The organism is Blautia obeum ATCC 29174 (assembly GCF_025147765.1).
Taxonomy (GTDB): domain Bacteria; phylum Bacillota; class Clostridia; order Lachnospirales; family Lachnospiraceae; genus Blautia_A; species Blautia_A obeum.
In genome coordinates this window covers 647,844-705,514 of the sequence record NZ_CP102265.1, presented here as the reverse complement: position 1 = coordinate 705,514, position 57,671 = coordinate 647,844, and the positions used below count along the sequence as shown (strand labels likewise).

Sequence of the window (57,671 nt, the reverse complement as noted above, 5' to 3'; positions counted from 1 at the left end):
ACATGCATAACCTGATAGCCATAATTTTCTGTCAGAAGCTGAGCCAGATAATCCCCCACCCCCACGATCGTATCTTCTGTCTTTCCTTCTCTGGAATCTGCAAAAGTCTCCTGCGAATGACTATGATAGATCAAAATCTGTGGCTCCGCTTTTTCCTTACGGAGCGTCAGATCCTCCCCAAGAAGAGCAGCCGCATTCAACTGTTGCGCACTGGTTTCTGTATTAGGATCAAGAATAAAAAAATGATTCATCAGATAATCGTAATCTGCCAGTCTTTCCGGTGCAAGGTCAATTTCCGGCATCGGCTGCACCTGGGCGGCTGCCGTAGTAACTTCCTCTTCCCCGGTAGATTCTTCGGTTAAATTTTCTTCTGGCTCTGTCTGTTTATCTGCATTTTTTACTTTCTGCTCTTCTGTATTTTGAGTTATCGGAGTCACTGTAATCTCTGTTTTCTCAGTTGGAGTTATCACATTCTCTTCCTGTCTCTCAGCTTTTAAGTTCTGTTCGTTCTCTCTCTTTGTCTGCTTGTCCACAATCTCTTTATCATTTTCTTGGCTTCCGACTTCTTTATTCTCATCTACGACCATCCTGCCAAGATAACGTGCATTGCTCTCCATCAGCTTTTCATAAGTCTCACGGTCCTGTCCAACTGAACGCTCCTGTGCCTTCTCTTCCAGAAAACAGTACAATGGAAGCTGGCGAAATACATTTTCGTGCAGCACAAGAACGCCCGCTGTCACGGATAGCGTCACAAGCACACAGCCTTCCACAATCAGATACAGTGTTTTCCGGAATCTCGCCACAGAACCACTCCTTTCAAAGTATCCTATGACAAACCAACCTCAATTATGACTTTGCATCATTCTACCAGTCATTTGTTCTGCATAAATCAGTTAGCGAAATTTTATTCATGAAAGTCATGCCTCACCGAACGCTGTATTCAATCCTTCAGATATTGTAAAGCTCAGGTATTTTACCGTCTCATCCACATCCTTTGGTGTCACAAACATGCTGTAGAGATTCGGAGCAATCATTTCTTCCAAAAATTCTTTCTGCTCCGCTTCTTCCAGTGCATCCAGAAGATGTGCCATCGAATCATGAACGATCGTTGCCGCATCCACAACCGTCGGAACACCGATTCCAATCACCTTTACCTGCAGATTGTCCTCCGTTAGTCCATTTCTGTGATTTCCCACGCCTGACCCAGGATGAATTCCTGTATCTGTAATCTGGATCGTTCGATTCAGTCTGCGGACACTTCTGGCCGCAAGTGCATCAATTGCAACTACTACATCCGGTTTCGTTTCCGCAACCACTCCCTGTATGATCTCTGCAGTTTCCATACCGGTCTGTGCCATCACTCCCGGCACAATTCCACTGACACGGTGCATTTTTTCATGATCAATTCCTCGAAGGCCGTATTCCCTTATGATATGACGGGTCATCCTTAAATTTTCTACCACATGCGGTCCCAGTGCATCAGCAGTGATTCCTGCATTTCCGAGCCCCACCACAAGAATGGATTTTTCCTTTTTCAGATCAATGAGTTGTTTCAGATGTTTGGAAATCTCCTCTGATATCTCACGATGATAATCTTCATCCGGTACAGACAGATCCGGAGCTTCTATTGTAATGTAAGTTCCCTGCGGTCTTCCCATCGCCTTTGCACCGTTTTCTGTCACGATCCTGACGACAGTCGTTCGTACATCCTTTTCTTCATCATAGTCCTCCTGAATCTCTACACCACGAATCTCTGTGTTTTCTTCTTTAAAACGTTCTGTTGTTTCCAGTGCAAGGTCTGTTCTGATTCTTTTGCTGACTGCCATCTCTCTTCCTCCTGATCATCTGAATTATTGATATCCGATTATCATCTGTAAAATTTTGTTTCTTATCTGTCTACAATATTTCACTTTATCATTAATGTCTCTGTTTTAAGCCTATATTATGTATGGAAGATTTTTCTCACAGTAATATTATGTTTATATTTTTTTAACATTTCCGCATTTTACTATTGACAAGTAAAAATAAATATACTATCATATATAAGCATGTTTACAGAAGCGCCCGTGTCTGTTTCTGTAACAACGACACATTATTATAAATCTGAAATGGAGGTGTACCAATTGGCTAACATCAAATCTGCAAAGAAAAGAATTTTAGTAAACAGAACTAAAGCTGCTAGAAACAAATCTATCCGTTCTGCTGTTAAAACTTCCATCAAAAAAGTAGAAACTGCAGTTCAGAAAAACGATAAAGCTGCTGCACAGGCTGCTCTTACAGAGGCTATCTCTACAATCAGCAAAGCAACATCTAAAGGTGTTTATCACAAAAATAACTGTGCAAGAAAAATTTCCCGTCTGTCTAAAGCTGTCAACAGCATTGGCTAATTCAGGAAATATACATTTTTAATTATAAGCTTATAATTAAAAAGACAGTCACAACCGTCAGTGACTGTCTTTTTTTGTATACAATAGGAGTATAGTAAAATTTAATTTAACAGTTTTTTCAGCTCCTCAACTTCACAACCTGTATATTGTGCTATCTTCTCCACTGGTTCTCCTGCATTATGCATTAAGCGGATTATTTCTCTTTTTCCTTCTGCGATTCCCAGATTTAATCCATCTTGCCTTCCGCTGCTATACCCGTCCCGCCTTCCACTGTTATATCCAGCCTCATACTCTGCTTCCCGCAGTTTTCGCTCTTCCTCTTCTTTATCATACTCGAATATACTCATCGTGATGACCTCCGACTTATTTTTTCGAAGAAATTCAGCAAGGATTCCATTCTGAATGCAGTCATTTACTGCCTGTTCTACTGCTGTATCCAAATCAGCTTCTCTTGCGTTTTCCCGTACTTTTGCTACATATTGCGCATATTCTCTTAAAATCTGGTACTGCTCCATTAATTCACAGTTATGACCTTCATTGATATTCAGGGTGAGTACTTTCAGTTCCAGGTTTGGCCCACCTGTCTGATTTTCGTAAGATTCCGAAAGATAGTTAATCCAGTAATCCTCATCTCTTTCTGTTCCATTATAAAATACAATGAACTTCGGAGCAGGGATTTTCTGCAATGCTGAAGAATATAAAGATTTATGGTTTACAAGTTTCTGGTATTCTCCAGTGTCACAATCTCCAATACATCCGAGTCTTCGTAGTTACTCCCATTCACCGCATTGTACAAAGATAGCAGATTTTTTCTGTCAGAAAACAGTATTCGGAAAACCGTATCCTTGTACTTTCTGTTTGCTTTCACAACCTTGTTTACCTTTCGTTTGCTATCTGCAGTATAGTTTTTTCTTACAACAACTTCACGGTTCTTTCTTTTTGCCATAGGCCTACCTCCTGTCTGGCAGGAGTTTCGAAATGTACCGCATTGTTATTGTCACCACCCCGAACTCCTGCTTTTTTATTTTGATTGGATTTAAAAGCATGGATTTCTGAAATGATTTTAGAAACTACTTAGACGGCAAACATGCCATGAACTTTTGAGAAATATGCTTTGCATTTATAGTATCATTTGTTCTAAACATCTTCAAGGCCTTTACAAAATTTTAATTTTCTGTACTGGCGTAAAACAGACCGGAGCTCATAAACTCCGGCCTGAACATTAAATTCGAAATTCTTTTAACAGATTTTCCAACTCTTCTACTTCATAACCTGTATATTTCGATATCTTCTCCACGGATTCTCCTGCATTATACATTAAGCGGATTATTTCTCTTTTTCCACTGTTATATCCAGCCTCATACTCTGCTTCCCGCAGTTTTCGCTCTTCCTCTTCTTTATCGTATTCGAATATACTCATCGCGATGACCTCCGACTTGTTTTTTCGAAGAAATTCGGCAAGGATTCCATTCTGGATACAGTCATTCACTGCCTGCTCTACCGCTGTATCCAGATCAGCTTCTCTTGCGTATTCCCGCACTTTTGCTACATATTGCGCATATTCTCTTAAGATCTGGCACTGTTCCATTAATTCAGGGTTATGACCTTCGTTGATATTCAGGGTAAGTACTTTCAGTTCCAGGTTCGGTTCACCTGCCAGATTTTCATAAGATTCCGACAGGTAATTAGTCCAACAGTCTTCTTCTCTTTCACTGCCATTATAAAATACAATGAAATTCGGCGCGGGAAGCTTCTGCAATACCGAAGAATACAGTGATTTATGGTTTACAAGTTTCTGGTATTCTCCAGATATATAGAACAGATCTCGCAGTGGCATATTGGGATTGTACGTTGACTGATGCTCGTACAAAAACAAACCCGTATCCACGATAAACGCCAGGTCATTCTTCATTCCCATATATACTGCATTTTCCAATGTCACAATCTCCAGTGCATCCGGATCTTCATAATTACTTCCATTCACCGCATTGTACAAAGATAGAAGATTGTTTCTGTCAGAAAACAGCATTCGGAAAACCGTATCCTTGTACTTTCTGTTTGCTTTCACAGCTTTGTTTACCTTTCGTTTGCTGTCTGCAGTATAGTTTTTTCTTACAACAACTTTACGGTTCTTTCTTTTTGCCATAGGCCTACCTCCTGTCTGGCAGGAGTTTCGAAATGTACCGCATTGTTATTGTCACCACCCCGAACTCCTGCTTTTTTATTTTGATTGGATTTAAAAGCATGGATTTCTGAAATGATTTTAGAAACTACTTAGACGGCAAACATGCCATGAACTTTTGAGAAATATACTTTGTATTTATAGTATCATTTGTTCTAAACTTCTTCAAGTAACTTTATGAAATTTTAATTTTCTGTACTGACTCAATCGAACAGAATGACTTCTACCAATTAGAACGTGCTCATTGCGCACAAAAACTGCCATAGCATATACCATGACAGTTTTTATACGTCTTTTATAATCTGCTCTCAATTTTGGTAATATACTTTTTCAGAAGAATTGCCCATTCGGACATTTTTTCTTCTGTAAAATGACTCGCAAGACCACTGATACTGATTGCCGCATACAAGTTTCTGTTACGGTCAAATATCGGCATTGCAACACATTTTATTCCAAATTCGTGCTCCATATCATCAATTGCATATCCACGCTGACGGGTACGCACAAGCTCCTGTTTAAATACTTCTTTATCTGTGATACTGTTCTCTGTAAACGCTTTCAGCTCATGCGAATTCAAGTATTCATCAATTGCACGTTCATTCATATTCGCCAACATTGCTTTTCCAATTCCTGTACAGTACATCTGCGCTCTTTCTCCAAGAATCGATCTCATCAATTCTACAGATTCCGCTGGATACATTGCATCCAGGTACAGTACTTCTTCTCGATATGGAACTGCCAGATAGACTCGTTCTCTGGTAATATTAGATAATTCCTGCATATAAGGTCCGGCAATTTTAGTAATGGAATAGGTATCTCCCAGAGCTTTGCTTAAAGTAAACACCTGAATCCCCAGACGATATTTTCCAGTCTCCTCATCCTGTTCCAAATATTCCATTGCTTTAAGAGTAGAAAGAATATTATGTACTGTACTTTTATATATCCCAAAATATTCGCTAATCTCTGTCACACCCAATACCGGTTTATCGGCAAAAAGGTTTAAAATTTCCAATGCTTTTTGAAGACTTTTCACTTTAATCTCGCTATTATCTATCATATATATGTGCTTTCTCCTTCCTGCCCCAATAATGTCACTTCTTTTTCATACATCAACTATTGCAAAAATATTTCTAATGTATTGCTGCAATTTCCTTCGTAGGCAAAGTTTTCTGTGCAATAATTATAACATCTGTTTTTTTTACGTTCAATATTTTTTAATATTTCATATTCAAAGCTGCAATATTTCGAATAATTATATTCATTTTGTACAAAAACAGGGCATGTACAGTACATACCCTGTCCTTTACCATATAAAGCATTTTTCACTAGTTTTTTAAACAATCACTTATTATTGTACCATTCTGCAACTTCGTCCAGTTCTGTCTTCGCATCTGCATCCTGAAATACCACATTCTGAACTGCTTTTACAAGTTTTGTACAAAGTTCTGTGTAGTCCGCCGGATAAAATGTAATTTCACCTGTTTTAGCATATTCGCTCCACATCTGCATACTGTCATACATTACGTTTTCTTTGACGCTTTCATCATCAAATACTCCTGTACGAACCGGCAGACAATTTGCAGACACCCACTGTACTTGATTTTCTTCAGACAAATAGAATTTGATGAAATCCATTGCCATTTCCGGATTCTGTGCATATTTGCCAATTGCAAGTGTTTGTCCTGCCACATATGCCGGTGCTGATTCCCCTTCCTTTTCTCCAGGGATTGGACAAGAAGTAAAGTTATCTGCAAAATTCGAAGTCATGATTGTTGCTGCACGCTGTGTTCCTGCATTTACAGCATCCACAGTGCCACTCTTAAACGCATCTACCACATCATCATAAGCCATATTCATGGTTGTCTGATCCATAGAGCCATTATCAACCAGTTCTTTGATGAAATTAACAACTTTTACGCCTGCATCACTGTTAAATACTGCTTTTCCATCTTTATCCAAGAAATCACCGCCAGCCGAACGGATCCACGGAATAAATGTCTCAATAAGTCCGGTTCCATTTCCATCTTCGCTTAATCCGAGCGCAAAACCAAGGGAAGTATCCGTAGATGCTTTCGAACTCTGTGCAAGCAGATCATCCCATGACTGTGGAGCACTGTCATAAAGATCGCTTCTGTACCACATTGCAGTTACACGGCTTTCCCATGGAAGGGAATAAATTTCCCCATCACTCTGGGTGAGTTTATCTGAGGTATAAATATAATCTCCCATCTCGGTAATAAAATCTTTCGCATAATCCGTCATTGGCTGAACTGTTCCGGCATCTATATGCTGTTTCAGCTGATCAGAGAAACAGTTAATGATATCCGGGCCTTTTCCTGCTGCCGCTGCCTGGATTGCCTGGGATTCAAATACACTGTAGTTGAAACTTTCTACCGTAACTGTATTTCCATATTGGTTGGTCTCATTATATTCTTTTACAATATTAGACAGCACCACACTTCTCGGATCTTCGGTAGATTTTGGATCCAGAAAGATCCAGAAAGTCATATCCTTTCCGCCTTTATCCGTGTCAGAATCTTTTGAGTCTGTATTCTCTGCAACCTCTGTAGTTTCCGAAGTATCCGATGCCTGTTCTTTTGCAGAATCCCCCGAACCGCAGCCAAACAGTGACATAGTCATAGCCATAGAAAGTGCAATACCCAAACCTTTTTTTAATGTTTTTGCCTTCATAAATCTCTTCTCCTTTTCTTGTCGCATTATCCCTTGACTGCTCCTGCCGCCATTCCTTCCACAAATCTTTTCTGCATACAGATGAACAGAATAATGATCGGAATAATTGAAATCATAACTGCTGCCATCAGAAGTCCCCATTTAATACCATACTGCGTAATATACTGATAAAGGCCTACTGAAATCATTTTCTTCTCGCTTGCTGTAATAAAGGAACTTGATACAAGATAATCATTCCATACATACACTGCCGAAAGAAGTGCTGCTGATACAATACCCGGCTGGGAAATCGGAAGGATCAGTTTATAAAAAGCTTTTGATTTCGAACAGCCATCAATGATTCCTGCTTCTACAATTTCCATAGGAAGTTTCCGGAAAAAACCTTCCATGATCCATGTAAGGATCGGCGTCCTCCATGCAGTATAGATCAGTACCAGAAGAATCCTTGTATTATACAGATTCAGTTTTACACTGAGCATGTACAGTGGTACAAGAAGTGCAACTGGCGGTACCATACTGGTCATCAATATAAAGAAGGAAATTCCTTTTCTGAATCGGATGTTAAAGAATGTAAGCGCGTATGCCGCATGAGCTGCTACAAATGTTGCCATCACGATACTGATCAGTGTTATAAGCAGACTGTTTTTCATATAGAGCATAAAGTCAGATTTCGTAACTACATCAATAAAGTTATTCCATGTAATTTCTTTTGGTATGATCTCCGGTGGAAACATTGTCACTGCACTGTCCGTTTTCAGTGCAGTGGACAGCCCCCACAGAACCGGAAACAATGAAACGATCGCTGCTGCGATAAGGGCAATAACCGTCAGAAAATCCAGCCCCGGCGTTTTACCAAGAGAACTTTTTCTTTTTCCCATTGTTTCGCCTCCTAATTGTCGTTGGTTTTCAGGATTCTTACATAAAACAGACTAAATACAATATTCAGAAGGAAGATAATAATACTGTACGCTGCTGCTATGTCCATATGCCAATAGTCAAATCCATTCTGATAAGCTGCCAGACTCAGTGTCTGTGTCGCATTAAACGGTCCGCCTGCTGTCAGTACGTAGATTAAAGTTACCATATTGAAATATTCAATACTCTGCATAACAAGTGCAGTGACCATGGTCGGACGGATCATCGGGAGAGTCAGTTTCCAGTAGATCATTTTTCTTGAAGCACCATCTACCTGCGCCGCCTCGATCAACTCCGGCGAAATCGTCTGCAGTGCTGCTATCGTCAGAATAATTACGACCGGAACCGTATTCCATACGTTTACAATAACTACCAGGATTTTTGCAATGATTGCTGAACTGAAAAGATCCATTTTTTTACCTGTCAGCTGATAAGCCCAGGAGGTGATCAGTCCATAGTTTCCATTAAGAAGCCATTTCCACAGGAGCGCAGTAACTGTCTGCGATAATGTCCAAGGAATGATGATCATAGTACGGAAAATTGTCATTCCTCTAATCTTTCGGTTCAGAAGAGTTCCGACTCCGATACCGATCGGCATCGCCAGCAGCAGGGATAAAACTACATAAACAATTGAATTGATTATATTTTTCAGTCCATCTGACTCAACCATAACAGATATATAATTTTTCAATCCTACAAATTCCCCAACCATTGCATACTGCGTTTTGTGAAAACTGGTATATACAGCTTCAAAAATCGGAATAACAGTAAAGCAGCATATCAACAGTAACGCCGGTGCAAGAAAAAGAATTGCTCTTCCGGTATCACCTTTCTTTTTTCTCATTTTTTCCATTGTGTTACTCCCTTTTCGCTGAAAGTTTCAGTTTTTAATCCTCATATTCCTTCAAAATTTCTGGAAGAGTGATCAGATTGCCTTCATGTTCTTTGATGTATTCCTGTGCGATCTTTCTTGCTCTCGCTTTTTCTGCTTTTGCCTTTTCTTCATCTCTGTAAACAGAAGCGCCAAGGCGAATCAGTTCTTCCTGAATTTCTTTTACTTCCTGCTCTCTTGGCTGGACATGGTTCTTTGCACACACAGCTGCTGCAACACCGGAAGCCTGTCCGATTCCCATGATACCGCCCTGTGTTCTGTAAGATCCATGAGCCTCACTTGTTCCGGAAATGCACCGGCCGGAAAGGATCAGTCCATCAATATGTTTTGGGATCAGACATCTGTACGGAATATCATAAGTGTCTTTCGGAACTTTCCACACACCACCGTTTCCATATCCTTCTTTTCCATCCGGATTGTGAAGGTCGATCGGAAAATATCCTCTTGAAACTACATCCTCGAATTTTCTTCCTTCGTAGACATCCATGCCGGTAAGTGTATGCATGCCTTCGATATGTCTTGTTTCACGAACGCCGATCTCAGCATTGGTAACGCTTACAAATGCATTTTCAAATCCCGGAACATACTTAATCATAAATTCTGATACAGAATTGATCTGCCTTCTTCCGTCAATCTCGCTTTCTGTTCTCTTTACGACATCCGTAGCATCCAGTCCGCAGATTCTGGTCGCATTAAAATGCATGGTGTTTGGATGAATACCATTCAGTACGATCACGGAGTCTCGTCCAAATTCCAGGTCACCTGCCTCGACTGCTTTTTTTACCAGCTTCTTAAATCCCTGTCCAACAAAATAATGCTGTTTCAGTCGATCATCAAACTCTCTCATTGGAACGATATCTGATAAAAATTCAAAATCTTCCTGATTCTCCTGAATGTAGCGGAATACTTTTTCTGTATCTACATTTGCCATCTCAAACATTGCGGAAGAAGGACTAAATTTGTGTTCCACAGGATCACCGATGCAGTAATTTTCTCCACACCTTACAGCAATGTCCCCATCACCGGTCGCATCTACGATAACGTGAGCAGAAAAGTGAAGTCTGTCTCCGCCTTTTGAAACGGTTGTGAGTCCAGTCAGTTTAAAGTTATCGCAGTCTACAGAATCGATCATGGAATGATACAGAATATCTACGCCAAATTCTTTCAGCATTTCAACCGCTACATATTTATACTTTTCCCTGTCATAGAATCCAAGAGAATCTCCACTTCCATAAGGATCTAGCGTTTTCATATGCCCGGTACTTCCGGCTTCTTTTACCATACGATCCATAAAATCCTGTGGAATACCATTGATCACCTGTTCATCTTTATAATGAAACGGAGAAATCGGGCCAAGGACACTGGCTGTTGCCGCTCCACCTAAGAATCCGTTCTTTTCAATAAGAAGTGTATCTGCGCCTAATTTTCCGGAAGCCATTGCTGCCATGATTCCCGCCGGTCCGCCGCCTACAACAATAACATCATAAATCTGTTTCATCTTTATCTCTCCTTCTTATTTTGAAATAAATTCCATTGCTCTGTCTGAAAGTTCTTTTATCTGTCGTAACTCTGACAACTCTGTTTCACTGATATAGTCTGCTGTATTTTTTCTGGTCCGTGCTTTGATGGAAAATCCGATTTCTTTCGCAAGATATGTTTTTGCACTTAACGGATAGTTTTTCAGTTCTATGAAAGAACACGGTGTAAGTATATCCTGTAAATATTCTGCCTTCTCAGGTTCCTTTTCCCAGTTCTCCAGCAGCCATGCATACAGTGCCGGGTGGAAGTTCGCCATAACTCCGCTGTAGCCAGCCGCACCATACTTCATACTTTCCAGAAGTGTGGAAGTATTGGCATTGTATAATTTCATATTGCTGCCTTTCATGATCTCAAGTTTTTTCCTGATTCCCTCGATATCACAACATGTGTCTTTTAGGAAATAAAACCTTCCACTGTCCGCACAAAATTCTACAACTTTTGGAGAAAGAATTCTTTTGTACGGATATGGGCATTCATAAAATCCAAGCGGAAGATTTTCTGGAAGTTCACTCATGATATTCTTTAATCTTTCGATCAGAACTTCGTCAGATTCATTTGCCGCTGCCAGACGGTTGGATAAAAGGATTACTGCATCTGCGCCTGCTTCGGCAATTCCGTTTAACTCCTGGATCTGGTCATGCAGGGAATAGGAAACATGACCTGATGAAATAACGGGAACTCTTCCATTTGCTGCTTTTTTGATGAAACGAGTGAGTTCTTCTCTTTCTTCCATAGAAAGATAAAACATTTCACTTGACTGGCACACCGCAAATAATCCAGAGGATCCTTCCTTTATGTACCAGTTTATAAGCTCTTCCAGAGCTGGATAATCTACATCGCCGTTTTGCTGTAAGGGAGTCAGCATAACCGGCCACATGCCATTTGGAAATTTTTTCTCCATCTTGCTCTCCTTGTTCTTTATTATTGAACTCTGTTCTCATAGGTGATCTTTAAAAAATCTCGATCGCTCGAGCTCTTCGTTCTTTATTATTGAACATCGTTCTTTATATTTATATATTATCATATTCATCCTTCTAACACAATAGACTATATCAACTAATATTTGAGTGTTTTTTTGTATATTATCTCCAATATTTAAATGAGCTGCTGAAAGTTATCACACTTAGCAGCAGCTCATTTGCATTATCTTCTTTTATCAGCCTCCGAGTTCTACCATACAGTGAATGTAGCGTCCGGCGCCTTCCATAACATTTTCCGGAAGTTCGATCACTTCTCCGCCGGTTCCCTTCAGGCAATTGTAAATATCCATCAGTGTTGTGATCTTCATGTTCATACAGGTCAGCATGACAGACAGCGGATAAAACTGTTTGTCCGGACATGCAAACTGGAGATGTTCCACAATACTGTTCTCTGTTCCGATGATGAATTCTTTATTCGGAGATTTCTTTGCATATTCCATGATTCCAGTTGTAGAACCAACATAATCAGCAAGTTCTACGACTTCCTGACGGCATTCCGGATGAACCAGAAGCAATGCATCCGGATGTGCTTTCTTTGCTTTTTCTACATCTTTGGTGCTGACGATAATATGTCTTGGACATCCACCTTTGTAGAAGGCAAACTCTTTTTCCGGAAGTTTCTCTGCAACAAAACGTCCCAGGTTCGGATCCGGGATAAACAGAATCTTGTCATTATCCAGTTTACTGCAGATCTGTACTGCAGAAGAAGATGTCACGCAGACATCGCACTCTGTCTTTAGTTCAGAAGTCGTATTGATATAAGCAACTACCGCATATCCCGGATGCTCTGCTTTTAACTTACGCAAGCTCTCCAGATCCAGCTGTTCTGCCATTGGACATCCGGCTGTCGGATTGGCAAGCCATACTTTCTTCTCCGGGCTTAAAACCTTACAGGTCTCTGCCATAAAACGAACGCCACACATGATAACACCTTTACAGTTACTCTTGGATGCCTGCACGCTCAGTCCATAAGAATCGCCCATATAGTCTGCAACTTCCAGTATTTCCTGTCCCTGGTAAGCATGTGCCAGAATACATACATCCTGTTCTTTTTTCATTCGCAGGATCTCCTGCTGAATTTCCTGTATTGTCATAATTTAATATTTCCCTTTCCTGTGCTCTGTTCCCATGGCTGAAGCGGAGCCAGAAAACCGGCTTTCTTCAACTGTTCTTCAATCAGATCCAACCGTTCTTCACTTGCGGCTTCCACCAGATGATAATGATATCCTGAAGTTGCATTACTTAAAACAGTGGAATGACTGTTCTGCAATGCCTGTACAAACTCACTCACATCCTGTCTGGAGCGAATATCCATCTCCGCGCTGACACGACCATAAACTCTGTGACTGATACTGATATTTTTGACATGCCCCCCACAGTCTACGATCAGATTCAGTTCCTCAGCAGCTTTATCCTGGCTATGACGAACTTTAAATTCTCGACTGCAACTGCTGTCCTGCTGAATCACATACCCCTTTGTTGTTGACAATATTCCCGGCGTAGAAGCCCTTATCACCGCCAGATCCTGCACGATCACCTGACGGCTGACACCAAATTTTCCCGCAAGCTCTCTTGCTGCCACCGGAGCATCTGCATTATGAAGGATCTTTAAAATTTCTCCGCGTCTTTCTGCAGTGTTCATAAGGTCTCCTCCTCTCACACCGCATGAAGATTTTTCATGGAAATGTCAAGGATTGGTGCAGAGTGAGTCAAAGCTCCGCTGGAAACAAAATCAACACCGATTTCACGGATCTTCTGAATATTTTCTTTTGTGATATTACCAGAGCATTCGGTCTGTGCTCTGCCATTGATCAGCTCAACCGCCTGTTTCATTACTTCCGGTGTCATATTATCCAGCATGATGATATCCGCACCAGCTTCTACAGCCTCTTTCACCTGTTCCAGTGTCTCTACCTCGATCTCGATCTTACGGACAAATGGTGCATACGCTTTTGCCATCTGTATCGCTTTGGTTACGCTTCCGGCTGCCCCGATGTGGTTATCTTTCAGTAAAACTCCATCTGAAAGATTATATCTGTGATTACATCCGCCTCCAACTCTTACTGCATATTTTTCAAATACTCGGCAGTTCGGGGTTGTCTTACGGGTATCCAGTAAAGTTACTTTGCTGCCTTCCAGAAGTTTCGCAACCTGTCTGGTATATGTGGCAATTCCACTCATTCTCTGCAGATAATTCAGTGCTACACGTTCTCCGGAAAGAAGGACTCGAATGTCACCTGTTACAGTTGCCATCAACTCACCTTTTTTTACTTCATCTCCATCTTTGCAGTGAAAATCAATCTCTGTTTTTTCATCCAGGATTGTAAATACTCTCGCATAAATGTCAAGTCCGGCAATTACACCATCTTCTTTTGCGATAAGCTCTACGGTTCCTTTTGTTGCTGTCGGCATAACCGCATTTGTAGAAACATCCTCGCTTGTAATATCTTCCTGCAACGCCATACGGATCAGCTGATCAGCCTGCATTTTCATTGTAATTTCATTCATGACTCTTCTTCATCCTTTCGATTTCATTTAAAACCATTTCATGATAAACAGTCAGAACTGCGTCTCTGTCCTCATATGGTTTCAGATCTATGCTACCCGGTCTGCACGGATCTGGTTTTCTTCCAAATATGATATCATCTGCAGCGCGTCTTGCAAAGACCAGAGATTCAAGAAGTGAGTTGCTTGCAAGACGGTTTTTGCCGTGCACACCATTACAGCTTGTCTCACCGCAGGCATACAGCCCCTTCATGGAAGTACGGCTTCCAAGGTCAACCTTGATTCCACCCATGAAATAGTGCTGTGCCGGAACGACCGGAATCGGCTCTTTACGCGGATCAAAACCTTCTTCTACACATCTGTGAAAAATATTTGGAAAATGTTTCATGATGGTTTCTTCTCCCAGTGGACGCATATCTTCCCACACGAAATCAGTACCGTCTTTTTCCATCTGTGCAAAGATTGCCTGGCTGAGCAGATCTCGCGGCTGCAATTCATTTGTAAAACGCTGTCCGTTTTTATCATACAAAAGTGCACCTTCCCCTCTGACAGATTCAGAAATCAGGAAACGGCGTCCTGGTTTATGAGAATAAAGAGTAGTCGGATGAATCTGTATATAATCCAGATGTTCGAGTACCACCTGATGTTTCATGGCGATTCCAAGTCCATCGCCTGCAATATGCGGGAAGTTGGTGGAGTTTTTGTAAAGACCTCCGAGACCACCACATGCCAGAACAACGTATGGTGCTCTGACCGGATATACTTCATTCTTCTCATCCATGACGATTACCCCGCCACAGACGTTGTCTTTGGAAATGATATCGACCATGGTCATATATTCGCAGATTTCAATATTGTCTCTTGTCAGTGCCTGATTCAGAAGAGTCTGTGTGATCTGTTTACCGGTAATATCTTCATAGAAAAGGATTCTCGGCTGAGAATGTGCTCCTTCTCTGGTGAAATCCAATTCTCCCGTCTCTGTTCGTTCAAATGTAACATTTCTCTGTAAAAGATCTCGGATAATACTGTTAGAGCTACGGATCATCAGCTCGACTGCTTTTGCGTCATTTTCGTAATGGCCCGCGCGCATGGTATCTTCAAAGTAATCATTATAATCTTCTTCTCCTCTGAGCATGCAGATACCGCCCTGTGCCAGAAAGGAGTCGGACTGATCCGCCTGCTGTTTGGTCAGCATCAGTACTTTCATTCTGGAAGGCAGATTCAGTGCACAGTAGAGACCTGCGGCTCCTGTTCCTACGATAATGACATCGTAATTTTCTTTCATTTTTGTTTCCTCGTACCGGTTGATGCCGGATTTTCTGTTGGGTTTTGTATTTTTATGTTTTCTGATTTGTGATTATACTACCCGACATGTTAGGTGTCAAGACACCTATGTATATTGGTGTAAAGAAATTCTTGCACTATCCGTGCCTTCGCCCCTTCCCGGGAGAAAAATTAAATAAAAGCGAAAACAGATGGATAAATATAGTACCCGGAAACATCTGCAATCGTTCGTCGTTGTACTTGAATATGTTCGGGCTGTGTTGGCAAAATCGGAAACTCTGTCTGAGCGTAGCGAGTTTGCTGACGATTTTGACGTTCTTAACAGCCAGGTTATATTCTAGTACAACCGGACGATGAAGCCGTTTCCGGGTACTATATTTACTCACATCTGTTACACTTTTATCTTTTTCTCTCAGTACTATATTTCACTATCAACAGTTCCACACTCAGCACATCCTGCAGTCTTCCGGTCTTCACTGCCTCCTCCGCATCAACAAAATCCTCTTCTGCCTGTTCAAGCTCCTCAACACTGTAAGCTCTCGCACAGGCCAGTATATTTCTTGCCACAAAAGACGGTACGCCAAGTCTGGTTGCAATTTCGTTCTGAGATGCCCCTTCCCCTGCCATTTTCTTTGCAAGGCACATCTGCCGGAATTGCTTCGACAGCAGGAACAGTATCCTCATCGGCGGCTCACGCAGCGTCAGAAGATCATTATACAGATCCAGTGCTCTCCTCTGATTTCGCTCCGTAACTGCACGAACCATATCGAAGATCTTATTCTCTGTCCGTGTTGTACAGATTTCCTCAATATCTTCTCTCGTTACAATATCCTGTCCCATGGTATATGTGATCAGCTTCTCCAGTTCCATACGGATATTTCCCATATCCGTACCGGTTTTTGTCAGAAAAAGTTCCATATCTCTGGTCGTGATCTTGCGTCCTTCTCTCGCCAGAATACCTGCTGCCCAGCGCATCAGTGTCTTTTCATCCTGCTTTGCAAACTCTACAATGCGGCCGCAGTTTTTCACCGCCTTATACATACGGCTTCGTTTATCTACCTCTTCTTCAACAAAAACCAGCCTCAGGTAATCCGGCAGCGTCTTCATATAATCTGCAAGTTCATCACATTTATTCTTAAAAAATCCGGAATTTTCCACAAGGACCACACGATGATCTGCAAAGAAAGGCATTGTCTCACAGAGGTCGATCATTTCACGCACCTCAATTCCTTTTCCTTCATATTTGGTAAAATTCATCGTATCATCATCCGGATTTAATGCATGAATCAGCTTTTCTTTGTACTGAATCTTCAGATACGCTTCCTCACCAAACAGAAGATATGCATTTTTGAATTTTCCTGTTTTAATGTCTTCCTGTAAATTTTTCACTTCCTGCGAAACCTCCTGAAAAATACCGTTTTCTGACGGAATGCCATCCACAGACAGCATTAATTATTCATTATCTGTTTAGTATAGACGATTTTGATTTTTTTCTCAATACCGTATCTCTGCTCACGGATGCACAAACGTATCCACCCATACCTCCTTACCATCGGTCTCTGCTGTCACAGCCCCTTCTTTCATTGTGTACCAAATCTTTGCCCCGGAATCTTCCAACCGTTCTATTGTCTCGCCAGACGGATGTCCATATGTATTTGTTGCCGAGCAGGAGACCACCGCAAGTTCCGGTCTCACCACATCCAGAAATTCCTGACAGGTGGAATATCTGGAGCCATGATGTCCCACTTTCAGAAAATCTACATCTTCCAGCTCCGGCAGAAGTTTTTTCTCCGTCTCTGTCCCGATATCACCGGTAAACAGCCCTTCAAAACCGCCATATGTCAGTTCCACGACCATACCGTCTTCATTCGCATCTGTTCCTGCAGTCCCTCTATCCGGTGAAAGGAATCGAAGAGAAGCTTTTCCAAGCGCAATTTGTTCCCCTTTTCTTCCCTTTTGTACATTCACGCCTGCTGCCTGCGCTTTATCCACCAATTGCTGATACGCATCGTCCGGTTGTGTCCATTCCGGTAAGATCAGGTTCTTCACCCTGACAGAAGTAAGATGTGTCCTCATATAATCAAACAGTTCCAGCACACCACTGATATGGTCATTATCCGTATGTGAGATCAAAATAGCATCAATCACTCCAATCCCCCGATTTTTAAGGAATGGCAGAATCTGATAGTGTGCAATATTCTTCTTGTTACTGCTGCCGCCATCGATCAGGAAATTCTGCCCCTGTGGAAGCTGAATAGAAATACAGTCTCCCTGTCCGATATCAAGACAGGTGATCTGCAGATTTCCAGACGGATGATAAATGAGGATTCCCAGTCCAAGTATCAGCATGATTCCTGATATACCTGACAGTAACTGATATTTTCTCAGCCATCCTTTTCCTTCCCCATGATTCTTTTCTTCCTGCATGAATGCATGATTTCCCGCCCTTTTTCCAGTTGCGCCATTCCATGTGACAGTTCCCCGACTCATTCCCAAAATTTCAACTCCCAAAAACAGCAATACATAATATCCGGCACATTGCCACAGCTTCGGACTTCCTGCGATCCATGTACAGAACGGAATTCCTGCTGCCAGTTCGCAGAGTTTCTCATACAGAAAAAGCAGCACTCTTCCAGGCAGCACCACATAAACTGCAGCACTGACCGATGCCATCCCAACCGCAACTGCTGCAATTCCACTGACCAGTACTACACTGACTGTCGGCAGCACCAGCAGGTTCAGAAAAAATCCAGCCAGCGAAATCTCTCCATAGATTCGCAGCATGATCGGAAAAGTCGTCATCTGCACAGCTATCGAAGATACCAGTGTTTTCATAACGGATGCCGCCAGACGATTCTCCACTCTAATGCATCCTGCCAATACCGGTGCCACTACACCAAGTCCGGCAACAGCCCCAAACGACAGCCAAAATCCACTGTTGTACAGATTTGCAGGTGCATCCAGAAGTAAAAGGACCGCCGACACTGCCAGCGCCGTCAGCAGATCATAGGTTCTTCCTGCGATTCTTGCACCAACCGCCACCAGAAACATGCCTACCGCCCGCATGGCAGAAACACTTTCCCCGGTAAGGATTCCATATTGCAGAAGAACACTGAGCACCACCATCCCGGCAGACACATTTCCAAATCCGGCTCTTTTCAGCAGATCAAAAAATCCAATCCCCAGTACACTGATGTGAAGTCCGGAAATTGCCAGTATATGAATGATCCCCGCCATCTGGTAACGAATCTTAACTTCATCTTCTAGGTTATCTTTCTCACCAAGCAGCATTGCTTCAAAAATACCGGCATCTTCCTTTGCCGCAATATCCAGCGTCTGCATTATCTTACTTTTCAGATTCTGCATAAACTGACCATATCTGGAATATTTGCTGCTCCATGCCAGAACCGCACCGTTTTTCATAAAATAGTAGATTTTCTGACAGGCGTAGAATTGCCTGGAATCAAATTCTCCAGGATTTCGTGGCTCAGGAATTTCTTCCAGTTTTCCCGAAATCTTAACAGTGGTTCCAATCGGGAACTCTTTATTCGATTTTAAAAATACTCTTAAATTTTTTATGGGAATTTGTTCTGATCCGACGATCAGACAGACATGTTTAAGATAGGCAGAAAGAGAATATTCCGTAGCCTGATATTGCTGCACCTCCCCGCAGATGACAGCTTCCGGATGTTTTTCAATATATAATTGTACAGATTCCGGCAAAGGATTTCCACTGATCCGTGCAAATCCCGCCAGATCCATCAACCATATACAAAACATCAGGATTAGGCATACAAGACACACCGGGCGTCTTTTCATAAGCCTTCCTTTCTGTATATAGAACACCGCAGGCTATTCCACCTGCGGCATTACTGCATCAGGACTACTTTGGTTCCTCGTCCTGTGCAATTAAATCTTCGTTTTTTTCATAAAATTTGTATAACGGCAGGCTATCCTGGAAGTTCCCCTCCGTACTTCCTTCAATAGATATCTGAACCCTGTCAACATCACAGGAATCTATAATAGAATTCACAACCGAGTAAATAGAGATATTTCCTCCTACTTCAGGTGTTTCATCACGAAAAGTACTGTTCATGTTAATATAGCAGATCCTGTCCGCTGTAATCACACTCAAAACCAGAGAACTGTCTGGTATTGTTGCATAATGCCCTTCTTCCATCGGTCCCTTCGCAAGCTGTTCAAGCACGACACGTTCTTTTGGAAGAGATCTTCGATAATATACATTTCTGGTTTCTTTCACCAGATTTTTTCCATTTTTATCCATAAAATACAGTGTAAAAGTATCATAACGATAGCTTTCTTTGTCTTTTCCGGTATATTGTGCAAATGTATCTGAAGTCATCTCTCCAACTTCCTGATTTCGCGAGTTGGTCAGCGGCTGACCTCCAACTGTAAACTGGACTTTATGAATATCCGGAATCTGCAAAAATGTCTGCACAACTCCGTCGCGTGTCATAACCTCCCGGATCTTGCTCATTTTTGAGTATTCTTTACTGAAGTCTATGACAAGCAGATCTTTCTGCACTTCATAAGAATTGATGGAAACATCTTCTGGAAGAAGGCTGATTTCCCCATCCGGTGCATCTTTGCTCCCAAGCTTCTGCATAAGATCTTTTACCATAAAATCTGCCGTCTCTTCTCCGGGTGAATATGGTTCTTCTCTGAGAACCGTCTCACTCTCGTTCAGATAATACAGATGGTACTTACTCTCATCCTGCGAATCCTTACTGCTTTTTGTCTCAATACTGCATCCGGCAAGTAAACTGCAAACCAGTGCTGCCAGAAGAAGTACTCTTATATATTTCTTCATCCGGCACCTCCTACGGAATATAAGATAACGGGACACGAACTGAGAATGTAGTTCCTTCCCCTTCTCTGCTGAATACTTTGATCACACCATGATGCATGGCAATCGTACTTCTTGTTATCGCAAGTCCAAGACCGGTTCCTCCGATCTCTCTGGAATGTGATTTGTCCACACGATAAAATCTCTCGAAAATACGGTCGATGGAATCCTCTGGGATACCCATACCGGAATCTGCTACCGTAACATAGAAAAACTTATGATCTGCGTCAAGTGACACACGTACCCAGCCATCATCTACATTGTATTTTATCGCATTTTCAACAAGGTTACTGATCGCAGATGTAAATTTCAGTTCATCCACATCCGCTTCCACAGGACGGAAACTGTCAAGGATCAGGTCAATATTGCGTTTGTCCGCGATCGGACGCAGACGTTTGAGAATATCCTCCAGAAGCTGATTGATATCCATATGACTGATCTGAAGATCTGCAGATTTCTTGTCCATTTTTACCAGAGTCAGAAGATCGGTAATAATACGGTTTTCCCTGTCAATCTCCGCTGTAATGTCACGCATAAATTCCTGATAAAGTTCTTCCGGAACTCCTTCCTGTCCGACAAGGGAATCTGCCAGAACCTTCATGGAAGTCATTGGTGTCTTCAGTTCATGCGACACATTGGAAACAAACTCTGATCTTGATTCATCCAGTACTTTCATACGTGCAAGCATCTTATTGAATGCATCCGTAATAAGCTCTGTTTCTGTATAATCCGGAACTGAAATCTCATCTTTCTGATATCCGTCAGTAAGATCTTCGATGGATTTAGTAACACTGGCCAGCGGTTTGACCAGAATCGTAGAAAGGCCATAGGCAAGCAATACAGACAATGCAACGATAATTCCTGTGAGCAGCATCGCCATCTGTTCCTGCTCTCCCACCGTTGCCATAATGTCACTGATTGAAATATTTACAAGCATGGCTCCCTGAATCTGCGGGACATCCGCGCTCTTTACGGGAATAGCCATTTCCAGCATCTGCCCGTATCTGCGGTAATTTGTGACTTCTCCGTTCTTAAAACACTTCACGACCTTTGGTGAGATCAGCGTCCGTCCTTCATCTACATGATAGGTATCTGCAACTACTTTCAGATCTCTGTCTACAATCACCATTCTTCCGCCATATACATTAGACAACAACTCCAGCTTGCTGTTCACAGACTGTGAGCTGGAGTCATTGAGATAATTTTCTTTGATGATCTGATTACACAGAATCGCACACTGTGTACTGACCTCACTTACCTTTACTTCAATTGCCTGTTTTTCATAATTACTGATCATGAGTTGTGTCACGATAGCACTTGGCACAATTCCCAGTATGAGCAGTATGACCAGTATCCGAAAACGCAGACTCTTAAAAAACTTTGTCTTTTTTTTCGTTACCATGGGTTATGCCTGGAAGTAATATCCTACGCCCCATTTGGTGTGTACATATTTAGGCTCACTGGGATTAGCCTCGATTTTTTCACGAAGACGCCGAATATGTACATCAACGGTTCTGACATCTCCCGGATATTCATATCCCCAGACAATATTCAGAAGATTTTCACGACTGTATACCTTGTTCGGATTGAATACGAGAAGCTCCAGCACATCAAATTCCTTTGCTGTAAGATTAATTTCCTTGCCTGCAATAAATACACGGCGGCTCTCGCAGTCCAGTTTCAGATCGCCTGCTTCAATTGTCTTCGCCTTTTCCTTTTCTTCATGTTCAGAACGCGCACGACGCATGATTGCTTTGATTCTGGCCTTTACTTCAAGAATATTAAATGGTTTTGTAATATAGTCATCTGCCCCGTAGTCCAGTCCAAGGATCTTGTCCATGTCCTCACCTTTTGCAGTAAGCATGACGATCGGAACATTGGAGAATTCTCTGATCTGCTGGCAGACTTCCAGTCCATCCATCTTCGGAAGCATCAGGTCCAGAAGGATAATATCGTATTTATTCTCCTTTGCCTTCTCAACCGCTTCTTCTCCGTCATAAGCACAGTCAACTTCCATACCGTCCTGTTCCAGATTAAAACGGATTCCTTTTACGATCAGTTTCTCGTCATCAACTACTAAAACTTTCCTGCTCATTCTTTTCTCCTTATTTCACAGCTATTTTATCCTTTATCGCCGAAAACGTACTTTCTTTGATTCCCGGCACCTGCATGATCTCCTCAATACTGGAAAAGAAACCATGTTCCTCTCTGTACGTAAGAATTGCCTGTGCCTTGGCATCACCGATTCCTGACAGGCTCTTAAGAGCAGATGCATCTGCTGTGTTGATATTCACTACACCATTTGCATCTGTTGTCTCAGATCCCGGATCCGCCGGCTGTATTGCCGCAGGTAAAGCTCCCTCTTCCGCTTCTTCCTGCGTAGGTACATAAATCTGCTGTCCGTCACTGACCGGCTGTGCCTGATTCACGGCCGAAGCCGCTGCTTCCGGCAAAAATCCTCCAGCCGCCTCTATTGCCTGAAAAACCCGGCTGCTCCCATCCAGTTCATAAACTCCCGGATTCATTACTGCTCCGCAGACATCCACAAAAATCATTTCCGGCTCTGTCTCCACCGGCATCTCCGATAGCTCCGCTTCTGCTGATATTTTTGCTTCCGCCAGATCCTCTGTTGCATCATTCCCAGCCTGTGTATCATCCTGTGTTTCTGATTCTGATACAGTATCCTGTCCGTCCAGCATTATTTCTGTTTTGTTTTTCTGACATCCGCTCATTCCTGACAAACCTGCCAGAAAAAATATGCTCAATATCAGACTGTAAAAATTTACTTTCATGATCTCGGTTCACTTCCCTCCGTAGGATTACGGCAGACCTCCCCGATTCTCATACTTAACCATGTCTTATTTTAACGAATTCCCGGTAGATTTACAATAGGAAACTTTATTTATTCCTGTGCATGATAACTTTATTATTCCCATTTAAAAATCACAATGCCGGCAATCGCGATCAGCATTCCCAGAATCTTTCTCCACTCAAACGGTTGCTGCATTGTTCCAAACATTCCCAAAAGTTCAATTACATACGCCACGATCAACTGGGAAATGACGATCAGCATAGCTGCTTTTGCAGGCCCAAGTGCCCCCATGCTCTGAATAACAGTAATTGTAATAAATGCCCCGATCACTCCGCCAAGAAGCGTGTATTTATTATCTACCTGCCATAATGCCGAAACACTCTGTCTTCCTGTAAATATCCATGCCAGCACGCAGACCATAAATGCTGAGAGCTGCACCCATCCCGTTGATACCCATAAACTGGTCTGTTTCGTCACTTCTGTATTAAAAACACCCTGAATACTCATCAGCGCTCCCGAGATCAATGCCGTAAAAAATCCCCACATAATGCAACCTCCACTCAGCTCAGATGATTTTCCTGTAGCTGTCTGCAAATTTTATTATCAGCTTATGCAGAAAATCTGTTTTTTATACAGGGAACCACTTCAAAAAATCACTTCAATAATGCCTCTGCATTCTTGCTGCGAGATGCGCAGAAAAAATCCCGCAGCTTCATATGCCACGGGATCCTGGAAATGATATTTCTTTCACTATATCATGCATTATTTGATGCTTACGACTCTGTAACCTGCATCCTTGACGATTTTTCTAAGCTGTTCGTCATCAAGTTCGCGATCATAAGAAACGACTGCTTCGTTCTCAGAAAGATTTACTTTTGCAGCTGCTCCATCGATCTTATTGATTGCCTCTGTGACAGCCTTTACGCAATGTTCGCAGTGCATACCGGAAATTTTGAGAACCTTCTTTCCAAGTATCGGATTCTCAAGTTTTTTATTCGGAATATCGAGAACGATTTCTCCACCGCCGCCTCCACAGCATGGGCTTTCTCCTTTAAAATGTTTGATAGAACCTTTCAGTGCAAACCCAAGCAAAACAATTACGATCAGTACTATAATTATATCTACCACTATTTGTCACCTCTTCTGAATTCTTCGTCTTTTTTCTGTTCTCTCTTTTTCTTGAGCCACTGAAATCCCTGATAGAGCAGCATTCCTGCGATATAAATAACAATAACTGCTCCAAACATGTACATTGTAGATCCTGTTGAATTTCCCATATCAGTACCTCCGATTTCTAACGGTTCTTTTTATATGAAGACTGTGTAGTACTCTTATGAAAAGCAGCACCGCTGCATCCACCGCAGCTTCCACAGTTTCCACTGCATCCGGCACACCCCGTATGTTTACCTTCTTTGGTATTCTTTACACTTTTATAAATGATAAATGCACAATATCCAAGAATCAGAATCATTATAATAATATTTGCCAGCATTTCACTCATCCTCTCTTCATCAAGTACTGCCAGTCATCGGTTTCGAATCAAACAGAGGCCGGACACATCTCTGTATCCAGCCCCCTTATTATTACATTTTTTATTATGCCTGTACAGAACGTTTAGAATAAACTTTCTGATCTTTGTACGGGTCCGGTCTGAACAGCAGGAACAGCATTACAATAAGTACTACGAATCCTACTACAGTTCCGAAACCGAATGCTCCACCAGTTACAAAGGAACCGATCTGATAGAAGCAGAGGCAAACAACGTAAGCAAAGATGTTCTGGAAAAGAATTGCGAACCAGAACCATTTTCTGCTGTTCATTTCTTTTGCCATTGTTGCGATAGCTGCAAGGCAAGGAGAATCAAGAAGGTTGAACATCAGGAAGGAGAAAGCTGCGATTCCTGTCGGGAACCAGCTTGCAACACCTGCTGCAACGTTTACTGCATCTTCTGTATCACCAGATACATTTGCCAGAACACCCATTGTAGATACAATTGCTTCTTTTGCTGAGAAACCGGAAATAGAAGCTGCTACTGGCTGCCATTCACCAAATCCAAGTGGAGCAAAGATCGGAGCAATTGCACCACCGATGATAGCCATAAGACTGTCTGCACTGTCTTCTACCATACCAAATCCGCCATCTGTGAATCCAAATCCACTGAGGAACCACATTACTACGCAGGCAAGGAACAGGATCGTACCAGCTTTGATGATGAAGCCTTTCAGCCTTTCCCATACATGAAGGAGAACTGTTTTAACCTGCGGAATATGATACTGTGGAAGCTCCATTACGAACGGAGCCGGTTTACCGGAGAACGGTTTTGTCTTCTTAAGAATGATTGCTGCTACAAGCACAGCTACGATTCCGATGAAGTACATCAGAGGAGCGATAAAGGAGCTCTCTGCATATCCTGCAGTTTCACCAGCGATTACACCACCCATAAGAGCGATAACCGGAAGTTTGGCACCACAAGGAATAAATGTTGCTGTCATAATAGTAAGACGTCTGTCATTGTCCTGTTCGATGGTCTTGGAAGCCATGATTCCAGGGATACCGCATCCTGAAGAAATCAGAAGCGGAATGAAGCTCTTACCGGAAAGTCCGAAGTGACGGAATACACGGTCCATAACGAATGCAATACGTACCATGTAACCACAGTCTTCAAGGATGGACAGGAACAGGAACAGAATTGCCATCTGAGGAACGAATCCAAGTACTGCACCAAGACCACCGATGATACCATCAACTACAAGTCCCATTACCAGGTCACCGGCACCGATGCTGGTAAGGATGTTTGTAAAGAAGTCCTGAATAGCTACTACAAATACATCATTTGTCCAGTCTGTTACGAATGTTCCGACGGTTGAATGAAAAAGTAACTTCCACCATACATTGGCACAGGTAAAATAAGACCTTTTTGCAGGACTAACATCCATATAGTTCTGGATTATTCGTAAAAATTAACATATAATAAGGGCAGAAAACAAAGCTTTTTCTGGAAGATGGGCATGATTTTGGGACCACTGAAAGTACTTTTGAAAAATTAACTTCCACCGGCCTGATTATGAAACCAGCACCGGAAATGGATCTTGCAGTTACTTTTTCAAGAGTGATGGTTTAAGGATCACCTGGTTGGCGGGAATCCTTTCCAGCTGGCAGAGGTCCAGCAGTTTTCTGTCTATCAGCAGCAGAGCCAGTTCAAACGGGGTGCAGCCGTTTAAACTGGCTCTTGCTACGCTATTGATGTGGTTGGTGATCAGAGTTACCTGCTCCTGGTCCAAGCCTGCGAATGTCGTACCTTTGGGGATAATATAACGGATGAATTCATGATTTTTTTCCAGACGTCCCTTCTGCCAGGAAGCCATGGGATCGCAGTAAAAGACACGGGATAGAAGTTCACCTTCAGGCCGTTCAAAAATAGCTGGATCTTTGAATGAGGCACCATTGTCTGTAAGAATGACCGGAAAGAGTTTTCGATATAGCTCTGCTCCCAGATGGGTATATATTCGCTGAAACACATCTTGTACGTTGTCCTTCCTGTCAGCCTCCATAAGAAAAATAAGCATAAGGCTACAATTACGGAAAAGCATGGTCAACAGTACTTGTTCTGATTTTCCCCCGGCACCTTCCACCACATCTAATTCCACCACATTTGTATCTGGAAACTTTTCCAGATATCTCTCAAAATCCTGATAGGATCTGTCTTTTCTATATCCAGTGTTGTCAGGTTCTCTGCGGACCTGCCGACGTTTTTTGTAGCGGACCTTCCGGGGAAGGTCGAGGTTGATTGCAGTGAAGTATCCCTGGTCTATATAGTTGTAGAGGGTCCTTATAGAACAAGGGACGGATTCCTGATTAGAAGCAAAGATATGGGACAAAGGCTGTCCCTGCAGAAGCAGAGGGGAAACCAGACGGTCCAGCTGTTCCAGGGACTCAGGAGTCTGGTTAATCCCAGACCGTGAAGAAGATTTTGTTTCACTGTAAATATCGTTGGCATAATTGGCCCTGTAGAAATAGAAGTCGTGGGAACAGTTGCGTATCTGAGGGCAGTCATTACACACGTAGGGGGGCTTTTTTAACTTTTCGCAGAGTCTGGGAGTAAAGTCAGGACAATACATGGAACAGCGCTTAGGGCGGCATTTCCAGCATAAGGAATTACAAGTCTGATTCCCGCAGATATGCTGCTTTACACAGTTCTGAAAATGCTCGCATTCTGAGCGCTTCCGCTGGGTTTCGTTTTGAAAATGAGGAACCCGGAAAAGGTGACGCCGAATCTCCTTGGAAATGGTAGAAGAATCCTTGTTGATTCTGCAGGCAATCTGCGTGAAATTTTCCCCACGGCTGATACCATGTTCAATGGCAGCACGATCAGCAAGGGTAAGGTGTTTTTTGTTTCCAGTAGCTTTAGTAGACATAAATGAATCCTCCTATACAATAAAAATATCCCATTTCCGGTAGTTGGAGGATATGACCAGGGAGGAGCCCTGGTATTTCTTATAGAATAAACGATTGCAAGACTAACTTCCACCCCCAGTTCCTAATGTAGAGCAAAACAGACTAAAGGTGGAAGTTAGTTTTTCATTTAAGGCGAATGTTCCGACTGTTGTTACGGACACATAATATACAAGCCACATGATTGCGATAAAGATCGGGATACCAAGAATACGGTTGGTAACGATACGGTCGATCTTATCGGATACAGTCAGTTTATCTTTTGCTTTTTTAACCGTCGTATTAACGATTTTCTGGATGAATTTGTATCTTTCGTCTGTTACGATACTTTCCATGTCATCGTCATGCTGTTTTTCAAGTTCCTGACGTTTTGTATCAACCAGAGACTGTCCGGAAGCAGAAAGCTTCATAGCCTCTTTTACTTTTTCATCATTCTCAAGGAACTTAACCGCATACCATCTCTTCTTATCATCTGTAACAGATGTAGGAAGAACACCTTTTACTTCATCGATAGCTGCTTCCATATCTTTGGAGAAGATTTCTTTTGGAAGATCAACTTTGCTGCTCTTTGCAACTTTGACAGCCTCGTCGATCAGTTTGTCAAGGCCTTCCCCTTTCAGCGCAGATGTCTCAATGATCGGGCAGTCAAGCAACATGGAAAGACGCTTGGTGTCAATCTTGATTCCTCTTTTTTCAAGAAGATCAGCCATGTTCAGTGCAATAACAACCGGAACACCTGTCTCGATCAGCTGAGTGGTCAGATACAGGTTACGCTCGATATTTGTTGCATCGACAAGGTCAATGATCACATCTGGATTCTCTTTGAGGACATAGTCACGGCTGACTACTTCTTCCAGTGTGTATGGTGAAAGGGAATAAATACCAGGAAGGTCCGTCACGATAATGTCTTCGCCCTTTCCTTTCTTTCCCTTTAATTTACCTTCTTTTTTCTCTACAGTAACTCCCGGCCAGTTTCCTACGTACTGGTTAGCGCCCGTTAATGCGTTGAACATTGTTGTTTTACCACAGTTCGGGTTGCCGGCAAGTGCAATCTTAATTGCCATTTTTTCTTACCTCCTTAATCCCTCTTATTGTAACTGCGTTCTTCTCCACAGTTGCATTTTTCATAATAGTTCTTACAGAACACTACAACGTACTTACTTTACCTGTACGCACTGAGCATCGTTCTTTCTTACAGATAACTCATAACCTCTAACAGTGATCTCTACAGGGTCTCCAAGCGGAGCAACTTTTCTGATATACAGTTCGCTTCCTTTTGTGATTCCCATGTCCATGATACGACGTTTGTACGCGCTGTCTCCTTCAATCTTTGTTACAACAACGGTACTTCCAACTTTTGCATCACCTAAAGTCATCGTTCTGTCTCCTTTCCGTTATAAAATTTATATAAATATGTGCTTTGCCATATCTGAATTAACTGCTACACGTGCATCTTTGATGTTCACGATCACATTTCCGCCGATTGCAGAAACGATACTCACTTCAGCCTCATTGACAAATCCAAGATTCGCCAGAAAACGTCTTGTTTCTTCGTTTCCACCTATTTTCTGAATCTTACATTTTTCTCCGATTCCAGCCATTGTGATAGGCATCATATGTATCAGCTCACTTTCTTTTATAGTCTTTATTGAGAATTATTTTCTTTATCAAAAAAAGTTCACAGTTAAACACCATTTACTTTTTCTTACATGGGTTAGTATATGCTAACGTTTGTGAGCTGTCAAGTACTTTTTTTCGTTTAATAAAACTATCATTTGTTATGTATAACTTCAATCCGTTATTTCAAACTTATATTTGTAGTATATAACCAATGTTTGGCTCAAGGAACTTCTGCATCTCTGAATTTTATCGGTTTTATATGTTACTGTTCACAGTAACTTTTATACAATTATTTATAAGTGTATTTATGCATTTTTGTTGTCCCTGGCTATAAAATATGATATTATAGAAATACTATAAATTTGAGTGAAAATCTTAAATTTTAAAGCAATTAAATGAGAAATGAGAAATCATTTTCCATTAGATCATGAACAGAAATTGGGGTGTAATGGATGCATACAAACGAATCCGCCGAAAACTATCTTGAAACAATTCTTATCTTAAGCAAGTCACATCCTGTCGTGCGTTCTGTAGATGTTGCCGCTGAGCTTGGTTTCAAAAAATCCAGCGTCAGCGTCGCAATGAAGAAGCTCCGCGAGACAGATCAGATCACTGTATCTCCGGAAGGATATCTTTATCTGACAGAATCCGGTCTTGCTACCGCAGAGAAAATCTACGAGCGTCATCTTTTCCTTTCCGAGTGGCTTGAGAAGCTTGGCGTTAATCCGGTTGTTGCAGCAAGCGATGCATGCAAGATCGAACATGTGATCAGCAGCGAAAGTTTTGCAGCGATCAAGAAACATATTGATCTCGACAGTATGAAATAATCATTATGAAGTGAATGGTACAGAACTGTACAGAATTTAAGAATTTTTCAGAACAGGCAAGAGCCCGGCATTAAGCCAGGCTCTTTTCTAATTTCTCGATCATTTCATCGATATGTTCTTTTGTGATAACAAGCGGAGGAACGAGGCGAAGCACATCACTCCCTGCCGAGATCACAAGAAGTCCATTCGCAAGTGCTTTTGTTACAACACTTCCAACTGTCGTACCTTCGATCACCAGTCCCTGCATAAAACCTTTTCCACGACGCGCTGTAACAATCGGGCATTTATCCACAAGTGCATCCAGTTTTTCCTCAAGATATGGTGTAAGTTCCTGCACATGTGCAAGAATGTTATCCTGTTCAAAGATATCAAATACCTTGCTGACTGCTGCACATACGAAAGGATTTCCACCATAAGTTGTACCATGGTCTCCCGGCACCAGAGACGCTGCTGCTGCTTTTTCACCAAGAACGAAAGCTCCAACCGGAACACCGCACCCAAGTGCTTTGGCGCACGTCATCACGTCTGGCTGTACACCATAAGACTGCCATGCAAAATAATATCCAGTTCGTCCCATGCCGCACTGAATCTCATCAAAGATCAGAATAATGTCCTTTTCGTCGCAAAGTGCGCGAAGACCCTCCAGGAATTCCTTCTGAGCCGGATAAATTCCTCCTTCACCCTGTACGACTTCTGTAATGACTGCACAGGTTTTATCTGTAATCTGTGCCTTCACACTCTCCAGATCATTGAAGTCTGCAAACTTCACACCGCCGATCAGTGGTTCAAATGGCTCTCTGTAATGTTCTGTTCCTGTTACAGAAAGAGCTCCCATGCTTCTGCCATGGAAGGAATGATTCATCGCGATAATCTCAAATCTTCCTGCTTCTTTGCCATATTTGGTATAAGAATATTTACGTGCAGCCTTGAGAGCGCCCTCAATTGCCTCTGTACCACTGTTTGTAAAGAATGCTTTACTGAGTCCACTGGCTTTGATCAGTTTCTCTCCCGCTTCACTCATTGGTTCATTGTAATAGAGATTTGAAATATGTGTCAGCTTGTCGATCTGACTCTTGAGTGCGTCATCATATCCCGGATAATGATATCCCAGTGCATTTACTGCAATTCCGGCAGCAAAATCAAGATATTTTTTGCCTTCTGTGTCATAGAGGTAGCATCCCTCTCCATGGTCAAACATGACCGGAAAACGGTTATATGTATGCAGAATGCTTTCTTCTGCATGATTCATCTGTTCATTCATGCTCATCGTAGTATTTCTCCCCGTCCTCTCTCAAAATAGCAGTACCGATACCTTTATTTGTAAAGATTTCCAGAAGAAGGCTGTGTGGAATGCGTCCATCCAGAATATGTACTCTGTTTACCCCTTCTTCGATCGCATCGATACAATTCTGCAGTTTCGGAATCATTCCGCCTCCTACATAACCTTCGCTGATCAGTTTTTCTGCTTCATGTACATGCAGCTCAGAAATCAGTGTGTTCGGATCATCTTTGTCTTTGTATACCCCTTCAATATCAGAGAGGAATACAAGTTTTTCTGCATGTACTGCTTCTGCGATCGCACATGCTGCATCATCTGCATTGATATTATAAGAATCAAAGTTTGTGTCATAACCAATCGGAAATACGATCGGAAGGAAATCTCTTTCCAGAAGATCCTGCAGAACCTTCGGATTTACTTTTTCGATATCACCAACATATCCAATATCCTCTCCATTGGAAAGTTTCTTGTGGCACTGAAGCAGTCCACCGTCTTTTCCGCTGATACCGACTGCCTGCACACCAAGAGATTCCACCAGAGTAACCAGTTCTTTATTTACCTTTGCAAGAACCATTTCTGCAATTTCCATGGTATCCTTGTCTGTTACGCGAAGGCCATTGATAAAACGCGGTTCCATGCCGACTTTGTTCACCCAGCGGCTAATTTCCTTACCACCGCCATGAACGATGATCGGTTTGAATCCGATCAGTTTCAGAAGAACAACATCTTTAATGACATTTGCCTTCAGTTCTTCATCCAGCATGGCACTTCCACCATATTTTACTACTACGATCTTACGATTAAAACGCTGTATATAAGGAAGAGCCTCAATAAGAGTCTCGGCCTTGTCCAGATATTTCTGATTTACCATTTTTATTTCTCCTCATTATATATTCTAAAACCTGTTATGACCTGTAATCCGCATTGATCTTAATATAATCATAAGTAAGGTCACAGCCCCATGCAGTTGCTGTACAGTCCCCCATCTTTACATCAGCGATTGCCGTCACTGCATCTTCAGAAAGGATCTTGGTTGCTTCTTCTTCACTGTAATCAACTGCCACACCATTTTCAATGATCTGAATCTTACCTGCTTTACTTTCAAAATACAGGTCTACTTTTTCCGGATCAAACTGTGCGCCTGAATATCCCATTGCACAGAGAATTCTTCCCCAGTTTGCATCATGTCCATAGATTGCAGCCTTTGTAAGAGAAGAAGTAACGATGGATTTACTTAAAGTTACTGCCTGTTCCTTACTCTCTGCTCCAATGATCCTGACCTCAAACAGTGCAGTTGCTCCCTCACCGTCACCGGCAATTTTCTTTGCAAGTGTGGTATTGATATAGTTCAAAGCCTCGCAGAATTTCTGATAATCTTCATTCTTCTCATTGATCTCCGGATTCTCCGCCATTCCATTTGCAAGTAAAAGAACAGTATCATTTGTAGAAGTATCACCATCAACGGATACCATGTTATACGTATCCTTAACATCCTGGCTTAATGCTTCCTGCAGAAGCTGTTTGGAAATGCACGCATCTGTAGTGACAAACCCAAGCATGGTACACATATTTGGATGGATCATTCCGGAACCTTTGCACATGCCGCCAATGGTAACTGTCTTTCCGCCGACTTCAATCTGTACTGCAACTTCTTTTTCCTTTGTATCTGTAGTCATGATTGCTTTTGCCGCTTCGTTTCCGGCTTCCAGAGTTCCCTGAAGCTTCGGTGCCATTGCTTTGACACCATCCGCCAGTTTCTGGATTGGAAGTTGCATACCGATAACACCTGTAGATGCTACCAGTACACTGTTTTCATCCACATTCAAAGTTTCCGCTGCTGCTTTTGCAGTGGCCCGGCAGTAACTAAATCCCTCTTCACCGGTACATGCATTGGCAATACCACTGTTACAGATGATCACCTGGGCACTCGGATGCTGATAAACAATCTCCTGATCCCATTTTACCGGTGCTGCCTTCACAATATTTGTCGTAAAAGTACCTGCTGCCACACACGGTTTCTCACTATATACCATTGCCATATCAGTTCTTCCCTGATATTTGATTCCCGCAGCTGTGGATGCCGCCTGAAAACCTTTTGCTGCTGTAACTCCACCTGTAATGATCTTCATAATATATTCCTCCTCGTCATATGGAATATCCCTGTGTTCTTGTTTCTTTACGGAAGCATCGGAATCTGATGAAGACCTTCCGCTTCATCGAAACCGAACATCAGGTTCATATTCTGTACTGCCTGTCCTGCTGCACCTTTTACAAGGTTGTCGATCGCACCCATCATAATGACACGTTTGGTTCTCGGGTCAATCTTGAAGTTGACATCTACGTAGTTGCTGCCCTCTACACATTTTGTCTGCGGGCATACATCCTTGTCGAGAACACGGATGAATGTTTCATCTGCATAATATTTATCATAAGCGGCTCTTACTTCTTCATAGGAAACTTCTTTCTTCAGAGAAGCATATGCAGTCACCAGAATTCCTCTGTTCATCGGGATCAGGTGTGGAGTAAAGTTGATCAGCACCTCCTGTCCGCATGCATAACCCAGCTGATCCTCGATCTCCGGTGTATGACGGTGAGTTGCTACACCATATGCCTTGATATTCTCATTTACTTCACAGTAAAGGTTCGGAACCTTTGCCCCTCTTCCTGCTCCTGATGTACCGGATTTTGCATCAATGATGATCGTATTCGGATCGATCAGTCCTTCTTTGAGAAGCGGATAGATTGATAATGTTGAACATGTCGGATAACATCCCGGATTGGCAATCAGTCTTGCTTTTTTAATGCCCTCACGATTGATCTCGCACAGTCCGTAAACAGCCTCATCAATAAACTGTGGAGCTTTGTGCTCGATGCCATACCATTTTTCATATTTCTTTACATCTTTAATACGGAAGTCTGCACTCAGGTCGATCACCTTGGCTTTGGAAAGGATCTCTTCATTTACAAGAGATGCACAAAGTCCCTGTGGTGTTGCGGTAAAAATCACATCCACCTCATCTGCAAGTGCAGCCATGTTGTCATCCATGCATTTTGCATCTATCAGTTTGAAAAAGTTCTGATAAACATCTGCATATTTCTGATCGATATAACTTCTTGAACCATACCACGCTACTTCTACTTCTTTATGTCCAAGGAGCAGTCTTGCAAGTTCATTTCCCGCATAACCAGTCGCTCCGATAATTCCTGCTTTGATCATTTTTCTCTCCTCCTGAAATCGGAATGTTCTCTCATAAGATGCAACAATTATACATCGTTTATGCATAATATGCAATACATATTTTTTTGGATTTTACATTCTTTTTTCTTGAATTCATGTATTTTTATGGGTTTGTTCCTATTTAAAGTGCATTTTTATGCAAAAAAATCTTTTACTTTTTTGCATATTGGTATTGCATATTTATAAAATTTGTTGTATATTATCTTTTGTCGAAACACGACACAGTATGAAGATTCAATACTTTATCAAATCAGCGTATTAATCTTTACCTTTTATAATATCAAATATTCATGTATCTGCCAAGTGGCAGAAAATCATTTTCAGGAGGATTACATTATGAAAGAAAAAGTTGTACTTGCTTATTCAGGCGGTCTTGATACCACAGCACTGATTCCGTGGCTGAAAGAAACCTTTGATTATGAAGTTATCTGCTGCTGCGTAAACTGCGGACAGGGTAACGAATTGGATGGACTGGATGAAAGAGCCAAACTTTCCGGAGCTTCCAAATTATATATTGAAGATATTGTTGATGATTTCTGTGACAATTATGTAATGCCTTGTGTACAGGCAGGTGCTGTATACGAACATAAATATCTGCTTGGTACCTCTATGGCACGTCCGGCAATTGCCAAGAAACTTGTTGAAATTGCACGTAAAGAAAACGCTGTTGCTATCTGCCATGGTGCAACCGGTAAAGGTAATGACCAGATTCGTTTCGAACTTGGTATCAAAGCACTTGCGCCGGATATCAAGATCATCGCTCCTTGGAGAATGACAGACGTATGGACCATGCAGTCCCGTGAAGATGAGATCGCATTCTGTCAGGCTCATGGAATCAATCTTCCGTTTGATGCAAGCCACAGTTATAGCCGTGACCGTAACTTATGGCACATCAGCCATGAAGGTCTGGAACTGGAAGATCCTTCCCAGGCTCCAAACTATGATGACATGCTTGTTTTAAGTGTAACTCCTGAAAAAGCGCCAGATAAAGAAACAGAAGTAACTATGACTTTCGAAGAAGGTGTTCCGAAAACTCTCAACGGAAAAGCAATGAAGGTTTCCGAGATCATCACTGAACTGAACCGTCTTGGCGGCGAAAACGGAATCGGTATCATTGATATCGTAGAAAACCGTGTTGTTGGCATGAAATCCCGTGGTGTATACGAAACTCCTGGCGGAACAATTCTGATGGCAGCTCACGAACAATTGGAAGAACTGATCCTTGACCGTGACACAATGGAAGCCAAGAAGAAACTCGGCAGCCAGTTTGCTCAGGTTGTATACGAAGGAAAATGGTTCACACCACTTCGCGAAGCAATCCAGGCATTCGTAGAATCCACACAGAAATATGTAACCGGTGAAGTTAAATTCAAACTTTACAAAGGAAACATCATCAAAGCCGGTACAACTTCTCCATACAGCCTGTACAACGAATCTCTTGCATCCTTTACAACAGGTGATATGTATGATCACCATGATGCAGACGGATTCATCACCCTCTTTGGTCTTCCGCTCAAAGTTCGTGCTATGAAATTACTGGAAGTAGAGAAAAACAAAAATAATAAATAATTGCATTCTTATATTCCGGCAGTCTGATTTTCAGGCCGCCGGAATTTTTATCCGCCTGCTCATGGTATCCTGCAACATTTTGTACAAATTTTTCACGCAATATTCTCCATGTAAGTTATGAATTTACATTTGACAGAAAACTATTCCTATTTTATAATTATTTTATAAACAACACCACAAAGCTTATATAGGTCCATAATTGGTTGGACGTCTCTACCAACTACCGTAATAGTTGCCTATAAGTGTTACTGGTCACAGTAACTCGTCGGGCAAAAATATTCGGTATTTTTTTTGCCTGCGGACAAGTTCCAACAGCCAAAAGGAGGTAACTCATATGACAAAAAAGCCAACCACATTTGCACTCAGAGGCGCTGTATGCTTCAGTACAGATTCCAGTCATCTGACCTGCCTTGAAGACGCTTATCTCGTCTGCCAGAATGGCCTGACAATCGGTGTCTATCCACAGCTTCCAGAGCAGTTTCACGGCATTCCCTGTGAAGATTTCAACAATTGTCTGATTGTCCCGGGAATGAATGACCTCCATCTGCATGCCCCACAATATGCATTTCATGGTATGTACATGGATCTCGAACTGCTGGACTGGCTGAATACCGTCACATTTCCGGAAGAAGCCAGATATGCCGATCTAAATTACGCAGAGAAAGCCTATTCCATCTTCACCGACGATATAAAACACAGTGCAACCACACGTGCTTCTATCTTCGGCACTTTACATGTAGATGCAACAGAACTTCTGATGGACCTGATGGAGAAAACCGGTCTCAAGACCTTCATCGGAAAGGTAAATATGGACCGCAACGGCTCCCTGGCTCTCCAGGAGGCAAGTGCTGTTGTTTCTGCAAAAGATACTGTCCGCTGGCTTGAAGAAACTACAGGAAAATACGAGAATGTCAAACCGATTCTCACTCCTCGCTTTACCCCTTCCTGCAGTGATGAACTTATGACCAGACTGGCAGAGATCCAGAGAACTTACCGTCTTCCGGTACAGTCTCACCTTTCCGAAAACCAGGGGGAAATCGCCTGGGTAAAGGAATTATGTCAAGGAACTTCTTTCTATGGAGAAGCCTACGATCAGTTCGGACTATTTGGCGGTGAACAATGCCCAACGATCATGGCTCACTGCGTCTACAGTTCTGACGCAGAGCTCTCTCTCATGAAAGAACGGGGCGTATTCATCGCACACTGTCCACAGTCCAATACGAATCTTTCTTCCGGTATCGCACCGACAAGACGCTATATTGAAGAAGGGCTCCATATCGGACTCGGTACAGACATTGCAGGCGGACATTCCCTTTCCATGCTCCGTGCGATTGCAGATGCCATTCAGGTATCCAAGCTTCGCTGGAGACTGGTGGACGATTCCCTCAAACCACTTTCACTGGAAGAAGCCTTTTATATGGCTACCATGGGTGGCGGTGCATTTTTCGGAAAAGTCGGGACTTTCGCGGAAGGCTATGAGTTTGATGCACTGATTCTGGATGACAGCAAACTCCGGCATCCTCAGCCTCTGACGGCCAGAGAACGTCTGGAACGACTGATCTATCTCTCAGATGACAGCTGCATCACCGGAAAATATATTTCCGGAAACAAAATCTTTTAGTGCATACGTCTGCACAACACGAAGGGGGTACTTATATGAATCTCGACAAAATTTTCCACCTGAAAGAAAATCACACAGATGTCAAAACTGAGGTTATGGCAGGAATCACTACCTTTATGACAATGGCTTATATTCTGGCCGTCAATCCAAACATCCTGTCTGCTTCCGGCATGGACCGCGGCTCTGTCTTCACCGCCACCGCACTGTCCGCATTCATTGCCACCTGTCTGATGGCGCTTCTGTCCAACTATCCGTTCGTTCTTGCTCCTGGTATGGGACTGAACGCATACTTTACCTACACAGTAGTTCTCGGTATGGGATACACCTGGCAGCAGGCACTTGCAGCAGTCTTTGCAGAAGGTATCATTTTTATCCTGCTTTCTCTTACCAATGTACGTGAAGCGATCTTCAACTCCATTCCGATGAACCTGAAACACGCAGTATCCGTAGGTATCGGTCTCTTTATCGCATTCATCGGACTGCAAAATGCCAAGATCGTTGTTGGAAATGATTCCACACTGGTAAGCATCTTTTCCTTCAAATCTTCTGTAGCAGAAGGGACCTTCTCCTCTCAGGGAATCACCGTATTGCTGGCTCTGATTGGTATTCTGGTGACCGCTGTTCTTCTGGCAAAAGATGTCAAGGGAAGTATTCTCTGGGGCATCCTGATCACCTGGGTTCTCGGAATCATCTGCCAGCTGACACATCTGTATGTACCAAATGCAGACATTGGTTATTACAGCCTGCTTCCAGATTTTTCAAACGGAATTTCTGTACCAAGTATGGCTCCAACCTTTATGAAAATGGATTTTTCCATTGTATTCTCACTGGATTTCGTAGTCATCATGTTTGCATTCCTGTTTGTTGATATGTTTGATACGCTTGGAACTCTGATCGGCGTAGCTTCCAAGGCAGATATGCTCGACAAAGACGGCAAACTTCCAAAAATCAAAGGTGCACTTCTCTCTGACGCGGTCGGAACAACTGTAGGTGCTGTTTGCGGTACTTCTACCGTTACAACCTTTGTAGAAAGTGCTTCTGGTGTTGCAGAAGGCGGTCGTACTGGTCTTACTTCCATAGTAGCAGGTATTCTGTTTGCACTTTCCCTCCTGCTCTCACCAATCTTCCTGGCAATTCCTTCCTTTGCCACTGCACCGGCTCTGATCGTTGTAGGCTACCTGATGCTGACATCTGTTACAAAAATTGACTTCAGTGATATGACAGAAGCGATTCCATGCTTTATCGCTATCATTGCAATGCCATTTATGTACAGTATTTCAGAAGGTATTTCCATGGGCGTTATCTCTTATGTAGTCATCAATCTGATTACCGGAAAGGCAAAAGAAAAGAAGATCAGTGTGCTGATGTACGTTCTTGCCATATTATTTGTACTGAAATATATTTTCATCTGATCTTAACAAGGATGCGCAGTGATTCTGTAAAGAAGATGTCAGCTTATGCTGACCTGAATCACGCGCCAGGTCTCACGGATGTTCGACTTGAAAATTATTCATAGGGACTCTGCATATGCGGAGTCCTTATTTTTTTATTTTCACTCTTTATCAATGCATACCTATGCAGTATAATACAAAGATACAAGGGTTTAAAGCGGATATGAGCTTCATGCTCGCATGAATGGGCATATACATTTGAAACCCGCTATCTTATCACACGAGGAGAAACATTATGAAAAAAGAATCTATTCCGGTCAGGAATTCTCTTTTACTGCTTCTGACTGCAACTATCTGGGGTGTTGCCTTTGTTGCCCAGAGTGTCAGCATGGACTACATCGGCGGCTTTACTTTCAATGCCGTCCGCAATCTTATTGGTGCACTGACACTCCTGCCGGTCATCTGGGGACTTGGCAAAACAAAAGCACCAGAAGAAAAAAAACGTATTCAAGCATCTTCCGACCGCAAAACATTAATCACCGGCGGTATCTGCTGTGGTATCCTGCTCTGCTTTGCAAGCAACTTCCAGCAGTTTGGCATCAAATACACCAGCGTTGGTAAAGCCGGCTTTATCACCGCCTGTTACATTGTCATTGTTCCGATCATCGGTATCTTTCTGAAAAAGAAATGCAGCCCGTTTATCTGGATTGCTGTCATTCTTTCCCTGTGTGGACTTTATCTTCTTTGTCTGACTCCAGGAGAGGGATTTGCCATCGGCAAGGGCGAACTTCTGGTACTGATCTGTGCTTTCCTGTTTTCCTTACATATCCTTACAATCGACCATTTCTCACCACTGGTAGATGGTGTAAAAATGTCCTGTATCCAGTTTCTGGTCTGTGGAATCCTCTCCGGAATCCCGGCGCTGATCTTTGAAAGTCCGGATCTTGCCGGAATTTTCGCCGCAAAAATTCCGGTTCTCTATGCCGGAGTTATGTCCTGTGGCGTTGCCTACACCCTGCAGATCGTCGGTCAGAAAAATATGAACCCAACTGTAGCCTCCCTGATTCTCAGCTTGGAATCCTGTATCTCTGTTATCGCTGGCTGGTTGATTCTCGGCCAAAATCTCAGTAGTCGCGAAATTTTCGGCTGCGTGCTGATGTTTGGTGCGATCATCCTAGCTCAGTTGCCACAAAAAGGAACTGCTTTCTGATAAAATTGGTTTTGCTGCGTTGCATAATTATACCAAAAAAGGTCATCACTGTCAGAATTGATCTGATTCAACTCTGATCGTGACGACCTTTTTATCTCATATTTTATTTAAACGAATACAAAAGCTCTGATTCACTCTGCAATCTGTTTAAATCTCGTATGTCTCGAGATATTACCTGTGAACAGTAATTAAATCTCGCCTTTTGCTTTCAGATGTTCTTTTATCTTCTCAAAACTCTCATCACTGACATCATGTTCCATCTTGCAGGCATCTGCCCGGGCAATCTCATCACATACTCCAAGGCCTTCCAGCATCTTTGTCAGGACGGTATGGCGCTCATAGATTCTGTTTGCAATCTCAGCACCTTTGTCCATCAGTGTCACCGTTCCATAACGGTCCATCGCAATATAACCGTCTTCTCTGAGAAGCTTCATTGCATGGCTGACACTTGGCTTGGATACCCCGAGCATAGTCGCAATATCAACAGAACGAACTCCGCCGCCTTTTTTGGATAAAACAAGGATTGCCTCCAGGTAATCCTCTGCCGATTCTCTGATTTGCATAAAAAATACCTCCCATTTAGGTACATAATACCACAGGATTACCCTGAATTCAACAATTGTTTTTCTTATCTAACTTTGTTTAGGCGCCACTGTATGTCTTAATTATCATCGCCCGTCAGACGGAGAATATCCCGAATCTCATCAACTTTCATATCCAATATGATTGCCAGCTCATCGATGGTAAAAGCATTTTTTTCATCTTCTCCATCATTCAGATCACGCACTGCATGCTCCAGTTTCTCCACACGCGCTACCAGACTGTCATCCTCGAATTTTCTCTGTGTCTGTTCTTCCAAAACAAGCTGGATTCCTTTGCGCATTTCACTCAGAAGCCACTTCTCATCTCTGCATTCATCACCGGCAGTTCCAAGCGCCTGGATCAGGCACAGATTCGCCTCCTGAATCAGATCAGCCAGCTGCATTTCTTCTATATTCATCTCAACAGCCATATCTGCCGCCGTTTTCATATAATAAGAAGTAAGTGTCTGAAGTGCCCTCTGATCACCGGCTGCCAGAGCTTCAAATACACTGTCAGCATCCACCTCATCAACAACCGGCAGTTCCTCCAGATAATTTTTAAGATAAGCTTCTTCTTCCGCTGTAAGAGGAATTTTTTTATGTTCAGGCTCCTTTGCTTCTTCTCCTGCCGTTTCCAGACCTTCAATGAGAATTCCCTGAGAAGTAAGATATTTTAATACACCCAGCAACTGGCTTTTGTCCAGGTCACACTCTTCAAATACCTGACGGATTTCGGCTGCATTTAACGCATTCCCATGTTGTCTGGCAATTTCCTGCACTTCTTTTAGTTTATTCTGAAACTCCTGTACGTTCATCACAGTTCTCCTTTATTCCGACAGTTCATCTGTCATTATCTTATTAAGATCATTTAAACACACTGTTATTTTTCATTTTTTCTCCGTTTTTTATTGTAACATCCTTCTCTGTTTTTTCCAAGAAAATCTATCTCTTTTCTATAATTTTTACTCTTTTCGCAATAAAATATAAAACTTTTTTCCACCTGAAACCCCTGTAAAATCAATGTTTTTTAGGTCTTAAAACTTTTTTCGAAAAAAAGTTGAAAAAAGTTGTTGACATTTGCATATCACTATAATATAATATGTCTTGCGTTGAGCGACAAAGCCAAACGCAAACAATTAAATACCGTTAACGGGGTGTGGCTCAGCTTGGCTAGAGCGCCTGGTTTGGGACCAGGAGGCCGCAGGTTCGAATCCTGTCACCCCGATGCTGTAAACAATACCGTTTCAGCGACATGCGGGTGTAGTTCAATGGTAGAACACCAGCCTTCCAAGCTGGATACGTGGGTTCGATTCCCATCACCCGCTTCTCTGTTGCAAACAGAGGAATGTGTCTGTAGCTCAGCTGGATAGAGCAACGGCCTTCTAAGCCGTGGGTCGGGGGTTCGAATCCCTTCAGGCACGCTGTGGTGGGTATAGCGCAGTTGGTTAGCGCGCCAGATTGTGGCTCTGGAGGCCCAGGGTTCGAATCCCTGTATCCACCCTCGCCTTTGGGCTATCGCCAAGCGGTAAGGCACAGCACTTTGACTGCTGCATTCGCTGGTTCGAATCCAGCTAGCCCAGTCTTTTATATGGGATATTAGCTCAGTTGGTAGAGCACTTGACTTTTAATCAAGTTGTCCGGGGTTCGAATCCCCGATGTCTCATTGATTTTTAAGAACACTATCATTTCGATAGTGTTTTTATTTATCTTTTATGTTACACACGAATATATCAAACAATATGCGGATGTGGCGGAATTCTTTGTTCTTGAACGTCAGTTCAAGATCGGACAGACTCTAATCGATTTATCGATCGTCTGACAATTCCGTTTATCTATATATTGTTTCTATGCGGATGTGGCGGAATTGGCAGACGCGCCAGATTTAGGTTCTGGTGTCTACGACGTGCAGGTTCAAGTCCTGTCATCCGCATTTTATTTAAATCATAAGGATTGCAAAGGGACTTACCATTCCCTCTGCACACCCTTGGCTGAGAAGCAAAGGACTTCTTCGTTTTCAAATAGGATATGTATAGAATAACAGCAGGAGACTTCTCTCTCGTATGGAGAAGATTTCCTGCTGTTTTGACATTCTATTATTTTGTTTTCCCTGAATCTTAACCCGAACAATTTAGAGTCCCCTATACATACTTGTTTAAATCATTTTACAGATATTTGATCTTGGCAGACATCTTTCTGTCTTTATCAGTCTCAAGGATCACATAGCTTGGCTTTCTGCCGTGCTGGCGTGGATAGGACAGACTTCCCGGGTTAATGGCCAGAACACCGTCTATTTCTTCAATTACAGGCTTATGCGTGTGTCCAAAGAACACAGCATCACAGTCTCTGGACTTTGCTTCTTCTGCGACACCGGAAATATCCATGGACACACCATAATAATTTCCATGCGTGACAAGAACCTTATTTCCATCAAGTTCTATCTCCTCTTCTCTCGGAAGGTCTGAGAAAAAATCATTATTGCCGGCAACAATACAGCAGGGGCAGTCCACAAGAGCTTCGATAAAAATCTCACGGCCCTCCACATCTCCGCAATGTACCAGCATATCAAACGGCGTTTCCATCATCACCGCTCTTTCCAGATTTTCATCGTGCCCATGGGTATCACTGACGATCAGTACCTTCATCGAAGTTCATCCTTGATCGCACGCAGAGCCTTCCCTCTGTGGCTGATCTTATTTTTTTCTTCCATGGAAAGTTCGGCAGAAGTACAGCCGTATTCCGGAAGATAAAAGATCGGATCATAACCAAAACCATTTTCTCCGCTCTCTTTATATCCGATTCTGCCTTCCATCGCTGCTCTCACAGTCTTCATCGTTCCATCCGGAAATGCCGCTGCGATCGCACACACAAACCTTGCAGTCCTCTTCTCATCCGGAACTCCTTCCAGTCTCTCGATCAGTTTTGCATTCTTAATATGATAGGAAGTATCTTCTCCCATATAACGTGCGGAATAGATTCCAGGTTCTTTATTCAGATAATCAATCTCAAGTCCGGAATCATCTGCCAGCACGATCTCACCTGTCAGGTCACAGATTGTCTTTGCCTTGATCTGGGCATTTTCTTCAAATGTTTTACCATCCTCAACGATATCCGCATCAATTCCGGCATCTTTTAAGGAAAGAAGTTCAATATCCAGATCTCCGAGTATTTCACGGATTTCTTTCATTTTTCCCTGATTACCGGTTGCAAAAATTACTTTTTTCAATCTTTTTTCCTCCTTGGTGGTTTCGGACCCAGGAACTGATAATAATATGTTTTTAACATACCATTATAAATCTTGCGATTCTTGTCCGCTTTTCGTCCAATATCATTTTCCGCACGGTCATAAGATGTGATCAGATACATAGACCACTTGTCCAGACGATTATACCTCTCTCCAATCTCTCTGTATAACTGTGGAAGTGCTTCTTTTTCTTCCAGACGTTCTCCATATGGCGGGTTCGTGATGATAAATCCATATGGTTTCGGATGACTGAGATCTTTGACTGCTCTCTGCTGAAAATGAATCAGCTTATCCACTCCTGCCATCTTCGCATTGGCACGGGCAGATTTCAGTGCCTCCGGATCAATATCATATCCCTGAATATCTGTATCTATATCCAGGTTCACACGGTCCTGCGCTTCCTCCAGTGCATCATACCAGCATTTGCGCGGAACCAGATGTTTCCAGTCTTCCGCAAGAAAAGAACGGTTCATGCCAGGAGCCATATCTGCCGCAATCATAGCTGCCTCGATCGGGAAAGTACCACTTCCGCAGAATGGATCCACAAGAATGCGGTCTTTATTCCATGGCGTCAACATGATCAGTGCAGAGGCCAGCGTCTCAGTGATCGGAGCTTTGACAGTCATCTGACGATAGCCTCTCTTATGAAGAGAAACTCCGGATGTATCAATCCCGATCGTAGCCACATCCTTCATAAAGGCTACTCGAATCGGGAAGCTTGCACCATCCTCCTGAAACCAGGAAATTCCATAAACACTTTTCAGGCGTTCTACGATTGCTTTTTTCATGATGGACTGAATATCAGAAGGACTGAACAGCGCACTCTTTACAGAATTGGCTTTTGCTACCCAGAACTTGCCATCCTTCGGAATATATTCTTCCCACGGGATCGCCTTTGTTTTTTCAAAAAGTTCGTCAAATGTCACTGCTTTAAACTCTCCGGTCTTCAGCAGAATCCTCTCTGTCGTACGAAGGAACATATTGGCCTGCGCAATACCTTCCGCATCTGCCAGAAACGTAACTTTGCCATCTTCTACCTTACTGATCTCATACCCAAGATCCAGAATCTCGCGTTTCAGAACCGCTTCCATGCCAAAGTGACACGGTGCGATCAATTCCATATATTTCATCCAAGCCTCATTTCCTTGATGATATTTCCATCAAAATCTTTAATCGTAAATGTTTTGTCTTCCAGAACAGCATATGTAGGCGGATTTCCTTCTTTCGGAATAGATACAGATCCTGGATTCAGAAGGATATACCCTTCTTTTTGTTCTGCTTTCAGCACATGTGTATGTCCATGTATCAGAATGTCTCCCTCGTGGAACGGTGGAAGATTATTTTCATTATAGACATGTCCATGCGTCGCATAAAAAGTAAGTCCGTTAATTGCCAGAATACAGTAATCTGCCATTACCGGGAATTCCAGAACCATCTGGTCCACTTCCGCTTCACAGTTACCTCTTACTGCGTAAATATCATTTTTCATGCCATTCAGCATTTTGATGACCTCTTTCGGTGCATATTCCTTCGGAAGGTCATTTCTCGGTCCGTGATAAAGCAGATCGCCCAGCAGCACCAGGCGTTCTGCCTGCTCTTCTTTATATTTCTCCAGCATCAGCCGGCAATAGTATGCCGAGCCGTGCACATCAGATGCAAACATGTATTTCATACTTAATTCTCCTCTGAATAATAACATTTTCTCTTTCTTACCTTATCATGGTTACAGGGAAATTACAAGATTTCATTACCTGTCTCCACTCACAAGATTTCTGCCTCGGTACGCCGTAAACCCACCGATCACCGAACGTGTCCTGTATCCCCGTCTGACAAATTCTCTTGCGGCTGCCATGCTTGCACCGCCTCTGTCACAGTAAAAAACAAGTATCTTATTCATTGGAAGATCTTTTCTGTTCTCCAGTGTTTCATATGGAATATTTACAGCTCCCCGCACATGACTTTCGGCATATGCTTTTTCTTCTCGCAGATCTATGATCAAAGCATCGTTTCGCCCCACATAATAATCAAGCATCCTGGCTGAGATCGTTTCAATAGGAAACATGACAAACCTTCCTTTTTTATTTATCATATGTTCCCTTTTCTTTTCGGTGCACGATCTGCCTCTTCAATCTTCCCAAGCAATACCATCCTTATCTGCAGGCAGCAAAAGAGGCCGGCACATAGCCAGCCTCTTTGCAAGAGAAGGGAAAATCCTGTTTTATTCTTCCTTAGTATCTGCCAGAATAATCATTCTGCTCTTTGTCATATGCATTGGATGTTTTGTTTCCATAACTGTTTCTGGAAGCATTTTTAGAGCTGTTTTTGGAACTGTTTCGGCTGTCCATCGCATTTTTGTCTGAAGTTTTATCTGTGCTGTAGTTTTTTGCTTTGTTTTCATTTTCGTAATTTTTTGCCATTTGTCCATTCCTCCTGGTTCGTTTTGTAATGTAAGATTACTGTTTGCAGCAATTTCATTACATCCATTATTATGACCAGAAGAACAGGATACTATTCATAACTGCCTGGATTCTTTATAAAACAGCCAGAAAACTTCCATGATTTTCCATATTTAAACAGAGAAATACCCGATAGGGGAGCTACCGGGTATTTCAAGGGGAGTATAAATAATTAAATAAGGGGTTATGTAAAAAAAATTTTTGAAGGGTAAATTCTTTTTACAAACAAGATTATAATATAAAATATTGAAAAAAGCAACAACATTTCACCAATATGCACCCTATTTTTGTCCAAATTATAACCACCTTCCCCACTCACATCCACTTTTTATTCCTGCATATTATTTTTACATTCTGCACATTTATTTTTAAATAGTAATGAAAGCTCCTCTATGGTATAATTGTTCAGAATCGTAACCGTTTGTAAACGGTCACTTAGTTAAATGTTATCTGCCGCATGCAGATAAGAAAGAGAGGGTAACGTGGAAAGAAAAATTATCCAAGTAGAAGACAAAGTACCTGTTAATCTGTTAATACCTTTAAGCATCCAGCATATGTTTGCCATGTTCGGTGCCTCTGTTCTGGTTCCTTTTATGTTCGGTATCAACCCTGCCATCGTTCTTCTGATGAACGGTATCGGAACACTTCTGTTCATTCTGATCACCAAAGGTAAAGCACCGGCCTATCTTGGTTCCAGTTTTGCATTCCTGTCACCTGGACTCCTGGTTGCCTCCAAATTTGGTTTCCAGTATGCTCTGGGCGGATTTGTTGTCCTCGGCATCTGCGGTATGATCGTTGCTCTGATCATCCGTCAGTGTGGAACTAACTGGATTGACATTGTCCTTCCAACCGCAGCCATGGGACCGGTAGTTGCACTGATCGGACTGGAGCTTGCCGGAAGCGCAGCAAGCACTGCCGGACTTCTGGACGAACAGATCGATATGAAAAATGTGATCGTATTTCTGGTCACACTCGGTGTTGCTGTATTTGGCCAGATCCTGTTCCGTGGATTTTTATCCGTTATTCCAATCCTGATCGCGATCATTGCCGGATATGCAGCCGCAGCTGCCTGCGGAATTCTTGATTTTACTGCTGTAAAAGAAGCTGCTTTTTTTGCACTTCCGAATTTTCAGGCACCGAAATTTAATCTGGAGGCAATCCTGACCATTCTTCCGGCACTGCTTCTTGTTACTTCCGAGCACATCGGCCATCAGATCGTGACAAGTAAGATCGTAGGCAAAGATCTGCTGAAAGATCCCGGACTTCATCGTTCCCTTTTTGCAGATTTCTTCTCAACTACCGTATCCGGATGTCTTGGTTCTGTGCCGACTACAACTTATGGTGAAAACATCGGTGTTATGGCTATGACAAAAGTTTACAGCGTTCAGGTCATTGGTGGTGCTGCAGTTCTTTCTATCTGCTGCTCTTTCCTCGGCAAACTTGCTGCCCTGATCAACACGATTCCGGGACCGGTTATCGGTGGAATCTCCTTCCTGCTGTACGGTATGATCGGAACTTCCGGTCTTCGTATGCTCGTAGACAATCAGGTGGATTACAGCAAATCCCGTAACCTGGCCCTGACTTCTGTAGTCTTTATCGTAGGCCTTTCCGGAATCGCCCTGAATCTTGGCAACGTCAAACTCACCGGAATGGTCCTTGCCTGTGTAGTAGCCATGGCTTTAAGCCTTATCTTCTATATTCTTGATAAGCTGCATCTGACAAACGATTTATAAAAATTTTCCGACACAAGAATCTATACAAAACAAGCTCCCGGTCTGTACATCAGGCCGGGAGCTTCAGAAATGGAGAAAAAAATGAAATCCTATCATCAGAAATTTGTATCTGACCATCCTTATGAATCTTCCCCTATGGCAGAAATCGCCGGTTTTCCGGTCCGTCCGGGAATTTACGATCTGAACGGGGCTACTCCTTTGCAGAATGGTGTTAATTTTACCATTCACACATGCGGAGGAACCTCCTGTGAACTGCTTCTGTTCCACCGTGCACAGGAAGAACCTTTTGCTGTACTTCCTTTTCCGGAAGCTTACAAGATCGGTGATGTTTATTCCATGATCGTATATGGACTGAACATTGATGAATTTGAATATGCCTACCGTGTAGACGGACCATACTGTCCGGAAAAAGGACTGCTCTTTGACAAAAATAAAATTCTGCTCGATCCATATGCCAAAGCAGTTGCTGGTCAGCGTACCTGGGGAATCCGCTGGGACCATACGTATCATGCACGTGTCGTCAAAGACCGTTTCGACTGGGGCGATATGCCACAGTCAAAAAAAGAGCTCTGTGACCTGATCATCTACGAACTGCATGTACGTGATTTTACTCATCATCCTTCTTCCGGTGTTCAGCATCGAGGAACTTTTTCCGGACTTATGGAAAAAATCCCTTATCTGAAAGAACTGGGAATCAATGCAGTGGAGCTGATGCCTATCTTCGAATTTGATGAGACCATGAATTCCCGTACCGTAGATGGCAAACAACTTCTCGAATGCTGGGGATACAACACTGTCGGATTTTTTGCTCCGAACAGCAGCTATGCCGCTGCAAATGAACATAACCTGGAAGGTACGGAATTGAAGACACTGATCAAAGCACTTCATGACAATGGGATTGAAGTAATCCTGGATGTTGTTTTCAATCACACCGCTGAAGGAAACGAAAAAGGAAACACATTCAGTTTCAAAGGCTTTGACAACAATATTTACTATATGCTGACTCCTGATGGCAATTACTACAACTTCAGCGGCTGCGGAAACACCCTGAACTGTAATCACCCTGTCGTTCAGCAGCTGATTCTCGAATGTCTGCGCTACTGGACGATCAATTACCGCGTAGACGGATTCCGCTTCGATCTGGCAAGTATCCTTGGCCGAAATGAAGATGGCTCTCCTATGAATAATCCGCCTCTGCTCCGTACTCTTGCCGATGATTCAATCTTAAGCAACGTAAAACTGATTGCTGAAGCATGGGATGCCGGCGGTCTTTATCAGGTAGGAAGCTTCCCTGCAAGCGGCCGCTGGGCAGAATGGAACGGCAGATACCGTGACTCTCTCCGCAGTTATCTGAAAGGGGATTCCTGGAATGCATGGGATGCAGCCTGGAGTATCTCCGGCTCCGGTGATCTCTATGGTGGCTATTACGACAATACCCACAGCAACTATGCCGGTTACAATTCCTGCGTGAATTTTCTGACCTGTCATGACGGCTTTACACTGTACGATCTATATGCGTACAATGACAAACATAACGAAGCAAACGGCTGGAATAACACAGACGGGGCCAATGACAACCGCAGCTGGAACTGTGGTGCCGAAGGTGAGACCGATGATCCGGAAGTCCTCTCACTTCGCCGCCGTATGATCCGGAATGCCTGTGCTGTCCTTATGTGCAGCCGCGGTACACCAATGTTTCTTGCCGGTGATGAATTTGGGAATACCAAATTCGGAAACAACAACAGCTACTGCCAGGACAACATTACTTCCTGGCTGGACTGGCGTATGCTCGAAAAGAACAAAGATCTGTTTGAATTCTTTAAATTTATGATCGCATTCCGCAAAAAGCATCCGGTCATCCACAAACAGCTGCCCACATCCGTCTGCGGCATGGATCCTATCCACACACATAATCTGAATGCAGAAGAAACAGATATTCCACGAGATGCACGTACCTTCTGTGTGAGCTTTGCGGGATACGATAAAGAAAAAGGAAAAGATGACCTGATCTATGTCGCAGTCAATACTTTCTGGGAAGACGTCACGATCACGCTTCCAAATCTTCACGGAAGAGGCGCATGGCACTTGAGCGTCAATACGTATGGAGATGGAAACGGGCATTACTGCTATCCGGAAGGACAGGAAGTCCGGATTGACAGAAGTTTCGTGATGCGGCCGAGGAGCGTGGCCGTGTTTACCGGAAGAGATTACTAAATGAGCTTTAAAACAAAATGAATTTCTCTGTTATATAAAACTCCCCGTCTGGAAACAGCTTCGGAATTCAGAAACACTAGGAGTATTCTCCTTCTGTTAAAACCATGGATAAAAAGTGTATAACTCGCCTTACGGCTCAGACAATGCACTTTTCAATCCATAACACAGAAAGAGAATCCTCTAAGTGTTTCTATAAATTCCTGCAGAGGTTTCCCGACAGGGAGCTTTTATATTTCCAGAGATTCTTTTGTTTTAATTGGTGGGCTCCTGGTCGCGCTGCGCGCTGTCATATCCCCACGTATCCTCCGGCGTCGCCGCTGTCCCAGATAAAGTCCGGTGCGGTATTGAAAAAACTCCGACGGAGAAAACCTGTAATTATCCTCTGAAATGAGTTCGCCTGAAAAAATTCGTCCAAGTATCGGAATGTGCAGGTTTTTGCGTTGATGCATAAAATGCTGCTGTCTGAGCATCTTTGATGCGAGTTCAGCATTTTATGTATCGCCTTTAGCAAAGTCCTGTACTTCCTGATACTTTAGAATTTTTGAATTGAACCATATTCAGAGGATAATTCACAAGTTAACTCCACCGGAGTACTCTTTCACAATTCCTCACCGGGAATCCTTTATCATCTTTTGATCTGTCCATAATAAGCATTTGCACCATGTTTCCGGTAATAATGCTTATCCTGCAGTTCCTGTGGCGCCGGTTTCACCTGTGGATTGATCAGTTCACAGCGGCATGCCATCTTTGCCACTTCCTCAAGTACAACTGCATTGTGCACTGCCTCATGCGCATCTTTACCCCAGGTAAACGGACCATGATTCTTGCAAAGTACTGCCGGGACAGCTTCATAATCCAGTTTACGGAAATAATCTGCGATCAGAACACCCGTATTTTTCTCATATGCCTCTTCAATCTCTTCTTTTGTCAGATTTCGGACACATGGAACTTCTCCATAAATATAATCCGCATGCGTTGTTCCATAACATGGGATAGCTCTTCCTGCCTGTGCCCAGCTCGTTGCCCATTCAGAATGCGTATGTACGATTCCTCCGATATTCGGGAACTCATTATAAAGAACCACATGTGTCGGAGTATCAGAAGATGGATTATATTCGCCTTCTACTTTATTTCCTTCAAGATCTACAACTACCATATCTTCCGGTCTCAGCTTATCGTATTCCACACCACTTGGTTTAATAACAAACAGACCTTTTTCACGGTCAATGCCACTGACATTTCCCCAGGTAAATGTTACCAGCCCGTACTTCGGCAGGTCCATATTTGCTCTATATACCTCTTCTTTTAATTTTTCAAGCATACTTTTTCTCCTTTACGCAGTTCTTTTTATACAACACAAGGGCACTGTGCCATTCACAGTACCCTGCGGTCTTATCATTCTTACCAGATCTTTGACTCTACGGCCGCTCTCTCGATCGGCAGACCCTTCAGATATCTGTCCATAAATTCATTAAATCCTTTGACTCCTTCCGGCTCCGGATCAAGCGTACTTCCCTCATTTCCGGCAAATACACAGTTATCCAGGAACTCATCCAGAGTCTCTCCGTCTTTCTTATCAACAAGATAAGCAGCAAGAAGCGCAATACCCCATGCACCACCTTCACCTGCAGTTGACATAACAGATACCGGTGCATTCACTGCATCCGCAAGGATCTGCTGTCCGACACCCTTGGTCTTGAACAGTCCGCCGTGACCCAGAAGTCTGTCAATCTTGACATGCTCCTGATCAATCAGGATATTTAATCCTACGCGCATAGCTCCAAGGCAGGTGTAAAGATTAGTTCTCATAAAGTTTGCAAGTGTAAATTTGCTCTCAGGGGAACGGACAAATAACGGACGGCCTTCTTCAAATCCCGTCATATGCTCTCCGGAGAAATAGCAGTAGGACAGAAGTCCGCCACAGTCCGGATCACCTTCCAGTGCTTTATTGTAAAGAGTTCCGAACAATTTGTTCATATCCACTTCCATTCCCATTGCCTCTGCAAATTCCTTAAATACATTCACCCATGCATTCAGATCAGAAGTACAGTTGTTGGAATGCGCCATGGCAACCGCATCGCCAGCCGGTGTCGTTACCATATCAATCTCTTTGTATGGTTTGGAAAGTGCTTTTTCTAGGACGATCATCGCAAATACAGAAGTACCTGCGGATACATTTCCTGTGCGCTGTTTCACGCTGTTGGTTGCTACCATACCGGTTCCTGCATCACCTTCCGGCGGGCACATCGGAATACCTGCTTTGAATTTGCCTGTCGGATCAAGGAACTTCGCTCCCTCTTCTGTCAGAGTACCGGCATCCTGTCCTGCCACCATGACTTCCGGCATGATATCACGGAGCTTCCATGGGAATCCATAAGGCTCTACCAGTTTATCAAATTTCTCAACCATTTCCTGGTTGTAATCTTTTTTCTCCGAATCAACAGGGAACATTCCTGCTGCATCACCGATACCAAGAACACGCTTTCCTGTCAGCATGCGATGTACATAAGCTTCCAGAGTACACATATAATCAATATCTTTTACATGCTCTTCTCCGTTCAGGATTGCCTGATACAGATGTGCGATGCTCCATCTCTGTGGAATGTTATACTGGAAAAGTTCCATCAGTTTCTCAGATGCTTCACCTGTAATATTATTTCTCCAGGTACGGAACGGAACCAGAAGTTTTCCATCTTTATCAAATGGCATGTAACCATGCATCATGGCACTGATTCCAAGCGCACCGACACTGGTAAGCTCCACACCGTATTTCTCCTGTACGTCCTTCACCAGGTCGCTGTAACTTCCCTGTAATCCCTTATGAATGTCATCCAGAGAGTAAGTCCACACACCGTTTTCGTAACGGTTTTCCCACTCATAACTTCCGGATGCGATCGGATCATATTTGTCATCTACCAGAACTGCTTTGATTCTGGTAGATCCAAACTCTATTCCAAGTGCTGTTTTGTTGTTTAAAATAGCTGTCTTTGCTTCGTTTACACTCATTGTAAATCCTCCCGACTTCTGTGTTTGCCACATCCGCCTTTTATTTTCTGAACGCGACCTCATTCCATCTCAGTTCATTCTTAAAGTTGCGGATGGTTGTATCTTTGTCAATGTAGACAGCTTCGATTCCCATTGCTGCTGCCCAGTCACCCATCTGTTCAGCAGTCAGATCATAGGAAAATGCAGTATGATGAGCACCACCTGCAAGGATCCATGCCTCTGCTCCTGTTGCCAGATCCGGCTGCGGAGTCCAGAACGCGCTTCCTACCGGAAGTTTCGGCATCGGTTTTTCAACCTTCTTGCAATCAACATCATTAATGATCAGACGGAAACGATCTCCCAGATCTACCAGAGAAGTAGCTACTGCCGGACCAGTCTTGGATGTAAATACAAGTCTTGCCGGATCCTCTCTGTCACCCATGGAAAGCGGGCATACTTTGATGCCAATCTTACCGTCAGCGATCGTCGGGCATACTTCCAACATATGTGACTGAAGAATGCCTTCCTTACCCGGAACAAGATTGTATGTATAATCCTCCATGAAAGAAGTTCCCTTCGCATCCTTCACCCCTGCAGTCATAATCTTCATCAGACGGACCATTGCTGCTGTCTTCCAGTCACCCTCAGCGCCGAAACCATATCCCTTCTCCATCAGACGCTGCATTGCCAGTCCCGGAAGCTGCTGTAAACCACCAAGATCACCGAAATGAGTAACAACTGCCTGGTAGTTTTTCTCCTCCAGGAATCTCTCAAATCCGATTTCAATTGCTGCCTGTACTGCTACATGACGTTTGAATTCTTCCGGGTCTCTGCCCTCAAAAAGAATGTCATATTTATTATAATATTCTTCGACTAAAACATCAATATCTCCTTTTGAAACATCCTTCACATAATCGCATACTTCATTGACCGGATAAGCATCCACTTCCCATCCGAATTTGATCTGTGCCTCTACTTTATCGCCCTCGGTAACAGCTACATTTCTCATGTTATCAGCAACTCGGCAGACACGAATATGGCTACTTTCCATGATGCCGACTGCGGTACGCATCCAAGATGCCAGTCTCTCCTGAACCTTCTTATCAGCCCAGTGTCCGACGATAACTTTTCTCTCGATTCCCATGCGGGTAACGATATGACCATACTCTCTTCCACCATGAGCAGACTGGTTTTCATTCATGAAATCCATATCAATTGTGTCATATGGTATTTCCTGGTTAAACTGTGTATGCAGATGGCACAATGGTTTTCTGTATTCCTTCAGTCCAAGGATCCAGGATTTTGCAGGAGAAAATGTATGCATCCAAGTGATCACACCTGCACATTCATCGTCTGCATTAGCCTCATTAAAAGTCTTACGGATCAGCTCATTTGTGATCAATGTTGGTTTCCACACCAGTTCAAAAGGAAGAACGCCTGATTTGTTCAGTTCCTCAACAATAATTCTTGAGTGTTCTGCAACTTTTCTTAAGCATTCATCTCCATAAAGATCCTGTGAGCCTGTGCAAAACCAGAACTTATAATTTCTACCTGTAACCATAACAAAAAACCTCCATATATTTTTCTTTGATCATTTTTTCTTCTTTGCAGATGCCAGTACAGACTGGATCACGATGAAGAAGCAAAGCAGTGCGGAAAGTACGATTCGTACCCACCAGCTTGATAAAGTACCCTGTGCTGTGATCAGACTGGAAATCGTTCCTTTGATCAGCACACCAAACAAGGAACCGATCGGGGTACCAACACCACCGGAAAGAAGTGTTCCACCGATAACGGCTGAAGAAATTGCATCCATCTCAAGACCTTTTGCCTGCTCTACGAAACCGGCGCAGCTGTTGAGGCAGAAAAGGAATCCGCCAAGTCCTGCAAGAAAGCCATCCAGTACATAGGCACGGAACATTGTCTTTTTGACATCAAGACCCATCATCAGGGCGCTCTGTCTGTTTCCACCGATCGCATACAGTTTACGGCCGAATTTGAAATATTTCAGAAGCACTGCAATAATGAGAACTACGATAATTGCGATCACTACTGTCGGCGGAATGTATGCCGGGATAAATTTACCTTTTTTGTTTGTAGAACCAAATGGCATGTAGAAACGGTAGTTTGCCCATTTCAGGAATACTTCGTTTTTGATGGAGATCATGTCTGTACTGATGATTGCTGTCATACCACGTCCGAAGAACATGCCGGCAAGTGTTACGATAAATGGCTGGATTCCCATGTAAGTTACCAGGAATCCCTGTACGATACCAAAAGCAAGGCCGATCAGAAGTGCTGCAAGAACTGCCACATATGCACTCACGCCTTTGTTTTCCATAAGGTCTGCCATTACCATGCAGACAAGTGCTGTTACAGAACCAACGGAGATATCAATACCACCGGTGATCATAACGATCGTCAGACCACAGGAAATAACGAGAAGACCTGCATTTGATACAAAAAGATTCAGAAACATCTGCGGTTTGGCAAAACCTTTATCTGCAAAGATCACCATACCTGCTGCATACATAACGAAGAACAGAACGATCGTGATCAACAGCAGAAATCCGGTACTTGTCATTTTCTTTTTCTGTTTCATTATTTCTGACCTCCCTCTGCTGCAACGGAAACTTTTTTGCTTCTGTGATTTGCAACGAATTTCTTAAATACATCACTCTGTAAGGTTACAATGATGATAACAACGATTGCCTTATAAACAGGAAGCTGATCGGCTTTTACATTCATCGCATACAGAGTTGTTGTCAGTGCCTGGATTGTATAAGCTCCGATTACAGAACCGATCAGGCTGAATTTACCACCGCCAAGGAAGTTACCGCCAAGTGCAACTGCCAGGATGGCATCCATCTCAAGGTTCAGACCAATGTTGTTCGCATCTGCGGAATAGATACGGCTGGATGCTACCAGTCCGGCGATTCCTGCAAGAACACCGCAGATCACGTAAGTCAGGAACTTAATCATGGTAGAGTTCAGACCTACCAGTCGTGCTGCTTTACCATTGATACCAACACTCTCAATATAAAGTCCAAGAGCTGTCTTTTTCAAAATCAAAGCTACGATAACTACGGTTACGATTGCGAAAAGAACAGGCGTCGGAACCGGAGATTTACCGATATATCCACCTGCCATCTGGAAAGATGGAACACGGATGTAAGTGATCTGTCCATTTGTAACAAGCTGTGCGATACCTCGTCCTGCAGTATAAAGGATCAACGTTGCTACCATCGGCTGGATATTCAGCTTCGCTACCAGAAATCCGTTAAATGCTCCGCAGAGTGCTGCTGCAAGAAGTGCTGCAATAACTGCAATGATCAGAGAACTCTGATATTCAGTTACGGAAGATGCACCACCAGATAAGATCTGACAGCATACAGCTGCTGCAACCGCCATAACTGCACCAACACTGATATCCTGTCCACCGGATGCTGCTGTAACAAGTGTCATACCAACTGCAAGGATTACCAGTTCAGATGCACGGTTGATAACATCAATAACATATCCATAAAGGACACCATTTCGAATCGTAATATTAAAGAAGTCCGGAGTCTTGATCACATTGATCAGAAGGACCGCGATCAGACACACGATAGGAAGAAAGAGTCGTGCACTCGTGATCTTTTTTAATTTACTTTTATTCATTCTTATCGTCACCTCCTGCAATCGCTTTCATAATATTGCTCTGTGAAAGCTCGCTCTCTTCCAGTTCTCCTACCTTTTCTCCGTCACGAAGGACTGCCATTCTGGAGCAGGTACGAAGCATCTCTTCAACCTCTGAAGAAATAAAGGTTACTGCCATTCCCTGATCTGCAAGATCAAGAACGATCTTCTGGATCTCCGTCTTGGTACCGATATCGATACCTCTGGTCGGCTCATCCAAAATCAGATATTCCGGATTTGTCAGAAGCCAGCGGCCAAGGATAACCTTCTGCTGGTTACCACCGGAAAGACTTTTAATCGGAGTTTCACGGCTTGCAGTCTTGATCTGCAGCATATCAATATATTTATCTGCCGCCTCTTCCATCTCTTTACGGCTCATCGGATGGAACATGCCTTTCTTTGCCTGCATTGCAATGATAATGTTTTCTCTTACGGAAAGATCAGCAATGATACCTTCTGCCTTACGATCTTCCGGAAGATATGCCATACCAAGCTTCATGGCATCCAGTGGACTGTTGATCT

Annotated in this window: 54 protein-coding genes, 7 tRNA genes, 2 pseudogenes and 1 riboswitch (2 of these 64 cut by a window edge); of the genes and pseudogenes, 15 read left to right on the top strand and 48 right to left on the bottom strand. The window is 42.9% G+C overall.

All coding sequences use genetic code 11. The features are described from left to right. A protein-coding gene (locus tag NQ503_RS03360) for a stage II sporulation protein P (RefSeq protein WP_049940363.1) crosses the window boundary here: on the bottom strand, nucleotides 1-803 show its 5' portion. It extends 484 nt beyond the left edge of the window; 803 of the gene's 1,287 nt are visible here — the first part of the coding sequence; the start codon lies at nucleotides 801-803; its stop codon lies off the left edge, out of view. Between the two features lie 114 nt (nucleotides 804-917). Beyond that, entirely contained in the window at nucleotides 918-1,826 is a 909-nt protein-coding gene (gene gpr, locus NQ503_RS03355) for a GPR endopeptidase (protein WP_005422673.1), read from the bottom strand. Between the two features lie 282 nt (nucleotides 1,827-2,108). Between gpr and rpsT the strand changes: the two genes are divergently transcribed. Continuing rightward, complete coding sequence (gene rpsT, locus NQ503_RS03350; protein ID WP_070100264.1) at nucleotides 2,109-2,387, top strand: 30S ribosomal protein S20; 279 nt, start codon at nucleotides 2,109-2,111, stop codon at nucleotides 2,385-2,387. Nucleotides 2,388-2,488: 101 nt separating this feature from the next. On the opposite strand, the gene NQ503_RS03345 is transcribed toward rpsT, so the two are convergent. The 28 genes and pseudogenes from NQ503_RS03345 to NQ503_RS03215 all read right to left on the bottom strand — a co-directional run bounded on the left by NQ503_RS03345 (nucleotide 2,489) and on the right by NQ503_RS03215 (nucleotide 29,119). Continuing rightward, a complete protein-coding gene (locus tag NQ503_RS03345; protein WP_049940362.1) occupies nucleotides 2,489-3,073 on the bottom strand; it encodes a hypothetical protein in 585 nt (194 codons plus the stop codon). Between the two features lie 26 nt (nucleotides 3,074-3,099). Next, nucleotides 3,100-3,333 (bottom strand): hypothetical protein, encoded by a 234-nt coding sequence (locus tag NQ503_RS17560; protein ID WP_330380118.1) that lies wholly within the window; start codon nucleotides 3,331-3,333, stop codon nucleotides 3,100-3,102. Between the two features lie 276 nt (nucleotides 3,334-3,609). Next, nucleotides 3,610-4,533, bottom strand: coding sequence for an RpnC/YadD family protein (locus NQ503_RS03340; RefSeq protein WP_055055680.1), 924 nt, complete (start codon nucleotides 4,531-4,533; stop codon nucleotides 3,610-3,612). 331 nt (nucleotides 4,534-4,864) lie between these two features. Next, nucleotides 4,865-5,626: an IclR family transcriptional regulator gene (locus tag NQ503_RS03335; RefSeq protein WP_005425464.1), complete on the bottom strand. Its 762-nt coding sequence runs from the start codon at nucleotides 5,624-5,626 to the stop codon at nucleotides 4,865-4,867. Nucleotides 5,627-5,910: 284 nt separating this feature from the next. Beyond that, a complete protein-coding gene (locus NQ503_RS03330) occupies nucleotides 5,911-7,260 on the bottom strand; it encodes an ABC transporter substrate-binding protein (protein WP_172675413.1) in 1,350 nt (449 codons plus the stop codon). Nucleotides 7,261-7,286: 26 nt separating this feature from the next. Continuing rightward, on the bottom strand, nucleotides 7,287-8,138 hold the full coding sequence (locus NQ503_RS03325; RefSeq protein WP_005425473.1) for a carbohydrate ABC transporter permease: 852 nt from the start codon (nucleotides 8,136-8,138) through the stop codon (nucleotides 7,287-7,289). Between the two features lie 11 nt (nucleotides 8,139-8,149). Further along, nucleotides 8,150-9,028, bottom strand: coding sequence for a carbohydrate ABC transporter permease (locus tag NQ503_RS03320; protein WP_005425475.1), 879 nt, complete (start codon nucleotides 9,026-9,028; stop codon nucleotides 8,150-8,152). Between the two features lie 34 nt (nucleotides 9,029-9,062). Next, nucleotides 9,063-10,565, bottom strand: coding sequence for an FAD-dependent oxidoreductase (locus NQ503_RS03315; protein WP_005425477.1), 1,503 nt, complete (start codon nucleotides 10,563-10,565; stop codon nucleotides 9,063-9,065). 15 nt (nucleotides 10,566-10,580) lie between these two features. Beyond that, entirely contained in the window at nucleotides 10,581-11,507 is a 927-nt protein-coding gene (locus tag NQ503_RS03310; protein WP_005425479.1) for a dihydrodipicolinate synthase family protein, read from the bottom strand. A gap of 255 nt (nucleotides 11,508-11,762) precedes the next feature. Next, nucleotides 11,763-12,680, bottom strand: coding sequence for a quinolinate synthase NadA (nadA, locus tag NQ503_RS03305; RefSeq protein ID WP_259893273.1), 918 nt, complete (start codon nucleotides 12,678-12,680; stop codon nucleotides 11,763-11,765). After that, the gene (locus tag NQ503_RS03300; protein ID WP_005425483.1) at nucleotides 12,677-13,228 is read right to left on the bottom strand and encodes a transcription repressor NadR; all 552 of its coding nucleotides are present in this window, start codon (nucleotides 13,226-13,228) and stop codon (nucleotides 12,677-12,679) included. The genes nadA and NQ503_RS03300 overlap by 4 nt, the downstream gene beginning before the upstream one ends. Before the next feature lie 14 nt (nucleotides 13,229-13,242). Further along, on the bottom strand, nucleotides 13,243-14,094 hold the full coding sequence (gene nadC, locus NQ503_RS03295; protein ID WP_005425485.1) for a carboxylating nicotinate-nucleotide diphosphorylase: 852 nt from the start codon (nucleotides 14,092-14,094) through the stop codon (nucleotides 13,243-13,245). Continuing rightward, nucleotides 14,087-15,376 carry an L-aspartate oxidase gene (locus NQ503_RS03290; RefSeq protein WP_005425487.1) on the bottom strand — a complete coding sequence of 430 codons (1,290 nt, stop codon included), beginning with the start codon at nucleotides 15,374-15,376 and terminating at the stop codon, nucleotides 14,087-14,089. Before NQ503_RS03290 ends, nadC begins: the two co-directional genes overlap by 8 nt. 398 nt (nucleotides 15,377-15,774) lie before the next feature. Continuing rightward, on the bottom strand, nucleotides 15,775-16,764 hold the full coding sequence (gene holA / locus NQ503_RS03285; RefSeq protein WP_044925759.1) for a DNA polymerase III subunit delta: 990 nt from the start codon (nucleotides 16,762-16,764) through the stop codon (nucleotides 15,775-15,777). Between the two features lie 123 nt (nucleotides 16,765-16,887). Further along, nucleotides 16,888-19,221, bottom strand: coding sequence for a ComEC/Rec2 family competence protein (locus NQ503_RS03280; RefSeq protein ID WP_330368435.1), 2,334 nt, complete (start codon nucleotides 19,219-19,221; stop codon nucleotides 16,888-16,890). A gap of 37 nt (nucleotides 19,222-19,258) precedes the next feature. Next, nucleotides 19,259-20,206 (bottom strand): GerMN domain-containing protein, encoded by a 948-nt coding sequence (locus NQ503_RS03275; RefSeq protein ID WP_055055683.1) that lies wholly within the window; start codon nucleotides 20,204-20,206, stop codon nucleotides 19,259-19,261. A gap of 10 nt (nucleotides 20,207-20,216) precedes the next feature. Then, the gene (locus tag NQ503_RS03270; protein WP_005425497.1) at nucleotides 20,217-21,644 is read right to left on the bottom strand and encodes a sensor histidine kinase; all 1,428 of its coding nucleotides are present in this window, start codon (nucleotides 21,642-21,644) and stop codon (nucleotides 20,217-20,219) included. 3 nt (nucleotides 21,645-21,647) lie between these two features. Further along, the gene (locus tag NQ503_RS03265) at nucleotides 21,648-22,337 is read right to left on the bottom strand and encodes a response regulator transcription factor (protein WP_005425500.1); all 690 of its coding nucleotides are present in this window, start codon (nucleotides 22,335-22,337) and stop codon (nucleotides 21,648-21,650) included. A gap of 10 nt (nucleotides 22,338-22,347) precedes the next feature. Further along, the gene (locus NQ503_RS03260; protein WP_005425502.1) at nucleotides 22,348-23,034 is read right to left on the bottom strand and encodes a ComEA family DNA-binding protein; all 687 of its coding nucleotides are present in this window, start codon (nucleotides 23,032-23,034) and stop codon (nucleotides 22,348-22,350) included. A 134-nt stretch (nucleotides 23,035-23,168) separates the two neighbouring features. Further along, nucleotides 23,169-23,600 (bottom strand): DMT family transporter, encoded by a 432-nt coding sequence (locus NQ503_RS03255; RefSeq protein ID WP_005425504.1) that lies wholly within the window; start codon nucleotides 23,598-23,600, stop codon nucleotides 23,169-23,171. Between the two features lie 216 nt (nucleotides 23,601-23,816). Next, nucleotides 23,817-24,182 (bottom strand): heavy-metal-associated domain-containing protein, encoded by a 366-nt coding sequence (locus tag NQ503_RS03250; RefSeq protein ID WP_044925757.1) that lies wholly within the window; start codon nucleotides 24,180-24,182, stop codon nucleotides 23,817-23,819. Beyond that, the gene (locus NQ503_RS03245; protein WP_005425507.1) at nucleotides 24,182-24,331 is read right to left on the bottom strand and encodes a hypothetical protein; all 150 of its coding nucleotides are present in this window, start codon (nucleotides 24,329-24,331) and stop codon (nucleotides 24,182-24,184) included. Before NQ503_RS03245 ends, NQ503_RS03250 begins: the two co-directional genes overlap by 1 nt. Nucleotides 24,332-24,348: 17 nt before the next feature. Beyond that, nucleotides 24,349-24,546, bottom strand: coding sequence for a FeoB-associated Cys-rich membrane protein (locus tag NQ503_RS03240; RefSeq protein ID WP_022388450.1), 198 nt, complete (start codon nucleotides 24,544-24,546; stop codon nucleotides 24,349-24,351). Between the two features lie 103 nt (nucleotides 24,547-24,649). Beyond that, nucleotides 24,650-25,921: pseudogene (locus NQ503_RS03235) on the bottom strand (nucleoside recognition domain-containing protein); the annotation flags it as partial. 228 nt (nucleotides 25,922-26,149) lie between these two features. Continuing rightward, a complete protein-coding gene (locus NQ503_RS03230) occupies nucleotides 26,150-27,469 on the bottom strand; it encodes an IS30 family transposase (protein WP_009243531.1) in 1,320 nt (439 codons plus the stop codon). Between the two features lie 177 nt (nucleotides 27,470-27,646). After that, nucleotides 27,647-28,570: pseudogene (locus tag NQ503_RS03225) on the bottom strand (FeoB small GTPase domain-containing protein); the annotation flags it as partial. A gap of 93 nt (nucleotides 28,571-28,663) precedes the next feature. Next, complete coding sequence (locus NQ503_RS03220) at nucleotides 28,664-28,882, bottom strand: FeoA family protein (protein ID WP_005424329.1); 219 nt, start codon at nucleotides 28,880-28,882, stop codon at nucleotides 28,664-28,666. Between the two features lie 27 nt (nucleotides 28,883-28,909). Further along, nucleotides 28,910-29,119, bottom strand: coding sequence for a FeoA family protein (locus tag NQ503_RS03215; protein ID WP_044925470.1), 210 nt, complete (start codon nucleotides 29,117-29,119; stop codon nucleotides 28,910-28,912). 459 nt (nucleotides 29,120-29,578) lie between these two features. Here NQ503_RS03215 and NQ503_RS03210 point away from each other — a divergent pair, with 459 nt between their 5' ends. Then, nucleotides 29,579-29,953: a metal-dependent transcriptional regulator gene (locus NQ503_RS03210; RefSeq protein WP_005424327.1), complete on the top strand. Its 375-nt coding sequence runs from the start codon at nucleotides 29,579-29,581 to the stop codon at nucleotides 29,951-29,953. 70 nt (nucleotides 29,954-30,023) lie between these two features. Here the strand turns inward: NQ503_RS03210 and NQ503_RS03205 are convergent, their stop codons facing one another. Genes NQ503_RS03205 through argC form a run of 4 tightly spaced genes read right to left on the bottom strand, consistent with a single transcriptional unit; the run spans nucleotide 30,024 to nucleotide 34,449 of the window. Beyond that, a complete protein-coding gene (locus tag NQ503_RS03205; RefSeq protein WP_044925469.1) occupies nucleotides 30,024-31,220 on the bottom strand; it encodes an aspartate aminotransferase family protein in 1,197 nt (398 codons plus the stop codon). Beyond that, nucleotides 31,207-32,103 carry an acetylglutamate kinase gene (gene argB, locus NQ503_RS03200; RefSeq protein ID WP_005424325.1) on the bottom strand — a complete coding sequence of 299 codons (897 nt, stop codon included), beginning with the start codon at nucleotides 32,101-32,103 and terminating at the stop codon, nucleotides 31,207-31,209. Before argB ends, NQ503_RS03205 begins: the two co-directional genes overlap by 14 nt. A 34-nt stretch (nucleotides 32,104-32,137) precedes the next feature. Beyond that, nucleotides 32,138-33,361: a bifunctional glutamate N-acetyltransferase/amino-acid acetyltransferase ArgJ gene (gene argJ, locus NQ503_RS03195; RefSeq protein WP_005424324.1), complete on the bottom strand. Its 1,224-nt coding sequence runs from the start codon at nucleotides 33,359-33,361 to the stop codon at nucleotides 32,138-32,140. A 47-nt stretch (nucleotides 33,362-33,408) separates the two neighbouring features. Next, nucleotides 33,409-34,449 carry an N-acetyl-gamma-glutamyl-phosphate reductase gene (argC, locus tag NQ503_RS03190; protein ID WP_044925466.1) on the bottom strand — a complete coding sequence of 347 codons (1,041 nt, stop codon included), beginning with the start codon at nucleotides 34,447-34,449 and terminating at the stop codon, nucleotides 33,409-33,411. Between the two features lie 357 nt (nucleotides 34,450-34,806). On the opposite strand from argC, the gene NQ503_RS03185 reads away from it, so the two are divergent. The 4 genes from NQ503_RS03185 (at nucleotide 34,807) to NQ503_RS03170 (ending at nucleotide 40,261) form a co-directional block, all read left to right on the top strand. Next, entirely contained in the window at nucleotides 34,807-36,039 is a 1,233-nt protein-coding gene (locus tag NQ503_RS03185; protein ID WP_005424322.1) for an argininosuccinate synthase, read from the top strand. Between the two features lie 163 nt (nucleotides 36,040-36,202). Then, nucleotides 36,203-36,298, top strand: a riboswitch (purine riboswitch). Nucleotides 36,299-36,373: 75 nt separating this feature from the next. After that, the gene (locus NQ503_RS03180; protein ID WP_044925464.1) at nucleotides 36,374-37,660 is read left to right on the top strand and encodes an amidohydrolase family protein; all 1,287 of its coding nucleotides are present in this window, start codon (nucleotides 36,374-36,376) and stop codon (nucleotides 37,658-37,660) included. A gap of 35 nt (nucleotides 37,661-37,695) precedes the next feature. Next, nucleotides 37,696-39,072 (top strand): NCS2 family permease, encoded by a 1,377-nt coding sequence (locus NQ503_RS03175; protein WP_005424319.1) that lies wholly within the window; start codon nucleotides 37,696-37,698, stop codon nucleotides 39,070-39,072. Between the two features lie 289 nt (nucleotides 39,073-39,361). Beyond that, nucleotides 39,362-40,261, top strand: coding sequence for a DMT family transporter (locus tag NQ503_RS03170; protein ID WP_044925483.1), 900 nt, complete (start codon nucleotides 39,362-39,364; stop codon nucleotides 40,259-40,261). A 188-nt stretch (nucleotides 40,262-40,449) separates the two neighbouring features. Here NQ503_RS03170 and NQ503_RS03165 read toward each other — a convergent pair whose 3' ends face one another. Together NQ503_RS03165 and NQ503_RS03160 are read right to left on the bottom strand one after the other, a co-directional pair. Next, complete coding sequence (locus tag NQ503_RS03165; protein WP_005424317.1) at nucleotides 40,450-40,824, bottom strand: metal-dependent transcriptional regulator; 375 nt, start codon at nucleotides 40,822-40,824, stop codon at nucleotides 40,450-40,452. A gap of 98 nt (nucleotides 40,825-40,922) precedes the next feature. Next, the gene (locus tag NQ503_RS03160) at nucleotides 40,923-41,657 is read right to left on the bottom strand and encodes a hypothetical protein (RefSeq protein ID WP_005424316.1); all 735 of its coding nucleotides are present in this window, start codon (nucleotides 41,655-41,657) and stop codon (nucleotides 40,923-40,925) included. Between the two features lie 335 nt (nucleotides 41,658-41,992). On the opposite strand from NQ503_RS03160, the gene NQ503_RS03155 reads away from it, so the two are divergent. The 7 genes from NQ503_RS03155 to NQ503_RS03125 all read left to right on the top strand — a co-directional run bounded on the left by NQ503_RS03155 (nucleotide 41,993) and on the right by NQ503_RS03125 (nucleotide 42,772). Continuing rightward, a tRNA-Pro gene (locus NQ503_RS03155) sits at nucleotides 41,993-42,067 on the top strand. Between the two features lie 29 nt (nucleotides 42,068-42,096). Continuing rightward, nucleotides 42,097-42,167: transfer RNA gene (locus tag NQ503_RS03150), tRNA-Gly, on the top strand. A 22-nt stretch (nucleotides 42,168-42,189) separates the two neighbouring features. Next, nucleotides 42,190-42,263 (top strand) — tRNA-Arg (locus tag NQ503_RS03145). Nucleotides 42,264-42,268: 5 nt separating this feature from the next. Next, nucleotides 42,269-42,342: transfer RNA gene (locus NQ503_RS03140), tRNA-His, on the top strand. An 8-nt stretch (nucleotides 42,343-42,350) separates the two neighbouring features. Beyond that, a tRNA-Gln gene (locus tag NQ503_RS03135) sits at nucleotides 42,351-42,422 on the top strand. Nucleotides 42,423-42,432: 10 nt separating this feature from the next. Then, nucleotides 42,433-42,505 (top strand) — tRNA-Lys (locus NQ503_RS03130). 186 nt (nucleotides 42,506-42,691) lie between these two features. Next, nucleotides 42,692-42,772 (top strand) — tRNA-Leu (locus NQ503_RS03125). Nucleotides 42,773-43,004: 232 nt separating this feature from the next. On the opposite strand, the gene NQ503_RS03120 is transcribed toward NQ503_RS03125, so the two are convergent. The 6 genes from NQ503_RS03120 to NQ503_RS03095 all read right to left on the bottom strand — a co-directional run bounded on the left by NQ503_RS03120 (nucleotide 43,005) and on the right by NQ503_RS03095 (nucleotide 46,500). After that, a complete protein-coding gene (locus tag NQ503_RS03120; RefSeq protein ID WP_005424314.1) occupies nucleotides 43,005-43,484 on the bottom strand; it encodes a metallophosphoesterase family protein in 480 nt (159 codons plus the stop codon). Further along, nucleotides 43,481-44,026 (bottom strand): XTP/dITP diphosphatase, encoded by a 546-nt coding sequence (locus tag NQ503_RS03115; protein ID WP_005424313.1) that lies wholly within the window; start codon nucleotides 44,024-44,026, stop codon nucleotides 43,481-43,483. The genes NQ503_RS03120 and NQ503_RS03115 overlap by 4 nt, the downstream gene beginning before the upstream one ends. Nucleotides 44,027-44,061: 35 nt before the next feature. After that, nucleotides 44,062-45,213, bottom strand: a complete 1,152-nt coding sequence (locus tag NQ503_RS03110; protein WP_117739118.1) for a THUMP domain-containing class I SAM-dependent RNA methyltransferase — start codon at nucleotides 45,211-45,213, stop codon at nucleotides 44,062-44,064. Further along, entirely contained in the window at nucleotides 45,210-45,755 is a 546-nt protein-coding gene (gene yfcE, locus NQ503_RS03105) for a phosphodiesterase (RefSeq protein ID WP_022388460.1), read from the bottom strand. The genes NQ503_RS03110 and yfcE overlap by 4 nt, the downstream gene beginning before the upstream one ends. A gap of 75 nt (nucleotides 45,756-45,830) precedes the next feature. Then, nucleotides 45,831-46,145 (bottom strand): rhodanese-like domain-containing protein, encoded by a 315-nt coding sequence (locus NQ503_RS03100; RefSeq protein ID WP_022388459.1) that lies wholly within the window; start codon nucleotides 46,143-46,145, stop codon nucleotides 45,831-45,833. A gap of 166 nt (nucleotides 46,146-46,311) precedes the next feature. Beyond that, nucleotides 46,312-46,500 carry a hypothetical protein gene (locus NQ503_RS03095; RefSeq protein ID WP_022388458.1) on the bottom strand — a complete coding sequence of 63 codons (189 nt, stop codon included), beginning with the start codon at nucleotides 46,498-46,500 and terminating at the stop codon, nucleotides 46,312-46,314. 521 nt (nucleotides 46,501-47,021) lie between these two features. On the opposite strand from NQ503_RS03095, the gene uraA reads away from it, so the two are divergent. Both uraA and NQ503_RS03085 read left to right on the top strand, forming a co-directional pair. Continuing rightward, the gene (gene uraA, locus NQ503_RS03090; protein WP_044925460.1) at nucleotides 47,022-48,272 is read left to right on the top strand and encodes a uracil permease; all 1,251 of its coding nucleotides are present in this window, start codon (nucleotides 47,022-47,024) and stop codon (nucleotides 48,270-48,272) included. Nucleotides 48,273-48,341: 69 nt separating this feature from the next. Further along, nucleotides 48,342-50,486 (top strand): glycogen debranching protein, encoded by a 2,145-nt coding sequence (locus NQ503_RS03085; RefSeq protein ID WP_005424306.1) that lies wholly within the window; start codon nucleotides 48,342-48,344, stop codon nucleotides 50,484-50,486. 625 nt (nucleotides 50,487-51,111) lie between these two features. Here the strand turns inward: NQ503_RS03085 and NQ503_RS03080 are convergent. The 6 genes from NQ503_RS03080 to NQ503_RS03055 all read right to left on the bottom strand — a co-directional run. After that, nucleotides 51,112-51,807, bottom strand: coding sequence for an L-ribulose-5-phosphate 4-epimerase (locus NQ503_RS03080; RefSeq protein WP_005424304.1), 696 nt, complete (start codon nucleotides 51,805-51,807; stop codon nucleotides 51,112-51,114). 80 nt (nucleotides 51,808-51,887) lie between these two features. Further along, nucleotides 51,888-53,492, bottom strand: a complete 1,605-nt coding sequence (locus NQ503_RS03075) for a xylulokinase (protein WP_044925457.1) — start codon at nucleotides 53,490-53,492, stop codon at nucleotides 51,888-51,890. A 40-nt stretch (nucleotides 53,493-53,532) separates the two neighbouring features. Beyond that, nucleotides 53,533-55,032: an L-arabinose isomerase gene (gene araA, locus NQ503_RS03070; protein ID WP_005424302.1), complete on the bottom strand. Its 1,500-nt coding sequence runs from the start codon at nucleotides 55,030-55,032 to the stop codon at nucleotides 53,533-53,535. A 30-nt stretch (nucleotides 55,033-55,062) separates the two neighbouring features. Continuing rightward, nucleotides 55,063-56,073 (bottom strand): ABC transporter permease subunit, encoded by a 1,011-nt coding sequence (locus NQ503_RS03065; protein ID WP_005424300.1) that lies wholly within the window; start codon nucleotides 56,071-56,073, stop codon nucleotides 55,063-55,065. After that, nucleotides 56,073-57,131, bottom strand: coding sequence for an ABC transporter permease (locus NQ503_RS03060; RefSeq protein WP_005424299.1), 1,059 nt, complete (start codon nucleotides 57,129-57,131; stop codon nucleotides 56,073-56,075). Before NQ503_RS03060 ends, NQ503_RS03065 begins: the two co-directional genes overlap by 1 nt. Continuing rightward, nucleotides 57,124-57,671 carry the final stretch of a sugar ABC transporter ATP-binding protein gene (locus NQ503_RS03055; RefSeq protein ID WP_005424298.1) on the bottom strand. Its footprint extends 982 nt past the window's final position, so 548 of the gene's 1,530 nt are visible here — the last part of the coding sequence; its start codon lies off the right edge, out of view — the gene reads right to left on this strand; its stop codon occupies nucleotides 57,124-57,126. The genes NQ503_RS03060 and NQ503_RS03055 overlap by 8 nt, the downstream gene beginning before the upstream one ends.

Bases quoted from the DNA above. Each gene is read 5' to 3' on its own strand.
- gpr (WP_005422673.1), bottom strand. From the start codon at position 1,826: ATGGCAGTCAGCAAAAGAATCAGAACAGACCTTGCACTGGAAACAACA.
- rpsT (WP_070100264.1), top strand. From the start codon at position 2,109: ATGGAGGTGTACCAATTGGCTAACATCAAATCTGCAAAGAAAAGAATT.
- NQ503_RS17560 (WP_330380118.1), bottom strand. From the start codon at position 3,333: ATGGCAAAAAGAAAGAACCGTGAAGTTGTTGTAAGAAAAAACTATACT.
- NQ503_RS03340 (WP_055055680.1), bottom strand. From the start codon at position 4,533: ATGGCAAAAAGAAAGAACCGTAAAGTTGTTGTAAGAAAAAACTATACT.
- NQ503_RS03335 (WP_005425464.1), bottom strand. From the start codon at position 5,626: ATGATAGATAATAGCGAGATTAAAGTGAAAAGTCTTCAAAAAGCATTG.
- NQ503_RS03330 (WP_172675413.1), bottom strand. From the start codon at position 7,260: ATGAAGGCAAAAACATTAAAAAAAGGTTTGGGTATTGCACTTTCTATG.
- NQ503_RS03325 (WP_005425473.1), bottom strand. From the start codon at position 8,138: ATGGGAAAAAGAAAAAGTTCTCTTGGTAAAACGCCGGGGCTGGATTTT.
- NQ503_RS03320 (WP_005425475.1), bottom strand. From the start codon at position 9,028: ATGGAAAAAATGAGAAAAAAGAAAGGTGATACCGGAAGAGCAATTCTT.
- NQ503_RS03315 (WP_005425477.1), bottom strand. From the start codon at position 10,565: ATGAAACAGATTTATGATGTTATTGTTGTAGGCGGCGGACCGGCGGGA.
- NQ503_RS03310 (WP_005425479.1), bottom strand. From the start codon at position 11,507: ATGGAGAAAAAATTTCCAAATGGCATGTGGCCGGTTATGCTGACTCCC.
- nadA (WP_259893273.1), bottom strand. From the start codon at position 12,680: ATGACAATACAGGAAATTCAGCAGGAGATCCTGCGAATGAAAAAAGAA.
- NQ503_RS03300 (WP_005425483.1), bottom strand. From the start codon at position 13,228: ATGAACACTGCAGAAAGACGCGGAGAAATTTTAAAGATCCTTCATAAT.
- nadC (WP_005425485.1), bottom strand. From the start codon at position 14,094: ATGAATGAAATTACAATGAAAATGCAGGCTGATCAGCTGATCCGTATG.
- NQ503_RS03290 (WP_005425487.1), bottom strand. From the start codon at position 15,376: ATGAAAGAAAATTACGATGTCATTATCGTAGGAACAGGAGCCGCAGGT.
- NQ503_RS03275 (WP_055055683.1), bottom strand. From the start codon at position 20,206: ATGAAGAAATATATAAGAGTACTTCTTCTGGCAGCACTGGTTTGCAGT.
- NQ503_RS03270 (WP_005425497.1), bottom strand. From the start codon at position 21,644: ATGGTAACGAAAAAAAAGACAAAGTTTTTTAAGAGTCTGCGTTTTCGG.
- NQ503_RS03265 (WP_005425500.1), bottom strand. From the start codon at position 22,337: ATGAGCAGGAAAGTTTTAGTAGTTGATGACGAGAAACTGATCGTAAAA.
- NQ503_RS03260 (WP_005425502.1), bottom strand. From the start codon at position 23,034: ATGAAAGTAAATTTTTACAGTCTGATATTGAGCATATTTTTTCTGGCA.
- NQ503_RS03255 (WP_005425504.1), bottom strand. From the start codon at position 23,600: ATGTGGGGATTTTTTACGGCATTGATCTCGGGAGCGCTGATGAGTATT.
- NQ503_RS03245 (WP_005425507.1), bottom strand. From the start codon at position 24,331: ATGGGAAATTCAACAGGATCTACAATGTACATGTTTGGAGCAGTTATT.
- NQ503_RS03240 (WP_022388450.1), bottom strand. From the start codon at position 24,546: ATGCTGGCAAATATTATTATAATGATTCTGATTCTTGGATATTGTGCA.
- NQ503_RS03230 (WP_009243531.1), bottom strand. From the start codon at position 27,469: ATGTCTACTAAAGCTACTGGAAACAAAAAACACCTTACCCTTGCTGAT.
- NQ503_RS03220 (WP_005424329.1), bottom strand. From the start codon at position 28,882: ATGACTTTAGGTGATGCAAAAGTTGGAAGTACCGTTGTTGTAACAAAG.
- NQ503_RS03215 (WP_044925470.1), bottom strand. From the start codon at position 29,119: ATGCCTATCACAATGGCTGGAATCGGAGAAAAATGTAAGATTCAGAAA.
- NQ503_RS03210 (WP_005424327.1), top strand. From the start codon at position 29,579: ATGCATACAAACGAATCCGCCGAAAACTATCTTGAAACAATTCTTATC.
- NQ503_RS03205 (WP_044925469.1), bottom strand. From the start codon at position 31,220: ATGAGCATGAATGAACAGATGAATCATGCAGAAGAAAGCATTCTGCAT.
- argB (WP_005424325.1), bottom strand. From the start codon at position 32,103: ATGGTAAATCAGAAATATCTGGACAAGGCCGAGACTCTTATTGAGGCT.
- argJ (WP_005424324.1), bottom strand. From the start codon at position 33,361: ATGAAGATCATTACAGGTGGAGTTACAGCAGCAAAAGGTTTTCAGGCG.
- argC (WP_044925466.1), bottom strand. From the start codon at position 34,449: ATGATCAAAGCAGGAATTATCGGAGCGACTGGTTATGCGGGAAATGAA.
- NQ503_RS03185 (WP_005424322.1), top strand. From the start codon at position 34,807: ATGAAAGAAAAAGTTGTACTTGCTTATTCAGGCGGTCTTGATACCACA.
- NQ503_RS03180 (WP_044925464.1), top strand. From the start codon at position 36,374: ATGACAAAAAAGCCAACCACATTTGCACTCAGAGGCGCTGTATGCTTC.
- NQ503_RS03175 (WP_005424319.1), top strand. From the start codon at position 37,696: ATGAATCTCGACAAAATTTTCCACCTGAAAGAAAATCACACAGATGTC.
- NQ503_RS03165 (WP_005424317.1), bottom strand. From the start codon at position 40,824: ATGCAAATCAGAGAATCGGCAGAGGATTACCTGGAGGCAATCCTTGTT.
- NQ503_RS03160 (WP_005424316.1), bottom strand. From the start codon at position 41,657: ATGAACGTACAGGAGTTTCAGAATAAACTAAAAGAAGTGCAGGAAATT.
- NQ503_RS03120 (WP_005424314.1), bottom strand. From the start codon at position 43,484: ATGAAGGTACTGATCGTCAGTGATACCCATGGGCACGATGAAAATCTG.
- NQ503_RS03115 (WP_005424313.1), bottom strand. From the start codon at position 44,026: ATGAAAGAAATCCGTGAAATACTCGGAGATCTGGATATTGAACTTCTT.
- NQ503_RS03110 (WP_117739118.1), bottom strand. From the start codon at position 45,213: ATGAAATATATGGAATTGATCGCACCGTGTCACTTTGGCATGGAAGCG.
- yfcE (WP_022388460.1), bottom strand. From the start codon at position 45,755: ATGAAATACATGTTTGCATCTGATGTGCACGGCTCGGCATACTATTGC.
- NQ503_RS03100 (WP_022388459.1), bottom strand. From the start codon at position 46,145: ATGTTTCCTATTGAAACGATCTCAGCCAGGATGCTTGATTATTATGTG.
- NQ503_RS03095 (WP_022388458.1), bottom strand. From the start codon at position 46,500: ATGGCAAAAAATTACGAAAATGAAAACAAAGCAAAAAACTACAGCACA.
- NQ503_RS03085 (WP_005424306.1), top strand. From the start codon at position 48,342: ATGGAGAAAAAAATGAAATCCTATCATCAGAAATTTGTATCTGACCAT.
- NQ503_RS03080 (WP_005424304.1), bottom strand. From the start codon at position 51,807: ATGCTTGAAAAATTAAAAGAAGAGGTATATAGAGCAAATATGGACCTG.
- NQ503_RS03075 (WP_044925457.1), bottom strand. From the start codon at position 53,492: ATGAGTGTAAACGAAGCAAAGACAGCTATTTTAAACAACAAAACAGCA.
- araA (WP_005424302.1), bottom strand. From the start codon at position 55,032: ATGGTTACAGGTAGAAATTATAAGTTCTGGTTTTGCACAGGCTCACAG.
- NQ503_RS03065 (WP_005424300.1), bottom strand. From the start codon at position 56,073: ATGAAACAGAAAAAGAAAATGACAAGTACCGGATTTCTGCTGTTGATC.
- NQ503_RS03060 (WP_005424299.1), bottom strand. From the start codon at position 57,131: ATGAATAAAAGTAAATTAAAAAAGATCACGAGTGCACGACTCTTTCTT.